Source organism: Psychrobacter sp. JCM 18901 (assembly GCF_000586435.1).
Lineage (GTDB): Bacteria > Pseudomonadota > Gammaproteobacteria > Pseudomonadales > Moraxellaceae > Psychrobacter.
Window position 1 is genome coordinate 57672 of the sequence record NZ_BAWH01000009.1, and the last position, 57671, is coordinate 115342.

Here is a 57671-nt window from a genome sequence, read left to right on the forward strand (position 1 = left end):
TATTATCGACCTGTGCGTCACCTGTTATACCAGCACGGGCGACTTGGCTTGTATTATTATTTACGTCCTGCGATACCGTTGTCGACTCGATGCTATCAGCAAACAATGTCGAATTTAAATCGCCAAAGAAATAGAAAGCGACGGCGATTATAGCGATAAGGCTAAATAGTGTAGAGCCTAAGCTTCTTTTATTGGGTCTGCTGTTTTGGCTGCTACGATTTGAATTACGAGTTCTGTGATGGCTATTTCTATTGGCATTAGTAGGGGTATAGCTTGGAACATCTAATGCATTATCTTGGTCAAGGCTCAACGAAGATGAGGTCACTTCAGTGGCTCTCAATTGATTTTTGTCGTTACGGGCACTGTTAAAATAGACACTTTGTCCAACCGTTATAGGCTTCGCCAGTCTTGCTTTGCTAATATGAAAGAACACATCTTCACTTTGATTATCTACATCGATAAAGCCATAGCCTTTATCTTCATTCCAGTGCTTAATCTTGCCACTTTGCATAGTCGTACCGCTCCCTATAATTTAAATGCATTGACTAAAATATTTATGATTTAAACGAAGAAACGCCAGCATAATTGCTGACGTTTCTGATTACTCGTTTTGATAGTCGATGCTAGTATGATTAAGCACGAGTTTCGCCATGACCATAAACAATCCATTTCTGTGAAGTCAGACCTTCGAGACCGACAGGGCCGCGCGCATGGATTTTGTCCGTTGAGATACCAATTTCAGCACCGAGACCGTATTCAAAACCATCAGCAAAACGGCTAGAGGCGTTAATCATAACGCTGGCCGAGTCCACTTCACGGATAAAGCGTTGCGACTTGGTATAGTTATCAGTGATGATGACATCGGTATGATGGCTGCCGTGCGTATTGATATGCTCAATCGCCTCATTAATACCTGAGACCACTTTTACCGCTAGGATAGGAGCTAAATATTCAGTATCCCAATCTTCAGAGGTGGCCGCTGATAGATGACCTTTAAGCTTAGCATTTTCATTTAGGATAGCTTGTGACTTATCATCAAGGCGTAGTTGCATTGCGTCATCAGCAGCGACGATGGCTTCTGCTATTTTAGGTAATAGCTCATTAGCGACTGCTTCATCAACCAGTAGCGTCTCCATCGTGTTACAAGTGCCGTAGCGATGCGTTTTGGCATTGACGCTGACTTTGATCGCAATCTCAGGATCCGCATCACTATCAATAAAGGTATGGCAATTACCATCTAAATGCTTGATCACAGGGACTTTGGCATCGTTGCTGATACGCGCAATCAGACCTTTACCACCACGTGGCACGATGACATCGACATATTCAGTCATGGTGATCAGCTCACCAACGGCTGCACGATCGGTCGTCTGTAGCACTTGTACGCTATGTTCTGATAGATCAGTATGGCTAAGACCTTTAATGATACATTTGGCAATGGCTTGATTAGACTCAAATGCTTCAGAACCACCGCGTAAAATAATGGCATTGCCTGACTTGAGTGCCAGTGAGGCAGCCTCTAATGTCACATTGGGGCGCGACTCATAAATCATACCGACCACACCAAGTGGCACCCGCATTTTGCCCAGATGAATACCCGATGGCTGATAGGTCATGTCAGTGACTTCACCGATTGGGTCAGGAAGGCCAGCGACGTCTTTAAGACCTTGTAGCATACCGTTAAAACGTGCTTCGTTTAGCTCCAAGCGGTCGAGGAGTGCACTATCAAGATTGTTTTTTTGACCGTTGTCCATATCGATTTTATTGGCAGCCAATATGTCTTGTTTGGCATTGACCAGCTCATCATGAATGGCCAAGAGTGCTGAGTTTTTATCGCCAGTGTTGGCAGCAGCCAGTGCGCGAGAAGCGGCTCTTGCTTGCTTGCCGACAGACTGCATATAGGTCGTAATATCCGTAGTATTCGATTGACTCATAAATTATTTTCCTTATTTGATACAGGTTTTTTTATAACTAAAAGCGCCCAGTTTTATATAGGTAAAAGCACCTAAAAAGGCGAAAAATATCGCAAAAAAAAGAAGTTTTGAATGCCTACTTAGATAACGGTAGGTCATTATGCTATTTAACATAGAGCAGATTGGGACGATAGTAAAGATGATTTTGTGAACAGAATCCGCTTTGCAACGCTCTTGTAAGGGCTTATTCAAAGTAATATTGCTCGTGCTAAGCGGTATTTATTTAGAATAACCGCGTTATCAGTACTACACTATATCTTTACGTGTTTTTAACAGAATTGCGCTGTAAATACTAAGGTAGCTGCGAGATATCCTCAGTATAGTAAGCATTAAAACAGCAAGGCTATCAGTAGATAGTACTTAATCTTATTATGACGAGTGATGGAGAAAGAACATGGCTACGAAAAATACAACTTATAAAAATTGGCTAACGGTTGGCTTGGTAGCAGGTGCTTTGGCATTAGGCGCTTGTAGCAAAAAAAAGACGACACACCGATGGAAACTGAAGCTGATACTACTGTAGATGCTCAAACCTCTGTAGAAGAAAGTGCGACAGCGAGTGACAATGACGATGTGGCCGTTGCTAGTGCCGATAATGAGGGTATGGACGTTACCAATAACGATGATGTGGCAGTGGCGACAGCAGAAGATGCAGATATGATAGATGGTACTGAAGACTCAGAGCATGTATCGACGTACTAATCGCATATTATAGAATGCACTAGCTACATATTAGATGTACTAAGCATATACTATAAATAGGCAGTTATCAGATAACACAACGTCTCGTATTCTAAAGTGATAAAATAAAGCCCAGAGCGATAAATGCAGTCTGGGCTTTTTTTGTATTCGTAGTTTGTTAGAAGCTGATTAACCCGTTGGTTAAATACAATATTTGCCTTTTTACTGCGTAATAAGAGACAATATGGCATTTTTCTCTTTGCCTCATCAGGCATATTACGATAATGCATCTAGATGCTTGTACTATATATAGATATAGCATATAGATATAGCTCTTATTTTATTCGTGTTTTCACTCATATTTATTGGAAGTCTGCTGAACCATGCTTGATACTGCAAAAAACCCGACTCGGCCTATCGCCCTAGACTTACAAGACATCCATAAAAGCTACGGCTCATTAGAGGTATTAAAAGGGGTATCCCTAACTGCCTATGATGGCGATGTTATCTCTATTTTGGGCTCATCTGGCTCAGGTAAGTCGACGTTGCTGCGTTGTATTAATCTTCTAGAAAACCCCAATCATGGTCGTATCTTGATCGGTAATGAAGAGCTGATGCTAAAACCTGCCAAGTCAGGTGAGCTACAAGCAGCAGACGTGAAGCAGCTAGAAAGCTTGCGCGCACGCGTCGGGTTTGTCTTTCAGAACTTCAACCTGTGGCCGCATAAGACAATTCTACAAAACATCATCGAAGGGCCAACGCAGGTCTTAAAGATTAAAAAAAGACCAAGCAATTAGTGATGCAGAAAAGCTGCTCGATAAAGTAGGCCTGCTCGACAAAAAAAGACGCTTATCCTGCCAACTTATCTGGTGGTCAGCGTCAGCGTGTCGCAATTGCCCGTGCGCTTGCTATGCAGCCACAAGTCCTATTGTTTGATGAACCAACCTCTGCGCTAGATCCTGAACTGGTCAATGAAGTGCTTGCAGTAATGCGTGAGCTAGCAGAAGAGGGGCGTACGATGCTTATCGTTACTCACGAAATGCGCTTTGCCCGTGAAGTATCAAGCAAAGTCGTCTTTTTACATCAAGGTGTGGTTGAAGAAATTGGCACACCTGAGCAAGTCTTTGATAACCCTACCTCTGAGCGTGTTAAGGACTTTATGGCGTCACACCGTCCTACTTAGTTATTAATTATTAGTTTTACGCTTAATATCATGTCTAATACAGGTGGTGGCAACACACTTGCCACCATTTGCCCTGCCAAACGTAAAATCACTGTAACGTAACCATTGTTGACTGTTTATTGCCCAATGATAACTATGAGTATGCAAAACGTTTGTTTTTGATATTTTACTCAGGTATTATCAAAAGGTTTATAGGCCGTCACGTCTCGTGGCTGTCTGTTATTCTGCTATCTATATTGCTTGTCTGGCAGGGACGTCAGAGAACAAAATATCAGAACCCTAAGTCAGAAAATCCTGTCAAAAACTTATGTAAAACCCATCAGAATTTAAGGAACGTATGATGTCGAATTCTCGCCTATTGTGGTCATCGATGACCGTTACTGCTGCATTGATGTTGAGCGCTTGTAGCCAACCTGCCGATGAAACTACCGATGCCAACGCTGACGCCCCTGCAGCAGAAACCACTGGTAAAACCATTCGTATCGCTACCGAAGGCGCTTACCCTCCATTCAACTACACCAATGCTGACGGCAGCTTGGCAGGTTTTGATATCGATGTTGCCAATGCCTTGTGTGATCAAATGCAAGCCAAGTGTGAAATCGTTGCACAGGATTGGGACGGTATTATCCCAGGTCTATTGGCACAAAAATATGATGCCGTGATTGCAGGTATGTCTATCACCGCTGAGCGTCAAGAAAAAGTTGATTTCAGCGAGCCGTACTTTGCCAATACGATGGTATGGTTGACCAATACGGATGGTGGTTTTGATCCTATGGCGATTAAAGATGCAACGCTTGGTGGTCAACGTTCTACTACGCCAGGTGCTTATCTACAGGATAATTACGAAGGCAAAGAAGGCAACACAGTTCAGTTGTATGACAACTATGACAATGCCTATCTAGATCTAAAATCTGGTCGTAGCGATGCGGTATTGGCTGAAAAAGTTTCTGCCAAATCATGGTTAGCAGAAAATGCAGCGGGCTTCGGTATCGTTGGTGATGAAATTGATAACGATGACAATATTGCCATTGCTGTACGTAAAGGTGACTCACTCAAAGCTGACTTTGACAAAGCATTGAGCGAGATCCGTAGTAACGGTGAGCTTGCACGTCTTGAGCAAATGAACTTTGGTCGATAATGAATCACTGAAGATTTATGCTTAAAACAAGTAACGTTTGATGCGAGTAATGCTAAAACTGGGCATTTTTCAAATAAACGGTGTTTATAAGCATAAATCAGCAAGCAGTGATTGACGATATAGCTGGTAAATATATTAAGGAATAAAACTTATGACAATTTCAATGACATCATCAATGAGCAAAAAAGTATTGTGGCTAGCACCGCTTAGCGCAGCAGTGCTAATGCTGGCAGGTTGTAACAATAGCTCAGCACCAGCAGAAAATGCTGAAGCTGATACCGCTACTGAAGCGCCTTTAAATATCAAAATTGCGACAGAATCAAGCTACAAGCTTTCAGTTACACTGATGCAGATGGCAAGCTGATTGGTTACGAGATTGAGCTGGTTGACGCACTATGTGCACAAATGAAAGCTGAGTGTGAAGTCATCTCTCAAGATTGGGATGGTTTGATTCCAGGCTTAACGCACAGAAGTTTGATGCAGCTATCGCAGGTATGTCGATCACGCCTGAGCGTAAAGAAGTGGTTGATTTCAGTGACCCTTACTTCCATAGCGGTATCATCTTGATCGGCAAAAAAGGTGATGACTTAAGTGTTGAGTCACTAACAGGTCTACCAATTGCCTCACAGCGCTCAACTGTTGCCTCTCAGTACCTACAAGACGAGCATGCAGATGCTGATATCAAGTTATATGATACGCAAGACAATGCTTATCTAGATCTAACCTCAGGTCGCGTGCGCGGTATGATGTCTGACAAAGTCACAGGCATTGACTGGTTAAAAACAGATGCAGGCAAAGGCTACGAAGTTAAAGGTGAAGAAATCAGCACCAATGATGACGCAATGGGTATTGCATTCCGTAAAGGCGATCCGTTAGTTGCTAAGTTCAATGCAGCATTGGCTGAGCTAAAAGACAACGGCACCTATGATCAAATCACGGGTAGCTACTTTGGTACTAGCTCAACGGCTGCAGCACAAAAAGCGGTGGCAACAACTGATAGTGTCGAAGAAGTAATGGTCACTGAAGAAGAGCCAGCTAACTAATACGATATCTAGCAGTTTGACTGCTGTTGTTTGAAAACGTGTTGTTTACTCAAGAAGAAACCAAGGATGATCATGAGCAACCATTGTGCCCCAATATGTGCCATGACTGGCAAATCTAACATTACTGTAGCCAGTCGTCTGTCTATGTCATTGTTTGCACTAGCGACGGCCTTTACCGTTGCTGGCTGTAGCAATAGTCAAGAGAGTGCCGCTGATACCAATCCAGAGGCTACCGAAACAACGGCAGCCTCTACAGGTGATGTATTACGCATCGGTACAGAAGGGGCCTATGCACCTTTTAACTATACCAATGCCGATGGGACACTGGGTGGTTTTGATGTTGAGATAGCAAATGCACTTTGTGCGGATATGCAGGTGACTTGTGAGATTGTGGCGCAAGATTGGGACGGTATTATCCCTGGTCTAAAAGCGGGTAAGTACGATGCAATCGTGGCCGCGATGTCCGTTACTCCAGAGCGTTCGCAGCAGGTGAGCTTTACCGATCCGTACTTTAGCAATGCCTTGGTCTTTTGGCCAAAAAGACAGCAGCTTTGACCCTAGTAACAACAGCGATATCGACTCGCATTCTATTGCTGCACAGCGTTCAACCATTTCATCGCAGTGGCTAGAAGACACGTATCCAAAAGCCGATATGAAGCTTTATGATACGTTGAGCAATGCGTTTTTGGATCTCGGTTCAAAACGTGTCGATGCGATGATTTCTGATAAGCTGCCTGCGATAGAATGGCTGAGCTCAAATGCTGGTAGCAAATATGCGCTAAAAGGTGATGAGATCGATATCAATGATAATTTTGCGATAGCAGTACGCCCAGGCGATCCGCTACAAGCAAAGATCAATCAGTCTCTTGCTAATATAAAAGCTAATGGTACTTACGATAAAATCAATCAAAAGTACTTTGCGGTGCCAGCGTCTGCAACGAGCACAGTTGATGAAGACGCAAATACAGGCACAGATACAAATACTGCCGACCAACCAGCGACAGAAAACGTTAGTTAATAGCGAATAGCTAATAGTAGTCAAAGACAGCAGTCAAAAAAATCGTGTTTTGATCAATAAAAGGATATCGCCTTCATGGTGATATCCTTTTTTTATTTGTCGTTATAGCAACGAATATACATAATAGCCGCCTATCAATTTTGCTCAAATTTAGTCGGCTGATTGTATGTATCTAGAGGCAAGTGTCTGTTTAAGTACGGTTTAGGCGCAGCTTTTACGCGTCAGTATTAACATCACGGCGAGTGAATATGATAAAATCAGCGCTCATTTCTACTGTGTCAATTATCGCAGCGTTAATCGTATTCTTCTGACGTCATTTTTTGATGCCGACCATCCCTATTGATTTGGTATAAAATACGGTGTTTCGCCGCGTTCAGCTATTGATGCTGATTCTTTTAACTCATATTTTGCAAATTGCTAATATAAAGAGACTGAGTGGATAATCGTGTTTGACTTACAAGGATTTGGCGCGCTTTTATTAAGCGGCGCTACCGTCACCATACAGCTAGCTGTGACCAGTTTGATCATTGGTCTGGCTTTAGGCTTGCTCGGCGCAACCGCAAAGATGTCCAATATCTGGTTGCTGCGTAAACTTGCGACTGTCTATACTGCGACGATGCGCGGTATTCCTGAGCTGCTATTGGTGCTCTTTATTTATTATGGCGGCTCTATCTTATTGATGAGCATCCTCAAAAAGTTCGGCTATAACGACTATGTCGAGATTAGCGCTTTTTGGGGTGGTGTCATGGCACTGTCTATTGCTTTTGGTGCGTATGCGACTGAGATTTTTCGCATGTCCATTCAAGAGATTCCAGTAGGGCAGCGAGAGGCTGCGCAAGCGATTGGTATGCGTCCTTTTCAGACTTTTTATCGCATCACGTTGCCGCAAGTGTGGCAGATTGCTTTGCCAGGTTTGGGTAATTTGTTTTTGGTACTACTCAAAGATACCGCATTGGTATCGGTCGTGGGTCTCAAGGACATCATGTATCAGTCATCGCGTGCGGCACAGTCTACACAGCAGCCGTTTACCTTTTATATGGCAGCAGCGATTATTTATTTGGGTCTGACCATGTTGATTACTGGCTTTATGATGTGGCTTGAGTGGCGCGCTAATCCTGCGGCACGCTATGCCAAAAAGATAAGCCGTCAATCCACTCACAGTCAATCGACCATAGGGTAGAGGAGAGATACTATGGATTGGAATTGGCAGGTCATTTTTGACATATCCCTGATTTACTAGGCGGCGCGGTATTGACCGTACAGTTGGTCTTGTTTTCAGGTGTGATTGGATTGCTGTTTGGTTTGGTGTTGGCGTTGTTACGACTGTCTAAGAATTGGGTGGTACAGATACTACCGTTTCTGTATATTTTCTTTTTCCGTGGTACGCCGCTATTGGTACAGATATTCCTGATTTATTACGGTTTAGGTCAATTTGAGGCCGTACGCGAGTCGTTCTTGTGGGAGCCGGTACTTAGCCAAGCATATTGGTGTGCCATCATCGCCTTTACCCTGAATACCAGTGCTTATCTGGCAGAGATTATAGCGGTGCGATTCAGACGATTCCTATTGGAGAGCTTGAAGCTGCTGATGCGCTTGGCATGTCAAAATGGCAAAAGCTAACACGGGTTACGTTGCCGCGCGCATTTGGTATTGTGATTCCAGCGTACAGTAACGAAGTTATCTTTATGCTAAAAGGTAGTGCGCTAGCTTCGACTATTGCATTGATGGATATCACAGGTGTCGCTCGTACGATTAGCGCGCGTACCTATACCTTGATGGAGCTATTTTTTTGCTGCTGGTATCGTCTATCTATTGCTGTCGTGGGTCATTTTGTTTAGCTTTAGAATGTTTGAAAAACGTATGAACCGTCATGCCAGTTATGTACCACCAGATGTCGTGACTAATACGATTCCATAGTTAGCAGTTAGCAGTTAGCAGTTAGCAGTTAGCAGTTAGCAACTAAAAATCGTCAAAGTCACTGTAGACAATATAGTATGGACTGCTGATAAAATAGCCATCATTCACAGGGAGAGTTTAGTATGAGCCAATCGCCACATGAGTCATTAGCGAACGCCATTGCAGCTGGTGTCAATGCCGAGCAGGGCGCTATCAATCATAATGAAAGATTGCGTACTTCTATTGGTAAAGTTGTCTGCGTCGGTCGCAACTATGCGGCACATGCTGCAGAGTTGGGCAATGAAGTACCAACCACGCCGATACTGTTTATGAAGCCTGCGTCTTCAGTGGTCTCTATCCGTGGTGATGTGGTTCGTCCAAGTCCAGAGTTATTTGGCGAGACTCACTACGAGGCCGAGCTATGTATTCAGTTATCAGCTGACTTATCTATGGCGACAATTGAGCAGGCTCAGCAAGCGATTGGTGGCGTGACATTGGGACTGGATTTGACCTTGCGTGACTTGCAAAGCAAGCTAAAAGAAAAAGGTCATCCGTGGGAGCGTGCTAAGTGTTTTGACGGAGCTTGCGTCCTTGCTGATTGGCTCGACCACAAGCGTTTGGCAATCTGCAGAGTATACAGTATCAGCTGTTTATCAATGACAAGTTAACGCAAGATGGCGATAGTGCCTTAATGCTATTTCCTGTCTATGAATTGCTGGTCAATATCAGTCACGCCTTTAGCTTGCAAGCAGGGGATGTAATTATGACTGGTACGCCAAGCGGCGTTGGTGTGTTGCAAGCAGGCGATCAGCTTAAACTAAAACTGGGTGCTCATGAGTGGGTATCACAAATACAGTAAGCTTGATTGCAATAACAAACGCATATTAAAAACCCCGAGCAATTGCTTGGGGTTTTTGCTTTTAAGCTTTTATATTTATTTTTTTAAGTTCACTAACTGCAAAACAATGCTAACTATTTAATCATTCTATTTTTCAATAATCATTAGTACAGTCGAATGTCATCAGTTTGTCACCTATTGTTCAGCGTGCTGTCATAAAGGTTGAGTAGACTTAAGCGGAATTCGTATTTTTGTGGTCGTAATGATAAAGCCGCGATCAACTCTCTGCCAATCTAGCCTAATAGCAAGGTGACTGATAATGACATTATTGAACAATGAGCGAACGCTTGCCCACGAAGTGGTTGAAGACTCAAATCCTACTAATAATACTGACTTTCAGACGATTATCAATCGTCGATTGAACCGCCGTAGTATCTTAAAGGGTGGCACAGGGTTGACGGCTGCTGCGTTTTTTGGCGCATTACCTTTGGTCGGTTGTAGTGAAGACGATGATAGCAGTATTGTTGGTAATAACGATAATGCCGCTATCCCTGCACAAGGTGATCTAAAGCGTCCTGATACCCTAAAGTTTGAAGCAGTCGCGCATTCAACAGCTGATACGATGACCGTAGCAGCGGGCTACAAGGCAGAGATGATATTACCGCTGGGTACACCGCTGAACTCTGGTATCGAGGACTGGAAAGACAATCGTGAGCAATCAGCAGAGTCGTTTGAATGGCGTATGGGTGACAACCATGATGGAATGTGGTTCTTTGGCAAAAATGGTAACGCTTACGATGCTAAAGCGTCAGAAAATAGCTTGCTAGTCATGAACCATGAATACGTTAATAGCAGTGAGCTTAGCCCATTTGGCTATTACGTCACTCAAGATAACGATGCTGCGCCTATCTTTCAAAACCGCCGTCTCGCGAGCGATGTACGCCGTGAAGTCAACTGTCATGGCGTCTCGGTGGTTGAGTTAACTCGCCGTGCAGATGGTATGGGTTATGAGATGGTACCTGATTCTAAATACAATCGTCGCATTACCAGTAGTACAACAGCACAATTGGCTGGCCCTGTGGCAGGCTCTGCTCTGGTCAAGACCAAGTTTGATCCAACAGGCTATCAGACCCGCGGCATCAATAATAACTGCGGCGCAGGTCTGTCACCGTGGGGTACTTATCTGACTACCGAAGAGAACTTCTTGGGTGTGTTTGCCCGTGGACAAGATGCCAGTCAATTGAGCGCTGGTGATAACTATGCGCGCGAGCGCTACGGTGCGGTGGAGGACTTCCCAGGTTGGGAGTATCTATGGCATACCCCAGAGGCAAAGGATGCAAGATAGCAGACGAGTTCTCACGCTGGGATATGACCGCTGTCGGTGCCAGTGCTGCTGAAGATTATCGCTATGGCTTTAACACTTTTGGTTATATTACTGAGATTGACCCATTTGACCAAAACTCTATACCGCAGAAACGCACTGCACTGGGCCGATTTGCTCATGAAAACTGTGCGTATGCTCCTGTCGAGCAAGGTAAGCCAGTGGTATTCTATATGGGTGATGACGCCCGAGGTGAGTACATTTATAAGTTTGTCTCCAAAGCGATGTGGTCAAACTCGGACATAGGTGGCGGACTAAAAGCAGGTGACAAATATCTGAATGACGGCACGCTATATGTGGCGGTATTTAACGAAGACGGTAGCGGTGAGTGGAAAGCTCTCGTCCACGGTCAAAACGGACTGGATGCTTTTAATAGTGTACTGCCATTCAATGGACAAGATGAAGTATTGGTCTTTGCCCGTGCAGCTGCCGATGCTGCTGGTGCTACCAAAATGGATCGACCTGAATGGGTATCGGTCAGCCCTATGACGGGTGATGTCTACGTGACATTGACCAATAATAAATATCGCGGCGTACGTGACGACCAGCCTGTCTCAGCTTCCAATCCGCGTAGCTATCAGTCAAGCGGAAAAGCGCTTGGTAATGATAATGGTCACATTATTCGCTGGGCAGAAGCGGGCGGCGACCATGCCGCAACGAGCTTCGAATGGGACATTTATCTGTTTGGTGCGCCAAGTGATTTATCAGCAGAAAACCTCTCTCAATTAAATGACAATAATGACTTCTCTTCACCTGATGGGCTATATTTCGACCCACGCGGTGTCTTATGGATTCAGACAGACGACGGCGCTTATACCGATACCAGTAGCTGTATGTTGCTCGCGGCTCTACCGGGTAAGGTCAGTGATGGAACGATGACGACCACATCGGCAGGGCAGTCAACCCGAGTCGGCACATCTGCTAGCAATGACAATATCAAACGATTCTTTGTTGGTCCTGAAGGATGCGAAGTAACAGGTATCACCATGGCACCAGATTTTAAGACGCTGTTTATCAACATCCAGCATCCGGGCAACACATGGGGCGCTGTCACTGGCGGCAGTATTCCTCGCTCAGCGACTGTGATGATTACTCGCGAGGATGGTGATGTCATACTGGCAGAATCATTCGATACAGCTGATAGCACTACATAGATAGATAAGCTGTAGGCCTATATTAGGCACAACCAAAATGCTCACAACCATAAAAATCCCAAGTTAAGGCTTGGGATTTTTTTTATTATCATATTGATTTGATGGCTAACAAGACCGTTTATCAGTAATCTGGCTCTGCTAGTCGTCATCCCGCTCTAAAGTCAAACCATTTACTTCTATTTGCTGCAGTTACAGGATAATATAGACCATTACTTTTCTCGCTGAATGTGCAAATATTATGAGCAGTTCAAAGGTGTTTTATAACGACAGTGTTAGTGACAGCGACGCTCAAAATGATAGCAGCTATACTCGTACTCATCATGAGCTCGACGCGCATTTTGTCCCAGATGCGAGTGTGCCGCTACATAGTCATCTATATGAGCAAATCGACCAACTCGAAGCCATCGATATGGATGAGCTGGTCAAGCTACTAGCAGATTCGGATGACAGTGATGAAATCAACAAAACACCTGTGTCTTTGGCTGATTTTTTTGAAGGATTGGCGCAGCTTGCCACCATGGGTGTGGTTGAGATTACAGAAATCGTAGAAGCCATTCACCGTGAAGTTATCTTGCGTCCGCTAGGTCGCTTCAATGACAAACATTTAAATAAATGGTCGCGCGGATTTACTGGACGTATCTATGGCACGATACGTCATGTCATGCAAATGGTCGGTAATAATCTGGCGTCTGTACTACGCATATACAAAAACCTGATTCTCCAAAAGTCAGTGCAGCCACTACCAGACTCACTAAAAAAACTGGTCAATGTACTCAATGGTGTCATGGGTGACCATCTTGTCAACAATCAAAATGCGCTCGCCATTCCGATGATGCTATACACTCAAGACGGCAAACCACAGAATGAAGTGCTATCAGGCCGTATCGCTATTTTGTGCCATGGTCTATGCATGAGTCATTTGAGCTGGCAAGCCCAAGCGGATAATGATTTAGGCGAGGCCATTCATGTCAGCCAGCCTGATACCACGGTGTTATATTTGGATTACAACACAGGTCGCCGTATCTCGCGTAGCGCCGTAAGTCTCTCAATTGCTACAAGCGCTGGTCGCTGACAACCCAAATATCAGTCAGATAGATCTGGTCGGACATAGTATGGGCGGTTTGGTCTCTCGCAGTGCACTGTTCTATGGTGAGCAAGATCGCCTAGACTGGATCAAGCGCGTGGGCAATCTCATCACGCTAGGTTCGCCGCATCATGGGGCAGTCCTTGAGCGTATCGGTAATTATGTGCAAGACGTCATTGCCAAGCTACCGTTTGCAGGCTCACTGGCCAAGCTCGGTGATATACGCAGTGCCGGTATTATCGATCTGCGTCATGGCAGTATTCGTGATGCAGATTGGAAAGCATTAGAAGGACGTAGCGTACTACCACAAGACTTTCGCCATCCTGCACGGTTACCAAGTGGTATCAAAACTTACTTTGTCGCCAGTGCGTTGCTTGAGACGCATTATGACTCTAAGGTAACGGATCTGCTAGGAGACAGTTTGGTATCAGTGGCTTCAGCGTTGGGTGAAGATGACGCTGAGCATGCTTTGTTTGTGCCAGATGGTCACAAAGCCATATTTTATGGCGTCAATCATATGAACTTGATTCATAGTAGACGAGTGCGAGAGCAGGTTGTTGAATGGCTACTTGATAATGGTCGCAGTGACTATGCTGGACGTCCGCGCATACACTCTTATCCTAGAAGTTTAGATGTAGCGGTGTAGTGATTTAATGATAAAAACAAAACCCCTCAAGCATCACACTTGAGGGTTTTTTTATAAAGGCTGATTTATAGTAAGTAAGAAACTTACTCAGCAAATATCGCTGCTACATCATCTTTATTAAACTTATAGACTTCACCGCAGAATCCGCAATCCATCTCAAACGTCCCGCCTTGCTCTTCGACGATATCTAACGCTTCTGCTTCGCCGATTTGCTCGATTGCCATTTCACACTTCTCGCGTGAGCAAGTGCAACCAAATGATAGAGGGGCAGGCTCAGGTGCCACGATGTTTTCTTCGTGATACAAGCGATAGAGTATTTCGTTAGCATCCAGTGTCGTTAGCTCTTCTGGTTTGACCGTGCGTGTCAATACAGACAAGCGTGTCCATAAATCATCGTCGATACCCGCGTCTTGGTTTTGCTCAACTTCAGACGTTTCTTCAGCAGTACGCGGTAGCATTTGCACCAAGATACCACCAGCTTGCAGGCCGTCAGATGCCAAGTTAATCAACGTTGGAATCTGGGCTGATTGCTTTTGATAATGTGCTAAGCAGTCCGCTAGATTGTCGTGGCTACGCTCAACGATACCTTGGTATGCTCACCGCCATCAGGCTGAATATTGATAAACAATACGCCTTGTCCCATCGCACCAAGTTCAGCAAACGCTTCTTTGGCATGGATCATATTGTCCCACGCTTGTACTTGCTCATCCGTCTCACCTTTCCAGCTAGCAAGCGCACGAATGATACCGTCTTGATCGCATTCTGCCATCGCCCAGTTTAGTAAGCTGTCACTGTCTGACGACTGCAACTGAATAGATAGGCGACCATTGATTTTGACCGTACTGATTAGCAAACTTGCTGCGGTTAGCATCTCACCCAATAAGCGTTTGATAGCTTCAGGGTAGGGCTTTTGTGCAATCGTGCTCGCATAGCTGCGTGATAGGCGTACCACATCACCGCGCACTGGAGAGTCTTCAACGAAGAAACGTTGGCGAATGTCGTTACTGCCATGGTTGCCAGTAGTTTGGCTGTCCGTATTTGGGACTTGGATATCTTGAGTCATAAGTCATTTGTAGTATAGAGAAGTTGTTTGCTTTATGGGGATTGCTGCCAATTTATCAATCTCACTTAGTAGACTGTTTTGACGATTATAAGCAGCAAAGGTTAATAACGAGCTTAAAAAAACCAAGCAGCTGTTTGTACAAAGCTCTGAGTAGATAGCCGCTATGAGCCATCAATTTATAGTTAGAATATAAATATATTCATAAATATGTACTCTCTCAAAAAAAATCACCCTCTACTGCAAATTTGTTGTACAGTAACATTAAGTTGCATTGTGATAAACAACAGCAACAACCGTACGGATGCGGGGCAGTCGGGTCAATCAGACCTATGTCGTCCAAGCACTCACTCAATCTTGCGATAAAAGGATGTATTTCATGACATACTCATTTTCCAAACCGTTGACTTTAGCTGCTGTTATGGCATTAGGCTTAGCGGGATGTAACAACAGTAGCCAAACCAGCACTGATGCGCCAGCAGATGATGCAACGACGACCGAAGCCACGACCAACGGTACGCTACAGAAAATCAAAGACTCTGGCACTATCGTTGTCGGTCACCGTGATTCCTCTATTCCTTTCTCTTATATCGCTGATGATCCTAACCAACCGATTGGCTATGCTCACGACTTGGAAATGAAAGTGGTTGAAGCCGTTAAGCAAAAGCTAAATATGCCAGACCTCAACGTTCGCTATAACCTAATCACTTCGCAGACTCGTATCCCATTGGTACAAAACGGCACGGTAGATTTTGAGTGTGGCTCAACCACCAATAACGAAGAACGTCAAAAGCAAGTCGCATTCTCTAATGGCTTCTTTGAAATTGGCACGCGTCTGTTGACCAAAAAAAAGACTCTGGTATTCAAGATTTTGAAGACCTAAAAGGCAAAACCCTAGTAACGACAGCAGGTACGACTTCAGAGCGTTATATCCGTCAGTATAACGATGATAATAAAATGGATACCAATATCATCTCAGCAAAAGATCATGGCGAAGGCTTCCTAATGCTAGAAAATGGCCGCGCTGATGCCTTTATGATGGATGATGTGCTGCTTGCTGGCGAAAAAGCCAAAGCAAAAAAATCCTGATGAATGGGTCATCGTCGGTACGCCGCAATCGTTTGAAATCTATGGTTGTATGATGCGTAAAGATGACCCTGAATTCAAAGCTGTGGTCGATGAAGCACTTGCTAATGTGTTTAGCTCAGGCGAAATCAATAGCATTTATGACAAGTGGTTCTTGAACCCAATCCCACCAAAGAACGTCAATCTAAACTTTGAGATGTCAGACAACTTAAAGGCCTTGATTGCCAATCCGCATGACAGCGCTCAGCCTAAAGAAGCAGCAGCGCAGTAACGCTCATTGTCCCTCAACATAGCTTGCCTATACGTTCAGATAGCCAGTAATTTTATTTGACGTATAGGCTTATCAATCGTTGCTCGGAGAGACAACCATGAATTATAGCTGGAACTGGGGTGTGCTCTTTGAGCAGACTGGTATTGGCAACGAGCTCTATATCCATTGGATGATCACTGGTCTTGGCTGGCTGCTATTGATTGGCAGTATCGCATGGGTCATTGCGATGGTCGTCGGTACTATTTTCGGTATCATGCGTACTTTGCCCAACAAGACTGCTCGTGCAATCGGTACGGCTTATGTGACATTTTTTTCGTAATATTCCACTGCTTGTTCAACTGTTCTTTTGGTTTTATATCGCCCCTGGCTGGCTCACGCCGACGATACAAGAATGGTGGTATAAGGATTTGTCTCCGAATACCTCAGCCATGTTGTCAGCCAGTATTGGTCTTGGCCTATTTACCGCTGCTCGTATCGTGGAACAGGTACGGACAGGTATTGAGTCATTACCAGATGGACAGATTAATGCGGCCTATGCATTAGGGTTTAGCATTCCACAAGTCTATAAAGAAGTACTGCTACCGCAAGCATTTCGTATTATCTTGCCACCGCTCAGCTCTGAGCTGACTAACTGCTTTAAAAACGCCTCTGTGGCCTCGCTAGTGGGGGTAATGGAGCTGATTAGCCAAACCAAAACCATCAGCGAATATACTCAAAATAGTATCGAGATATATACTTATGCGACGATTATTTACTTGGTTTTCAATTTATCCTTAATCGCTATTATGGGATTGATTGAACGTAAATTGCGTGTGCCTGGGCTTATTGCGGGAGGTCAGAAATGAATATGACCGAATTGGCAACAGCCTATCCTGGTTTGATGGGTGGCATGCTTACCACCTTAAAAGTGCTGTTTTTGGCTATTTTAGGCGGTATCAGTTTAGGAACTGTACTGGCATTGATGCGCTTGTCAGGTATCAAAGCGCTTGAGATTCCAGCCAAACTATACGTCAATTACTTCCGCTCCGTGCCGCTGCTATTGGTATTACTGTGGTTCTACTTCGCTGTACCGATGATTTATCTTTGGGTAGCGGGTAAGTACCTGCAACTCGATGCTGCGTTTGCCTCTTGTGTGGTCGCATTTATGATGTTTGAGGCCGCTTATTTCTCAGAAGTAGTGCGTGCTGGTATTCAATCGATTGGTAGCGGGCAGGTCAATGCGGCAAAAGCGCTCGGCATGACTTATGGGCAGACCATGCGTCTGGTCATCTTGCCACAAGCCTTTCGTAAGATGCTGCCATTGATTTTGCAGCAGTGTATTATTTTATTCCAAGATACGACGCTGGTATTTGCGATTGGTTTGACCGACTTTTTCCGCGCAGCCTACGTTCGCGGTGAGCTAATGGGCTTACTCACGCCGTATATCCTAGGTGCTGGTGCTGTCTACTTTGTGATTAGCTTAAGTGCTTCTATAGGCGTGCAACAATTACAGAAGCGTTTGCGGTTTTAATATAGCTATTTTAATACGGCTATCGCTTGCGCTTTTGAGTGTTAAGAGCTTGAGTATTTGATTTACCTTTTTTTAATAATGATTATCGAAAATAATGTGGTTAGGAGCCAGTGATGAGCAATGCTGATACGTACTTAAATGCCTTTGGCGGGCTGGTTACCAATAGTGGTCATGCTAGTGATGAGATGGTCATTGAGATATCTAATGTCAGTAAATGGTATGGAGACTTTCAAGTACTGACTGACTGCACCGCGCATGTACATAAAGGTGATGTCGTTGTTGTTTGTGGTCCATCGGGTAGTGGTAAATCAACCTTGATTAAGACGGTGAATGGACTTGAGCCTTTTCAAAAGGGTGACATCATGGTCAATGGTATCTCTGTCGGTGATCCAAAGACCAACTTGCCCAAGTTACGTAGCCGTGTCGGCATGGTGTTTCAGCATTTTGAGTTGTTTCCACATTTAACTATTATTGATAATTTGACTGTGGCACAAATCAAAGTGTTGGGCCGTAAAGAGTCTGAGGCCAAACAAAAAGCGATGGCCTATCTCGACCGTGTTGGCCTAACGGTACAAGCGGCGAAATATCCAGCAGAACTCTCTGGTGGTCAGCAGCAGCGTGTTGCGATTGCACGAGCGTTGGCCATGGATCCAGTCGCAATGCTATTCGATGAACCAACCTCCGCGCTTGATCCTGAGATGATTCAAGAGGTGCTAGATGTGATGGTCGAGCTGACTCGTGATGGTATGACTATGATGTGCGTGACACATGAGATGGGCTTTGCCAGTCAGGTGGCCAATCGTATTATCTTTATGGATGAAGGACATATCGTAGAAAACTGTAGTAAGGATGAGTTTTTTGAAGGCGCGAAAAGTGACCGTGCGCAGATGTTTTTATCGAAGATTTTAAATCATTAAATACATTTTGATTTACGATTGTTTATAGCAGTGTTTCTAAGATAAAGACATGTTCTAAAGCTTATTTTTCTTTCCACTACTAATAATTATACAAAGCGCTATTAAAGGCAGTTAAACGCTATCTTTAATAGGGCGCTTTGTATTGAGCTTTTTTTTGTATAACTATTTGAAAAACGATTTAGAGCCTATGATGTTTACTCTCAAGGTATTTAAATAAGATAGCTTTGAGACTATAAAGCTGCTGAAAATAGAGCGGGAATAGTCGCAGGATTAGAGAAATCGCAAACGGCAAAGGTAGATGAAATGGTTCATCTGATTAATCAAACAAGTTTGAAAAGATAGTAGTCATAATATAGATGAGTTTAATTTAATTTAACGTTATTAACTTAATTAGGATTGAATATGACGCTAAAACGAACCGTCGGCATACTACTATTCAATGAAGTAGAAGTATTGGATTTTGCAGGGCCCTTTGAGGTGTTTTCGTTGGCTGAAAATGCTGCCCCTGCTAATGATGATAAGCATTTTAAGGTTATCACTATTGCCGAGAACCAAGCAACGATATCCGCTAGGAATGGTCTGCAAGTCATTCCTGACTATAGTTTTGCCAATCATCCAGACATTGATGTATTAATCGTCCCCGGTGGATACGGTGCTGAAAAAACAGAAATATATAATAAGGTAGTAATTGATTGGATTATCACTCAAGCAATTTTGGCAGAGCTGACGCTTTCAGTGTGTACGGGAGCATTGCTATTGGCTAAGGCAGGTTTGCTAGCTGGTAAGTCAGCAACCACGCACTGGATGGATTTGGATAATTTAGCATCCTATCCTGATATCGATGTGATCTCGCATACGCGTTTTGTAGATACCAGTGATGATACTGGTAATATTGTCACATCAGCGGGGATAAGTGCAGGCATCCATGCAAGTCTATACTGTATAGAAAAATTAATAGATAGTGAAACCATGCGTGCAACAGCACATCGCATGGAGTTCGATATTGACTAAGTGAATTGTTAGATAGGTGAGTGAATGGCTGTTTACTGATACAATAGCGGTCAATATTTTTGATAATTAAAATAATTCATAAACCATATTGGAGTTTGTATGAGCGTAGAAAATTCATCTGTAGCATCGAGCACAGCATCAAAAAAAGGTGTGGTTATTATTGGTGCAGGACTGGCAGGCTGGCATGTTATTGATGCTATTCGTGCCAAAGACACAGAGATTCTCATCACACTAATCACGGCTGATAGTGGCGACCGTTATCATAAGCCGATGTTGACGATGGCAATCAGCCAAAACAAACGCGCATCAGATTTGGTACGGGCATCTGGTAGCGAAGCGGCGAACACAGCAGAAGTGACGTTGCTAGCCAACACACAAGTGACAGATATCGATTCAGTGAGCCAAACTGTACAGGTGCGCTCTACTGCACAGTCAGATGATGCGCTGACGACTATCGGCTATGAGAAAATGGTGCTAGCGATGGGCGCGCATCCTATCTTCCCTAAAAGTCTGCCGCAAGATTTGGTCTGGCATGTCAATCACATCGAGCGTTTTAGTCAGCTACAAGAAAAGCTAGCAACAGGTAGCCAACATATTGCGATCGTTGGTGCTGGTATGGTGGGTACAGAAATCGCAGAAGACCTGCTTAAAGCTGGTCATAAAGTAACGCTTATTGATTTAAATGATGCACCGCTTTCACAGATGCTACCAGCCAAAGCGACCGCACGTATAGCCAAAGCAATCGAGTCGCAAGGTATTCAATTCTTAGGTGGTTATCAAGTATCAGCTGTCACTCGTGTTGGCAGTAACGACGACGACAGCGACGATGCTGAGAAGCTACAAGTGGACTATGCACGTTATCATCGGATGCAGATAATACTGATACTCAGCCGCTCGAACCACTGATTGTAGATCATGTGATTGCCAGTACAGGTCTGACAGTCGATGAGCAATTACCTGCTGCGGCTGGTGTAGAATTCGATCGCCGTACGGGTATCGTGGTGGATGCAACGACGTTGCGTACCAATGCAGCGAATATCTATGCCATCGGTGACTGTATGTCTATCAATGGGGTGGCTTGTCGTTACGTTGCGCCATTACGCGCGCAGGCTGCGACTATCGCTGATGATATCTTAGGTCACGAGCATAGTGGCTATGATCATAAACCACCAATGATCCGCCTAAAAAAATAAAGCCATCTCTGTGATGGTGACGGGCGTACCGCAAGCAGCAGGTAATTGGCAAGTGAAGACTGAGAGTGATGATGAGCTAATCATGGATTTGCTCGATGATAATGAAGCCGTTAGCGCAACAGTAACGATTAAAGCGCCTGCAGTTCCTAAAGCATAACGATTGCAATACCGTTTTTTGAAAAACTAATAAAGGACATCATTTATAAGTGATGTCCTTTATTAGATGCTTTCCAGAAAATTCAGTTAAACGACAGTGTTGATGATCGAGCCAGCCCATTACTTATAATGTGGCTGGCTTTTTTTGTGTCAAAAACTTGCCATGATTCTATGTTACCTTTTACTAAGTAGAAACGCAGACTGACTAATTAAATGATACATACTGTATTGATATTGTTGACAGGCTTTCATTGATGGCGTTATAGTAGCTGAATGCTATGTAAGACCTGCCCAAGGAAGAAGGTTTGCACGCAGGCTATCAATAAGTGCTATTTATAAATAATATAAAAAGTAAAACGAAAGGACTCGTTATGACTCAAACTCCTGATCTCGATTCGACTCGCGTTGACTTCGACACTATTTTAAACAACATTCCTAGTATCAATATGGCGCACGCTCAGCCAATGCACCACTTACTCAAAGCTATGATAAAGGTCCTGATGTACCGCTGATTGAAGCGACAATCGGTGACTTTTTTTTGATGCTATTGTTTCCAAATATCCTGAGCGCGAAGCACTGGTCGTTCGTCATCAAAATATCCGCTGGACATATCGTGAGCTACAGCAGCAAGTGAATCAGCTAGCCAGTAGCATGATTGAGATGGGACTAGAGATTGGCGATCGTATCGGTATCTGGTCACACAACAATGCTGAATGGTTGCTCATGCAATTGGCCACGGCAAAAGTCGGCGTTATCCTCGTTAATATCAATCCTGCCTATCGTACTTTTGAGTTGCAATATGCGTTAAATAAACTTGGCTGCTCAGCACTCGTCCTTATGCGCCATTTTAAAAGCAGTGATTATGCGCAGCTGATTCGTGAGCTTTGTCCTGAGATTTATCATAAAGATTACACCCAATTGGATTTGGTTGAGATTCCAACCATTGAACGTATTATTTGGATTGATGAGCCAGACTCTGATGAAGAATTTAACTTTATGCAGAGGTTTTCGGCATGGATGGCGGAAGCGATGCCAATGATCCACGCGTCGCCGAGCGTCAAGCGCAGCTTAAAAACACCGACGCGATTAATGTGCAATTTACCAGTGGTACGACTGGCACGCCAAAAGGTGCGACCTTAAGCCACCGTAATATTTTAAATAACGGCTATTTTATCGGTGAGGCCATGAATCTCACTGAGGAAGATAGACTGTGTATTCCTGTGCCTTTATATCATTGCTTTGGTATGGTGCTTGGAAACTTAGCGATTTTGACCCATGGCGGTTGTATCATTTATCCGAACGATGGTTTTGAGCCATTGTCCGTCTTGCAAGCGGTTGAAGAAGAGAAATGTACGGCTTTGCATGGCGTACCGACGATGTTTATCGCCGAGCTTGACCATCCTGAATTTGATAAATTTGATTTATCGACCTTGCGGACTGGCATTATGGCCGGCTCTAGCTGCCCGATTGAGGTCATGCGTCGCGTCATCGATAAGATGCACATGAAAGAGGTTACCATTGCTTACGGCATGACGGAGACCAGTCCGGTTTCTTGTCAGACCAATGAGCATACGCCATTAGAGAAACAAGTATCAACGGTTGGGCTTGTGCAGCCTGCGCTTGAAGTCAAAGTCGTCGATACCGAAACGGGCGAGATTGTACCTTTAGGGGAAACCGGCGAGCTGCTAACGCGTGGTTATTCGGTGATGAAAGGCTATTGGGGCAGTCGCTTTAAAACTCGTGAAGCGATACAAGACGGCTGGATGCATACCGGTGACTTGGCCACAATGGATGAAGATGGCTACGTCAAAATTGTCGGGCGTAGTAAAGACATGGTGATTCGCGGCGGTGAAAATATCTATCCGGTAGAAATTGAAAATTACCTTTATCGTCATCCAAAGATTCGTGATGTGCAAATCGTGGGTATACCGACGAGCGTTATGGTGAAGTGCTGGCAGCGTGGATTATTCCGAAAGAGCCTGGCTGCTTGACTGAACAGGAAGTACGCGAGTTCTGTAGCGAGCATATCGCTCATTATAAAGTGCCGACTTACTATCGCTTTGTGACTGAATATCCAATGACCATCACTGGTAAAATTCAAAAATATAAAATCATTGAGCAAATGAAAGAAGAGCTGGGTTTGTAGTAAGCTTACTTATCTGCTCTAAAAAAACAAAAGACTAACCATATTCATTTCACTATAAAAGTATTACAGCGTTAACCTCGCTTGAAGTATCACACATACATCTGCACTCGGTTGCCTTGTACTACTTTTAAATTGAATCGACTATATGTGAGCAACGCTTAAAAATAGTACTTAGTATGATTTATATAAAAAGCTACTCACATCTACGTATCTATCTATGTATAAGAAAAAAAGGGATATCATGAGCGCTATCATAACCAGTAAACTGAGTCCAAACTCAAGCGATTTTCAGCAAAACAGTGCCGCGATGCAAGAGATAGTCGATGACCTGTATGTACACTTGCGTAAAGTTGCCCAAGGTGGCTCAGAGCGCGCACGAGCCAAGCATTTAGCGCGTGGCAAGCTGTTACCACGTGAGCGCGTCGAGCGTTTATTGGATGTAGGTACACCGTTCCTAGAAGTGGCACCAATGGCCGCACATGATATGTATGGCGAAGAGATTCCAGCGGCTGGCGTAATTGCAGGTATTGGCCGTATCAATGGCATCGAGTGTATGATTGTCTGTAATGATGCCACGGTAAAAGGCGGCACGTACTACCCAATGACGGTCAAAAAGCATCTACGTGCCCAAGAGATTGCTCAAGAAAATCATCTGCCGTGCGTTTATCTGGTTGATTCAGGTGGGGCTAATTTACCGAACCAAGATGATGTGTTCCCGGATAAAGAACATTTCGGCCGTATCTTCTTTAATCAAGCCAATCTGAGTGCAGCAGGCATTCCGCAAATTGCCGTGGTTATGGGCAGCTGTACGGCTGGCGGTGCGTATGTGCCTGCTATGAGCGATGAGTCTATTATTGTCAAAGAGCAAGGCACTATTTTTTTTGGGTGGTCCGCCACTGGTTAAAGCAGCAACGGGTGAAGAGGTCACGGCAGAAGACTTGGGCGGCGGTGATGTACATACCCGACTTTCAGGCGTGGTTGATCATCTAGCGCAGAATGATACGCATGCACTATCGATTGCCCGTAATATCGTCAGTCACCTAAATCGCCCTGCAAAAAAATATTCCTAATCAAATCACACCACGTCCGCCGCGTTACGATGCCAAAGAACTCTATGGTGTGATTCCAACAGACAAGCGCAAGCCGTTTGATATCAGAGAAATCATCGCGCGTATCGTTGATGACAGTGCTTTTGATGAGTTTAAAGCACGCTTTGGTACGACGCTGGTCTGTGGATTTGCTCATATCGAAGGGATGCCTGTTGGTATTATTGCCAATAACGGTATCTTGTTCAGTGAGTCAGCGCAAAAAGGTACGCACTTCATCGAACTGTGCTGTAAGCGCAAAATCCCATTAGTATTCCTGCAGAACATTACTGGCTTTATGGTGGGTCGTAAATACGAGAACGAAGGGATCGCTCGTCATGGCGCCAAGATGGTAATGGCAGTGGCCAATGCCAAAGTGCCAAAATTCACGGTCATCGTCGGTGGCTCGTTCGGCGCTGGTAACTACGGTATGTGTGGCCGCGCTTATAGCCCGCGTTTCCTATGGATGTGGCCAAATGCGCGTATCTCTGTCATGGGCGGCGAGCAAGCAGCTTCAGTATTGGCAACGGTCAAACGTGATAATTTTGATCGCAAAGGTGAAGCGTGGAGCGACGAAGACGAAGCCGCATTTAAAGCGCCAATACGTGAGATGTATGAAGAGCAAGGTCATCCGTATTATGCTACCGCACGTATGTGGGATGACGGCGTAATTGATCCTGCTGATACGCGCAATGTATTGGCTTTAGGACTAAGCGCGGCATATAACGCGCCGATTGAAGAGACGACTTTTGGGGTCTTTAGAATGTAAGCGTTCTAAGGTCTTCTCATAATAAACGACTACTGCGTTAACCTCATTTGAAGTATGGTTTGTACATTTACGTTTAGTCTTTGTACTTGGTTTCCTTGTATTAACATTATTATGGATTGACCAAGAGTTTGTTTGAGTATTTACATAAAAAAATATAGAGAAAGTTATGCAAAAAGATAGTGATAAAAATTATAAAAGCCTACTGGTTAAAGTGGAGCAGCACGTGGCGACAGTGACGTTAAATCGTCCTGAGATACGTAATGCATTTAATGATGAAATGATAGCCGAGCTAACCGATGCATTCAGTACGCTTGGTGCTGATGATGAGGTACGTGTCATTGTGCTAGCCGCTGCTGGCAAAGCGTTTTGTGCAGGCGCTGACCTTAATTGGATGCGTGCCATGGCGGATTATAGCTATGAAGAGAATCTAGCGGATGCTGATAAATTGGCGCAAATGCTTAAGACTATTTATGAATGTCCTAAGCCAACAGTCGCGGCTATTCAAGGCGATGTTTATGCAGGTGGCATGGGTTTAGTTGCTGTTTGTGATGTGGCTATCGCCGTTAAGATTGCTAATTTCTGCCTCAGTGAAGTGCGTTTGGGCTTAGCCCCTGCCACTATCAGTCCTTATGTTATCCGAGCGCTAGGTGCTAGAGCGTCGCAGCGTTATTTCTTAAGTGCTGAAGTATTTGATGCTAAAAAGGCGCGTCAGCTTGGTTTTATCCATGAGCGTGTTAGCGAAGAGTGGCTAGGCGATGAAGTGGCTGCGTTCTGTAATAAGGTCGTCAAAAATAGCCCTGATGCAGTCAAAACCTGCAAGCAGCTATTACATGATGTCGCTGGTGCGCCTATTACAGATGAGCTGATTGCTGATACGGTCAAAGGTATCGCTGATATCCGCTCATCAAAGCAAGGCCGCGAGGGGGTGCAAGCGTTTTTGCAAAAGCGTAAACCTGATTGGCTGACAGCAGACTAACTAGTAGCAGAACAATGATAGGCAAATGGGTAAATAGACAAGACGTCAAATAATAACGACAAGACACAGGGATAGTTATGTTTTCTAAAATTCTAATCGCCAACCGTGGTGAAATTGCTTGCCGAGTGGCCGCGACTGCTAAGCGTCTTGGCGTCAGTACCGTTGCTGTTTATTCTGATGCGGATCGTGAGGCCAAGCATGTGGCCGTCTGTGATGAAGCTATCTATTTGGGTGGTTCGGCACCAAAAGACAGTTATCTAAAAGGCGATGCTATTATTGCGATAGCGCTTGAAACGGGCGCTCAAGCGATTCATCCAGGATATGGGTTTTTAAGTGAAAATGCAGATTTTGCACAGGCTTGTCAAGATGCTGGCTTGGTGTTTATTGGCCCATCGGCGGATGCTATCCGTGCTATGGGCGGCAAGTCTGAGTCTAAGCGCTTGATGGAGTCGGCTGGCGTGCCGCTGATACCGGGCTATCATGGTGATAACCAAGATGCACAGTTCTTGCAGCAGCAGGCTGATAGTATTGGCTATCCTGTCTTGATTAAAGCCAGTGCAGGTGGCGGCGGTAAAGGCATGCGTATCGTGGAGCAAAGCAGCGATTTTATTGACTTGTTAGACTCATGTCGCCGTGAAGCGATTACCAGTTTTGGCAATGATCAAGTGTTGGTCGAAAAATACGCGCTAAAACCACGTCATATCGAAATCCAAGTATTTGGTGATACGCATGGCAATTATGTGCATCTGTTTGAGCGTGACTGCTCAGTACAGCGTCGCCATCAAAAAGTACTAGAAGAAGCGCCTGCACCAGGTGTTGATACTGCCATGCGTGAAGCGATGGGTACAGCGGCAATCGAAGCAGCACGTGCGGTCGATTACGTTGGTGCAGGTACGGTTGAATTCATCGTTGAGCAGCGTGAAGACTCTATGAATTTTTATTTCATGGAAATGAACACGCGCTTGCAAGTTGAGCATCCAGTTAGTGAGGCCATTACTGGTGTCGATTTGGTCGAGTGGCAGCTGTTGGTTGCTGCGGGTCAGCCATTGCCAAAAACACAAGACGATCTGGCTATCAATGGTCATGCAATTGAGGCGCGTATCTGTGCTGAAAACCCTGACAACAATTTCTTGCCAGCGACAGGTACTTTATTCACTTATCAAAAGCCTGAGCATAGTACCTTTAACATTACCGATGTGCGTATCGATGATGGCGTACGTGAGGGTGATGTGATCAGTCCTTTTTACGACTCTATGATTGCTAAGCTTATCGTCCATGCTCCTACGCGCGAGCAAGCGTTGGCGAGACTAGATCGTGCATTGGCACAGACGCGTATTGTAGGTCTGCCAAACAACGTGGCATTTTTGCGTTATATTTTAAATACCGATTCATTTAGCAAAGCCAATCTTGATACGGCATTGATAGAGCGTGAGCAGGATAAGCTTTTTGACCAGCATCCTCTCGGATTATCGACGCTTGTGGTGACAGCTATTGCCCAGCAGCTTGCGAGCGAAGCAACCACACAAGGCTCAGATCCGTTTAGCAAGCCGACGGGTTTCCGTGCTTATAGCGATTATACACGCTCCTTTAGCTTGGTTTATGATGAGCAGTCCTACAGCGCTCGCATTAGTAATTGGCACAATGCGAGTTGTGCTGATAGCAAAAAAGGCGGCGATAATCTCAGTAGTTTTACGCTCATCATTGGTAAAGAAATCGCGAATACGCAGGATGATAGCAATATCAATGTAGCTGCTCAGACCGAAACGGTTTACGAAGGTGAGGTCAATTATGATAGCAGTGACGCGCACAATCATACTTTATGGTTAGATGGTGCACGTATCAGTGCCCAAAGCTGGGTGAATAACGAGAGAGTTTATGTATTCACGGATAGTGGACGCGATGAAATTACGCTTATTGATATCATGGCACATGTGGGCGAAGATACAGCAGCGGTTGGCAGTTTAAAATCGCCAATGCCAGGACAAGTGGTTGCATTCAAAGTAGCTGTTGGCGATACTGTGAAAAAAGGCGAGCCACTTGCCGTCATCGAAGCCATGAAAATTGAACACACGATTACCGCACCGACAGATGGTGTGGTAGCAGAGCTGTTGTTTGCAGCGGGTGACTTGGTCGCCGATGGTGATGAGCTATTGCGCATTGATGCTGAAGGTTAATAAAGCTGATAATTAACAGCCAAATAACAAAAAGGATGACAAGTATGAGCCATTCGTATCCAAGCCATGTCACCATCGTCGATGTCAGCCCGCGTGATGGACTACAAAATGAGTCCATGACTGTGCCGACTGAGGTTAAGCAAACGCTTATCAATGATTTGATTGCGGCGGGTGTTAAAAAAACTAGAAGCGACCAGTTTTGTCTCGCCAAAGTGGGTGCCACAAATGGGTGATAACAGCGCGCTACTTGACGCACTAGCGCCGACGCGGCAGACGGACGTTTGCTACTCGGTACTGGTACCCAATATGCGCGGTTTTGAAAACGCCATTTTGCACCGTCCTGACGAAATCGTCATCTTTGGCTCAGCTAGCGAAACCTTTAGTCAAAAAAACATCAACTGTAGTATCGATGAGAGTATTGAGCGTTTTGCACCAGTGGCTGCGGCAGCAAAAGCGCAAGGCATCAAAGTACGTGGCGTTATCTCTTGTACGGTCGGTTGTCCTTATGAAGGTGACATTGACCCAAGCCAAGTAGCGTATGTCACCAAGCGGTTGATTGAGATTGGTTCAAAGCAGATTGGTATTGCCGATACGATCGGTGTGGGTACGCCGCTCAAAGTACAACGAGCGTTACAAGCTGCACTTGAGTATGCTGATATCTCTATGCTATCTGGGCATTTTCATGATACTTATGGTCAAGCATTAAGCAATACTTTGGCTGCATTACAAATGGGTGTTAGTGAGTTTGATACCTCTGTTGCTGGCCTCGGTGGTTGTCCTTATGCCAAGGGCGCAACGGGCAATGTCGCGACCGAAGATGTGGTATATATGCTGCATGGTATGGGTATCAGCACGGGTATCGATTTGGATAAATTAGTCGTGGCGGGCGAACGTATCAGCGAGTTCTTAAGGCGTCCTAACGGCTCAAACGTAGCACGTGCCATCATTAATAAACGTCAGTCTTAAATAGTATATTCAATCTACTGTGAAGGTATGACAGCGTTAACCTCGCTTGAAATATTCAATATACATCTACACTCGGTTGCCTTGTCACAGTTTTACATTGAGCTGACTATGACACTAAAAACGGTAGCAAAAATACAGTTATATTGGCTTTAAAAAAACAGATTAAAATTCGAAAACTAAATATTGAAATACAAGGAATAGTTATGAGTTTACCTGGATTAAATTTTCAACTTGGCGAAGATATTGACGCCCTACGTGATGTCGTACAGCAGTTTGCAGCAAACGAGATCGCTCCACGTGCTGCTGAGATTGATAGCAGCGATGAGTTCCCAATGGATTTGTGGCAAAAGATGGGCGACCTCGGTCTACATGGCATTACCGTTCCTGAAGAGTACGGCGGCTCTAACATGGGTTATGTCGCACACATGGTCGCGATGGAAGAGATTAGCCGAGCCTCAGCATCGGTAGCGCTTAGCTATGGCGCACACTCTAATCTATGTATTAACCAAATCAAACGTAACGGCTCTGAGGCACAAAAGCAAAAATATCTGCCAAAGCTAATCAGTGGTGAATTCATCGGTGCATTGGCAATGAGTGAGACAGGCGCTGGCTCAGACGTCGTTAGTATGAAGCTAAAAGCTGAAGAAAAAGATGGCAGCTATATTTTAAACGGTAGCAAAATGTGGATCACCAATGGTCCCGATGCGGATGTGATGGTGGTCTATGCCAAGACCAATCCTGAAATGGGTGCAAAAGGCATGACGGCCTTTATCGTTGAAAAAGGCATGGAAGGCTTTGGTACCGCACAAAAGCTAGACAAGCTCGGCATGCGTGTAGTCATACTGGTGAGATGACCTTTAATAATGTAAAAGTACCAAGCGAAAATATCTTGGGCGGTCTCAATGAAGGCGTTAAGGTACTGATGAGTGGCCTAGATTACGAGCGTGCCGTACTGGCCGCAGGTCCTATTGGTATCATGCAAGCAGTGATGGACAATGTTGTGCCTTATATCCACGATCGTAAACAGTTTGGTCAAGCGATTGGTGAGTTCCAGCTTATTCAAGGTAAAGTTGCGGACATGTATACAATACTGCAAGCAGGTCGTAGCTTCCTATATACCGTGGGTAAAAACCTCGATATGTTGGACGCGCGCGGTGCGGGTCATAGTCGAGAAGTGCGTAAAGATTGCGCCAGTGTGATTCTATGGTGTGCCGAAAAAGCCACCTGGATGGCAGGCGAGGGCATTCAAATATTTGGCGGTAATGGCTATACCAATGAGTATCCACTTGGTCGCTACTGGCGCGATGCTAAGCTGTATGAAATTGGCGCAGGTACCAGTGAAATTCGCCGTATGCTAGTCGGTCGTGAGCTGTTTAACGAGACCAAATAAGAAAGTATTGGGGCAATAACTAACAACATGTTAGCTATTTTCCAATAGTAAAATAAAAAAGCAGCACGTGTAAAACGTGCTGCTTTTTTGTGTCAACGTTAAACCGAATTATCTATAAGCGGTTAAGACTTATTGCGATAATCAAAGTATCTTGCCAAACCATTTAGTAATAAATCATCACGTAAGCGCACTGGACGATTAACATGCTGGGATATAATAGCTGCATCACCGCCTGTCATAATCAATTCAAAATTAGGGTGACGATGGCTAATCTCATTGATCGCGCCGACGATAGAGAGCAAAATACCGCGATGTACCGCGTCTTGAGTGGTTAAGCCTTGGTTGACGCTATCAAAAGTACCGTTCGAGATAGTGATTTGCTTAGTACCAGAGAACAGTGATTCACGTTGCAGGTAGATGCTAGGGAAAATATAACCGCCCAAATGCTCAGCATGATCAATCAAATCAATGGTCACCGCTGTACCGCAACCAATCACACACTGGCGTTTTTTTTCTTATCGACCGCACCGAGCATCTGTAGCCAGCGATCACAGCCGAGCTGCTGATCATTGTAAGCACTTTTCATCAGCGCGTGTGCGGCATCGACATGGACAAACTCAAACGGAATATTCAAACGACTGAGTGTCTCTGATACTTTGGCATTGAGATTGTCGCCTAATACTGATGAGATGCCAATAAAGTCAGGCGCATAACGCTCAAAGCGATCCGTCAGACCCATAAGTAGTTCGGCAGGCGCTTGCAAATGCTGCTTAGCATCATGCGCGACTATTTGTCCGATATCATCGGTTAGCCAGTATTTTAGGCGGGTATTTCCAAGATCAAGCCAGAGCATAAAAGTCCCTTTATATAGTGCTCGTTAATGATGGGGTTCATCAATATAGTTGTCTAAGCCTAATAAATAACGTCGATGCGTCCAGTAAAAAGCGTAGAAATCTTACCGCTATCTTGGCGCAATTGCAAACAGCCATGTGTGTCGACACCGCAAGCGATTCCCGTTATGACTTTTTCTTCGTTATTATAGTCTTGCGTGACGCGTAAGCGCAGACCTGATAGCGCATCCATCATCGCAAACTGCTCCAAAAAAACTATCCAAATAATAAGTATGACCGGTTGGCTGCTCTATACCTAAATGCTCAAAGCGTGTCATCGCTGCCATCAATGCTTTGCTCATCTGCTGATAGAGCATTGGTAGATCTGGTAGGCTCGCAGATCGTGTCTCTAAAGGTAGCATTTCATTGATGTCTTGTAAGCTAATCGCTTGGTAACTCATGCCCTCAGACGTTTTTGTGGTGAGCTTTGGTGCTGCTTGTACGTTTAGGCCAATACCTAGCACCACACCAACCAGTCTGCCAGCTTTAGTCACTGGCTCTATCAAAATCCCAGCCAGTTTATTAAAGGGTAGCGTACGCTGATTTGCTACATCACCATTCAATACGGAATCCAATACCGAGCTGTCCGTCATAGATTGCTCTTTGGATTGTTCTTTAGATTGGCTCTGAGCTTGCTGATAAAACCCCAAGTCATTTGCCCATTTCACCCCAATTGGCGTCAGTCCTTGTGCTTGTAGTTGCTCGTTCAACATTTGAATGACGGGCATTTTTGCCAGTTCAAGACCAATGATGAGCGATAATAAGCCACTGATCGGCATATGCACGGGATGATATAGCGATAGATAGACATTGCCGCGCGGTGATTGCCACGAGCGTCCGTGCTGTCCACGACCTGCGCTTTGGGCTTCCGCCGTCAAAACGTGTACGGTGGTGACATCTAACGACCCGTTTTGCAAGGCTTCTATCAGCTCGCTATTGGTCGAGGCGCTACTAGCCACATGACGGTGATTGAGCTCGGATAAATAGGTAGAAAAACTAGTGAGTGGCGGCATAAGTTTAGTCGATGTGGTTAAAGGAAACTTTGATATACTGAGCGATTGTTGCGGTCAGACAGTACCGAGTAAACAGCATAAAGGTCACGCTGAGATTTGGCAAATACAATTAAGCACGCCTAAGCGCTAGTGAGTACTATAGCGCCAGTCAGTATTATAAAAGGTTCGTTCTATGATGTTATATGTGTGGTTTGTGATTGCAGGCGCGTTTGCGGGTGTCAGCGCGGGCTTGTTTGGCGTCGGCGGTGGCATGATTATCGTGCCTGCATTGGTCTGGATTTTTACCGCTTATGACTTTTCGCCAGAAGTAATCACCCATCTGGCTATTGGGACGTCACTGGCAACCATCGTCGTGACCTCGATCAGCTCCCTGACCGCTCATAACAAGCGCGGCGGCGTGCGCTGGGAAGTATGGCGCAAGATGGCGCTTGGATTGGTTATCGGTAGTTTGGTCGGTGCTGGTATCGCGGATATGATTGATGGGCAAGCGCTACAGGCTATCATTGGTTTCGGTGCGCTATTGGTCGCTCTAAAAATGCTGTTCTTTTCGAATAAAGAGCAGGTGGGCAAACCGTTACCATCGGCCGGTGTCCAGTTTGGTGCTGGTACGGGTATTGGTATGGCGTCCTCTATCTTTGGCATTGGCGGCGGCAGCTTGACCGTACCGTTCTTGAACTGGGCAGGGCTTCCGATGAAGCAATCGGTCGGTACATCAGCGGCATGCGGTCTACCAATTGCCTTGGCTGGAGCAGCAGGCTTTGCTTGGTTCGGACAAGACGTAGTCAATCTGCCCGAGGGTACGATAGGGTTTGTCCATGTCACAGGATTCTTATTTATTTCAGTCGCCAGTTTTGCCATGGCAAAAGTCGGTGCCAAGCTTGCCCATATCTTACCTGCGCTGATGCTTAAGCGCGCGTTTGGCATATTATTAATATTTGCTGGAGGGCAGTTGTTGTTGAGTGGATTGGGTGTTTTATAGCAATAATGAGTTTTTATAAAATTAGTATGCAAACCGTGAGACATTATTAGTATGAAAGCTGCAGAAAAATACCGCCGTGTTTTCGGCTCAATGAATCATCTAAAAGACCAATTATCATGGACGACTGGTCTCTCTAATATGGTAGAGTTTTTGGCATGGGAGCCGCAGCGTATTTTAGGCATCACTAAAAAGCAATACGTACGCCAAATCATTGAGTGGGCGACTCACCCAGAGTTAAAGGACAAAAATATAGAAGAGATTGAGCAATCAGTCATCAAAAAGCTCAATACGAAAATGAATGAAACTGAGCAGCTAGAGACGTATTCAACGCAAACGATGGGTATCTGTAATGCGAGAGAAGCCGTGCGCCGCGTAACGTTCTTTTCTGAAGACTATCTAAATAAAGAATTCGATATTTTTTTGAGTTTGTGCAGTGATGTTTATCTGAACTTGTTTTATCAGCAGTTTATTAGCTTTGAGCCAAGTGGGTTATGGTCGACACATGGTAATAGCGGCATGTTTGAAAACAGTACAGAGCTAAAAGCAATGTATATGGACAACCTAGCCTATAACCATCAGGCGAATGTGCTGATAGCGAATGAGTTAAAACTCGCTGGTCGCAAAAACCCAGACCAAATCCTAAAATACTGCTTAATGTATGAGCACTTATTAGAAAAAGGCTTTATCGATAAAAGGGCAAAGTTTTTGTTACTGTTTATCGGTGGTGACGCGCTAAGGCAAAACAAGCGAACGCTCGTGGATCGGGAGCTGGCTCTCTGTCACAAAAGACCGAGGAAGTATCAGCATCTACTAAGACCAGAGCTGTTGGAGATAGTCGATCATTTAGAAGTAGCAAGTATCACATGGTCAGCCCTTATTGAGTTTAATAATCGCTACTTAGCAGAAAATGACACCTGCCAAGTGGAACAAAAACTGCTACGAGGGTTCCATCAAAGCCTTGAATCAAAATCGTTTATGCACTTAGCAGTTTAACCCTAAAAACCCACTACAATTTCAGGTAGAATAGCCGCCTGTTTTTGCTAAGTTTATTGACTCTTCATGCGTTTAAAATCTCTAAAGCTGGCAGGCTTCAAATCCTTTGCCAATCCAACCACTTTTACTTTTCGTCATGGTATCACCGCCATCGTCGGGCCGAACGGCTGTGGCAAATCGAATGTGATTGATGCTATCCGCTGGGTGCTAGGCGAAACCTCTGCCAAGCAGTTACGCGGCGGGGCGATGAGTGATGTTATCTTTGCCGGTACGCAAGATAAAACAGCCAAAAGCGTCGCCAGTGTCGAGCTAACCTTCGAGCATACCCAAGATGAGCAGACTGGTATTCGCCACGAGTTTAACTTGTACCAAGAGCTGTCGGTTCGCCGTCAGGTAAATAAGGATGGCCGCTCAGATTATTTTATCAATGGTACGCGTTGCCGTCGCCGTGATGTGGTCGATGTGTTTTAGGTACAGGGCTGGGTGCACGTAGCTATGCAGTGATTGAGCAAGGTATGATTGGCGGATTGTTGAGTCGAGTCCTTTGCAGTTGCGTGAGTTTATTGAAGAGGCGGCAGGTGTCTCGCGCTATCAGGCTCGCCGTGAAGAAACGCAAAAGAAGTTAGAGAAGACAAGGGACAATCTAGCGCGTCTGCACGATATGCAAAGCGAGTTACTGCGTCAACAAAAGACACTGTCTAAGCAGGCAGCTAGTGCGCAGCGTTACGAAGAGCTCGCCTTAACACTAGCTGATATCGAGCAGCAGCTCGCTATTCAGCAGCTGTATCAAGCCAAGCAAACCCATCAACAGCAGAAAGTAGCGCATGAGCGTAGTGCTGCTGAAGTATCGACGCTACAGGCCGATTATGACACGCTCAAAGCTCAGCAAGATAAGCTCATTGCTTGCATCAATCAAGAGCAATGGCTCAAAGACGATGCCCAAAGCGCTCACTATCAGCAGCAGCTCGGCTATCAACAAGCGGAACATCAATTGAGCGATGCTAAGTCACAGCTGACTACTATCGAGCAGCAACTGTCTGGCTTGGCTCAGCAGCGTGTGCAATCACTCGCTGATATCGAACGGCTCAACGCTGAACAAGCTGAGCTGAATCAAGCGCTAGAAGCATTACGCCCGCAGCTTATTGAGCTAGCAGATAAACGTGATAACTATAAGCGCAATGAGCAACCATTACAGCGCGCGTGGCATGAAGCGCAAAACAATCTGTCACGCTTACAAGATAAAACCCGTTCGCTTGAACAGCAGCAAGCCATTAACGCTCAAGCACAAAAGCGCCATCAGCAAAGCTATGATAAATGGCAACGCCGCGAGCAAAACTGGCAAAACCTGTGGCTGCAATTACAGCAGTCTATAGCGCCATCTGCATCTGACAGTGCTGATGTGAGTAAGACAACTGATATACAGGATCTAAGTCAAGCGCTAGAAAATCAAGTCACTGAGTTAAACACGCAGTTGCAGCAGATTGAGCGTCAACGCGACGCCGTCGATGAACGTTTGTCTGAGATACAACCGCAAGCACATGGCTTGCAGCAGAGACTGAATACACAGCAGAGCGAGCTTAGCGATGATGAAAAGCGTCATGCGTTGCTGGCAGGCGAATACGATACCCTGCATCAGATACTGCATCCTAAACCTATAAAACAGCAATCAGCAAAGACCCAAACTACTGCGACGGATAATGCAGATAACGATGGCATACATCATCAGCCGTTAGCTGTTGCAACGCTACGTGAGCAGATTGAGCTAAGTGCCAAGGGGCAGGAGCATGCGCCGCTACTCGATAATATCCTAGCATTGTGGCTAGATAGCCATGTGCTGGTTGCTAACCAACAAGCCAATCAAATCAAGCAATCAGACGCTAATAACGCTAACGGCATTTCTCAACAAGCGAATAGCTTGTGGCAAGCGCTTGAACATGACATTGCAGGTTTACTGACTTATCAGACGGCACAAAATACACCGGACAGTGCAAAAGATAAAGCTCTAGTAGAGACAGGTCATAGCTTATGGTTACCTACTGCGCAAAGTGCTATTAGTGACCAAGAATTTGTCAGCGAATTGCCAGACAATTTGATTGATAAAGTATTGCCATTATCGCAGTTGATTACTCAGCCGCTACTCTCGCTATGGCAGCAGTGCTATATATATACGGCGCAGTTTGAGACCAGTCAGCAGCATGAAATTGATACACTTACTGATGTACTAAAGTTATTACCATCGTCCGCTATTTTGCTTACCGCAGATGGTTGGCTGATCAGTCGTCATGGAACGATTAATTTAAGCAAATTCGCTGGTGCGCAAGATAGTCAAAGTGATAGCAGCAGCCAATTCCTCACGCAGCGTCTGCAACAGCGTACGCGTTTGCAAGCATTAGAAGACTTGCTTGATGAGTATGAAACTAAAATACAAGAGCAGCAAAAATCTATTGCAAAAGACCAGCGCGATTATGATGCGTTGATGGTTAGCTTGGAAGAAACGCGCGCGCAAGCTGAGCAGTTAACCCGTGATAAGCATCAATACCAGCAGCAACTGACGACCGAGCGAGCCAATGCTGAGCGGTTGCAAGCGGATAGCCAGCGTTTGAACGCTGATAAAGTAGCGCTTGAGCAAGAAAAGCAAGAACTGGCACAAGAGCAACAAACCCTTGAGCAAGAACAACAGCATATTGAAAGCGAGATTGCTACGCTTACCCCGCAAATAGCAGAGGCACGAGCGACAAATCAGCAACTGCAAGCTGAGCGCAGCGAGCTAAACCGCGCGCGTCAAGCTGATGATGACGCTTGGCAAGCATTACAGCTGCGTATTCAGCAGTATGAGATGCGCTTGGAACATAGTGTTAGCAGTCTGGCTCGTGCAACTGAGCAACACGACAAGTCGTTAGAGAATGAGCAAAGTCTACAGACGCGTCACGAGAAGCAGCAATCCAAGTTGCCAGAGCTACAAGCAGCTTTGCAGTCTGCACAGGTAACGCGCGATGAGCAGCAAGTGCTATTGAACGAGCGTGATACTGCGCTAACAGCACTAAAACAAACGTACGCTGAGCAGCAGACAGCATTTGATACATTGCAAAATACGTTACAAACGCAGCAAAAAGAGCTTGCCCGTCATGCTACTGAGCTGGCACTGAGTGCAGCGCGCTTGGAAGATGCTAGCGCACACACGCAGAGCGCTTTAGATGCCTACTATCGTGTAAGTCATAAATATAAAGCGCAAGCAGAGCAACCGCAACAAAGCATGAGCGTCTCAAACTTGCTAGCAGATTTCATCGCTCATGATCGCCGCGTTCGTCCAGACAAAATCGCTGAGCTAGAGTCCGAGCGAGCTAAGTTAACCCAGCAATTGAGTAAGATTGGGCCAGTGAATTTGGCAGCGGTCGCAGAGTTGGCCGAAGTGAACGAACGCCTAGAGCCACTCGCACAGCAGACGGCAGATATCGCGGCCAGTATGCAGACATTGACTGAAGCGATTGCCTCTATTGATGAGACGACCAAGACGCTGTTTATGCAGACGCTTGATGCGGTCAATAATGAGCTGGCCAATTTATTTGCCAAAGTCTTTGGCGGTGGGCAAGCCAGTCTGACACTGAATACCGAGGAAATGCCCGCCAATACGCCAAAGTCGGAACAATGGCGGGCAGGGCTTACCTTAATGGCACAGCCGAAGGGCAAACGCAACAGTCGCTTGGCGGTACTATCGGGTGGTGAAAAAACCCTTACTGCATTGAGTTTGATTTTTGCGATATTTAAGCAGCATCCTGCACCGTTCTGTGTGCTTGATGAGGTCGATGCACCGCTTGATGATGCCAACGTCGCGCGCTTTACCAGTCTCATCCATGAGCTAGCAGATGATTTGCAGTTTATTTTTATCAGTCATAATAAATTAACGATGCAAATTGCTGATGAGCTAAAGGGTATTACCATGCCAAGTGCAGGCATTTCTACACTCGTTAGTGTGTCGCTCGACGAAGCTGCGCGTTACGTAGAGAGCTAAGCGTGAAATAACCGACATTAAAAGTGCTATGAGAATCAGCGCGATGCAAATATAATCAATCAATTGGCATAAATGCAAATAAGCTTGACCTCAGTCCAGCATACTGGTTATAAAGTACACAATGTGGTGACGATATAGGTCAGCCATGCTAGAATATTGCCATTTATGCTCGTTTGTGTATTCCCTTTTGTTATATATACTAGGATGTATTTATCATGACCGTTATTCAGTTTATATTGATTGCCATTGCCGCGTTTATCGTGCTCGCAGGGCTGTTTATGGTCATTCGTAGCTTTAAGCGCCGCGGTGCTACCGAAGCTGCTGCGGTCAATTATGATAAAAATGGTATTCCGATCATACCGCGTCACGAGCGCAACATCGTCGATCAGCCAGATCTCGATGATACAGTCGCAGGCGAGACGAGCATCGGTCCAGATCGTAGTTACTTGGATGCCGTCGTTGAAGAAGAGCCATTGACGCAAGCGCATACTAACGTTGACGCTCAACTAACGGCTGAGCGTAACCATATAGCAGCTGACGACCATGACGTCATCGATGAAGCAGACTACGCGCGCTGGCAAGAAGAGCAACGCCGTGCCGATAGTGCTGAGTTTGTAGAAGTCGCCGATCAGATGCATATCGAGCAAGAGCCTGATGCGTTCTCTAGCCTAATGTCAGCGACCGATAGCCTGATGCCAACCATCGATACGGCAGAAGAGCCAAGCTTCGATGACAACAGCCCGATACTGGATCAGCATCTATCAGAGTCAGGTGATGACGCGCAAAATGGTCCTTTGATTAATGCCAAAGACAATATCAATATCACCATATTGCCGCACCAATATCGTGACCGCCCAGCGGCGATTATCCGTGGTCGTGATCTGTTAGCGTTGATTGATAAATACGGTCTACGCTATGGTGCGATGAATATGTTCCATCGCTATGAGCAAAAAGACGGTACGGGTATGTTGTGGTTTAGCATGATGGGTATCACTGATAGTGGTATCGCGCCGTTTGACCCGCATAGTGTCGCGACCAACACCTATAACGGTGTCGTCGTGTTCTTGTCATTGCCTCATCCACAAGCTGTGCGCAGCTTTGATAGTATGATGAGCATTGCTTACATGATGGCAAGCGACCTTGATGCGATTATGCTTGATGAAGAGAACGAACCAATCACGCCTGAATACAAGCAGCAGCTACGTAACCAAGTCCGTGATTATGAGGGCTAGCAGTGTAAAGGCTAAAAGCTGATTAATAGCAGAAATCATAAAAAAAGGCAAATAGCGCTTAACGTTGTTTGCCTTTTTTTTAATGGGCTATAGTTTCCGCAAAGTGCTAACCATAGTAGACTGAGCAAGCCTGACATGGTATTTGATTTATATAGGATTGACTATACCGAGCTTCCTACAAACTTGTTATCATATCGACATCTTGAATTGCAAAAAAGACGCCGACTATGACTGACTCTACCTCACCAAATAATTCTAAAAACCTATCTGCTCAAGTAGAAAATCAAGCACCTGCCAAATCTAATGTACCTAGTTCGACCGACAGTAGTACCAATAATAGTGTAGAGATTGTCTCAAAAATGCGTGCGCTTATTGAAGCGATTAAGACGCATAACTATGCCTATTACGTGCTCGATAATCCGATATTAGAAGACAGCGAGTATGACCAATTGCGTCGCTCGTTGCTTGAGGCTGAAGAAGAATATCCAGATTTGGTGCAGCCAGATAGCCCAATCAATCAAGTCGGCGATATGCCGCTATCTGCCTTTACCCAAGTCACTCATGACATTCCGATGCTGTCGCTGGGCAATGTCTTTGAATATGATGATTTGCGCGATTTTATGCGCCGTGTCAATGACCGTCTTAGCGTGTCGCAGCAAAACCCTGAGTATGAGATGGAACTAAAGCTTGATGGACTGGCTGTCTCACTGAAGTATGAGCATGGTAAGTTTGTCCAAGCGGTTACGCGCGGTGATGGGCAGACGGGTGAAGATATTACTCAAAATGCCAAAACCATTCGTAACTTGCCACTATGGATAGCCGATGCGGCTGACATTGAGTTGCTAGAAGTACGCGGTGAGGTATTGATGCCAAAGGCAGGATTTGAGCGTCTTAATCGATTGGCAGAAGAGAAAGAAGGTAAAACTTTTGCTAATCCGCGCAATGCCGCTGCTGGTAGCTTACGTCAGTTAGATCCAGCCATTGCTGCTAGTCGTCCACTGGCATTCTATGGCTATTCGGTCAATCAAGGTTTGCCAGATACTATCGGCACGCAGTCAGGGGCGCTAGCATGGCTTACTGAGCTTGGATTTACGGTCAGCGCCGTAGAAGTGGTAGCAAATCCACGCGCCGCGCAGACCTATTATGAGTCAGTGATTGAGAGCCGTGCCAGTTTGCCTTTTGAAATCGATGGCATGGTAATTAAGGTAAACAGCCTTGCGTTACAGCAGCAGCTTGGCTACCTATCACGCGAGCCACGCTGGGCAACTGCCTATAAATTCCCTGCCGAAACGGTAATGACACGTCTCAACGATATCGAATGGCAAGTCGGCCGTACGGGTCAAATCACACCAGTCGGTAAGCTTGAGCCTGTCAAAGTCGGCGGCGTCACTGTCAGCAATGTCACTTTGCATAACTTTGGCGAGATTCAGCGTTTAGATGTGCGCGCAGGTGACACGGTCAGCGTCCATCGGGCAGGCGATGTCATCCCTAAAGTCACTCGTGTCTGGCACGATCAGCGCCCGGCCAATAGCGAGCCGGTCACACTACCTTCGACTTGTCCTGTCTGCGACTCTCCTGTGGTGCTGCCTGAAGACGAAGCATTGGCGCGCTGTACGGGTGGATTGTTTTGCCCAGCACAGCAGCAAGAAGCACTTATTCACTTTGTCTCACGCCGTGCGATGGATATCGATGGGCTTGGTGCCAGTTGGCTGATTAGCTTCTTTGAGCACGGTCTGGTCAAAACCGTCGCTGATATCTATCAGTTGCATAACCATGCAGATGAGATGGTCACTTTTGAAAAACTGGGTGAAAAATCGGTACAAAATATCATCAACGCTATTGAAGCCAGCAAGCATACGACATTGGCTCGCTTTATCTATGCACTCGGCATCCGCGGTGTCGGTGAAGGTACGGCGCAGAACTTTGCTCAGCAATTTAAGGATCTCGATAGCCTAATGTCGGCCAGTATTGAGACCTTGATAAAAACGCCAGATGTTGGCGAAATAACTGCCGAGCTGACTTATAAATTCTTCCGCGCGCCGCACAATATCGAAGTCATCACGGCATTACGCGCGGCTGGTGTGCATTGGGATAAGGTCGAGCAAATTGCATCCGAAGGTCTACCACTCGATGGGCAGACGTGGGTCATTACAGGTGCGCTCGATAGCATGGCACGTGATGAAGCCAAAGCCAAACTACAAGCGTTGGGTGCAAAAGTCTCGGGCAGCATCTCGGCAAAAACCACTGCGCTACTGGCAGGGGATAAGGCTGGATCTAAACTGACCAAAGCGGAAAAACTGGGTGTAAAAGTAGTGGGCGAAGATGAGTTTTTAGCGATGGTTGGGGCGTAGATTATGAATATTGATGACATGGAAGGTCTGGACGAAGAAACTCGCAAAGAGATTGAAGGATTGCAGAAGGTTACTCGTGAGAAGGATGGCGGTGATACTTTTGCAAAGGCACAATTTAATATAGGAAGTGTATATCACGAAAATAACAAATTAGAAAATGCACTGAAAGCATGGAATAAAATTAAACGTTCAGATAATCCTGAGCTTTATGCTCAACTCCGATTAGATATTGGAGTCATGTTCAAACAAGGAAACGATGATGAACGTGCTTTGATAGAGTGGATTAAAGTAAAGCACGCTGATAGTTCAGTCGCATATGCTTATGCACAATTTTATACTGGTCGAGTATTATATAACTTAAATAAAACTTTAGAATCGATGAAAGCTTATAAAAATATTAAGCGTGAAGATAGCTTAGAACTTTTTATTGAAGCACAGTTCCGTATTGCAGAGATTTTACTTTTGGAAGGGGATCCTAAGGGCGCTATAAGTTCTTGGAGTAATATAGAGCGCTCCGACGATCAAGCTGCCTATGCTAAAGCTCAGTTCAGTATAGGCTCTATACTACTAGAGAGAAAGATTGATAAAGAGTTAGCACTAATAGCATGGAATAATATTAAAAAAACAGATGACCCTAAAATATTTGCAGATGCACAATTCGGTATAGGGTATGAACTAGACAATAAGAAAGATATTGATGGAGCATTGAAGCATTGTCTCAGATTTTGCGTTCAGATAATCCAGAAGTTTATGCGAAAGCGCAATTTAATATAGGGGCTATTTTAAGAAAGCAGAATAATAATGAAGGAGCCTTATTAGCATGGCGAAATGTAGAGCGTTCTGATGATGTGGACAGCTATACTAGAGCACAGTTTAGTATTGCAAACACCTTGAGTGAAAATGGCAAAGAGGATGTTTCTTTATCTATATTGAGAAGTATTAAACGTTCAGACGGCTGTGAAATTTATTCAAAAGCACAATTCAATATTGGTTGTTCATTAAGTGATAAAGGCGATGTTCAAGGTGCGTTATTAGCATGGAATAGTATAGAGCGTTCAGATAATTTGGAAACTTATGCTAGAGCGAAAATAAGAATCGGTTTTTTTATTAGAGAAAAAACAAGATTATGACGGAGCAATTGCTGCATGGTCTAAAATAGAACGATCAGATAATCCAGAAGCTTACGCTGTTGCAAAAGCGAATATTGCGTACTTATCATTTGGAAAACCTATAGTTGCTAAAAAAAGCTTTCTTGAACATTAGAAAATCTGACAACACTAGAATATATGCATATGCGCAATTCAAATTAGGGTTAATATTTATTAATGAAGGCAACATCGAAGAAGCAGTAAACTCATTTAATACAGCTAAAAGCTATTATCCTTATGAGTCTTATTGCTGTGAAAAAAATTTGCGATTTACTAAAAGTTTCAGAAACAAAGAATTTTGGTCTAATCTTGTTACAGTTATTAAATATAGTGTTAGATATAGTTGATATTTTGACTTTAGATTTTAGCAAGTATGCTGATGAAGAAAAGCCTTTCGAGAGAAAGCTTGCTCATTACACGTCTACGTATACTTCTAACCTACTATTGGGTAATGATAAGAATAATACTCGCCCCAGCTCATTTAGACTGAATACGATTAACAATGTTAATGATCCTAGTGAAGGTCAACTGCTTGTTAGGAAATTGAAAGGTGTAAAAGATAATAGCTTCGTTCCATTAGCTTTTGATGAGAAGTTCCATGCTTTTATCAGCTGCTTTACTTTTAACCATGATAGCCTGAATCAGTTTAGGTTATATGGCAAACAAGATAACAAAGAGGCTTCTGGAATGAGCCTAGTCTTCAAAAAAGATTTTTTTCCAGTCTCAGAACTTTATAGGAGGACTATCTCATTTATCGGTTGAGAACACTTCAAAAGTTATTAAAAATATTTCAACTATAAATGATACGAAACTAGATAACACAAAGGTGCAAGCCTCTGACAATAATGAGATAGTTAAATATTCAGTGATGAGATGCGTTTATTTAGACCCAACATCAGAGTATTTTCATTTAGCACAACGGAATCGTTTAACGTTTTTTCGTGAACTTGGTGAGAAAAGAATAATAAAAAATGGTATAGAGCAGTCTCAAGCTGAATACGAATGGGAGCTCTATCAAAAATATATAGGTGAAATAACTGATAACTTCAAAGAAGCTTATGACAAACTTAAGGTTATTTACAAGGAAGTAGAGAAGGAAATTGATAATGTAGAAGCGAGTTTAGGGGCTTCTAAAGCTAAAGAAATGAATGAATTTGCTGAAGAAATACTTTTGCCTTTGAAGTATCTTGTCAAACATTCAGCATTTCGTGAGGAGCAAGAGTGTAGGATGATTTATATCACTTCGATTGATAGGCCTGAAGTAACAATGGAGTATGGTAGCTTTCTATATGTTGAGTATGAACCTAGCGTGAAAGAACATCTCGATAAAATTTATATAGCTCCTGCTGCGCTTCATCACAAACGATACTTCGATCACCTTTTGAAAGATGTTGATGTACCAGTTGAAGTATCAGGAAATGTATTTCGATAATTGCCTAAACGCGAAAAATCATAAATAGTATGGATGTTGACTCACGTTCTATGATTATTTATTTCTCTATGGGTCTTCATCCACATTATATTTCAGTTTTCTACTCAACCATCTCCCCATGTGCTTTCACATCACCTTTCTTACCATCTGGCTGAATCACGATAGGTAGTACCAGCCCTTTGGCAAAGTCATCAGACAGCACATAATCATAGCGACTGGCAGCGACATCAGGCGTGGTATGAATGATAAGCGTCATCTCATTGCCATCGGTTAGCTCATGTGAGACATAGGTTTCGCTGAGTTGATCTAAGGCTTTCGATAGCGCTTCGTTACTTGCCATGCTCACCGTCAGATTATGCTGAGCGGTCGCAGCGTCCACCTTGAAGTAATCTGCATAGTCTCGGACGTTTTGACTATCGATCGCAAACGGATACTTATAGTTGGTAGGGTCAGCAGGCTTTGCACCACTGTCTACCAGTGACCAATCGATGGTGTCGGCTGCTGGTTTGCCTTCTGGTGTTGAAGAGTCTGCTGCTGTCTCCGCAGTTTGCTCAGTGGCATCGACAGAATCGGTAGCGTTATCGCAGCCCGTCAGCGCCCACATGCTTGCCGTTGCAATTACCATCATACTTATCAGACGCTTTGCCATCGAGTTACCCTTTTGATTGTTGGTCATGATTGATTTTCTTTACCTGCTATTTTGACAGCTTTCTTTGTGCTTCTCTAGCGAAATACATCAGTTGGTAAGTTTTGATATAGTCGATCCTCTATAAAAGAATGACAACGTTAACCTCGCTTACAGTATTACAGTTATATCTGCACTCGGCTGCCTTGTACCACTTTTAAATTGAATCAACTATATAGTCGAGTCTATATAAGTCCGCTACATTGTCATCCTCGCTAAGCATACTAATGTATAACTTGCACTCGGTTTCCTTGTATCGAAATTATGTTGAACTAACTGTACAACTATCTATCTGATACTGATTTTTATAGCCATTTCTATACGCGTATCAAACGAACACGCATAAAAAAGCAGCCACCATATAATGACTGCTTTTTGTCTATTACGACTATTTGTCTATTACGATATGAGCGTATCTCTAGCTGATTAGATTTGGCAGTTTACTTGATATTCTTTACCGTCAGCCCACTTCATCGCAAAGATACCTTTGTCACCTTTCATGTGCCATGCATAGACGACTTCTGGGTTTGAATCATTTACATAGCTTGCGACTTCGCCTTTTACTTTACCGTTTAGGATGATTGGCTGCTCGGCCCATTTTACTTTTGGCAAGGTAGCGTTGAGCATGACTTGTTCTTTATTGATAGACTGTTTTGCCATGATTTTGCTGTCATCGGTGCAGGTGTATGGTGCTGGTGCCATACGATCATAGGCAGCGGTTACTTTTTCTGGAACTGGCGTATCAGTTGCATCTGGGGTAGTTGGTGCGGTAGTCGCACAAGCGCTCAATAGGGCAAGGACTGGTAGGGTAGTCGCAATTTTAGTTATCATTTTCATAGTGCTCTCCAAAGCTTTTCGCTGCTGTCATTTACTTGTTCTTAATGATGCGTTTAGCATATGAGGGTTATAGTAGCGAAAACGAACCATTTCAATGTTAGAAATTGTTCGTTACCTGTTAGCTTCGTTACCCAACCGCTGTCTAATGTAACTTGCAATCTGCGACATGCTGAAAAGTAAGCCGTATTAATTCTGAGATGCGCAACTATAAAATCAGCGCATAAAAAAGCGTCTATCAACGAGTGGCTGATAGACGCTTTTTTGTTTTACTTAACACGCGTTAGATTGAGCATGCACTTTTATACTATAAACACTACCTGCTATGACACTACTTGGTTTTACGTGGTGGCAGACCAGTATGCTGAGTCTGGAAATTGCCTTTGCTAACTTTCTTCTTACTGTTTTTACCGACAGCATTTTTACCTGCTGCACCTTTAGCTGACCCACTGTTGTTTGACGAGCCATTACTACGCTTCACTGAGTCATTGCCAACACGGCTATTCTTTTTGCGCGCTGACTGATAAGTATCTTGCGCGGCATCACGCCCTTCTAAACTGGCATTAAATGGTGGAATCAAGCAACCACGATTTTTACCAATCAAGTCACTACGACCCATGTCTTGTAGGGCTTTACGTAGTAGTACCCAGTTTTTTGGATCATGATAGCGTAAGAACGCTTTATGCAATTTGCGCTGCTTGCCAGACTTGACGATATCCATGTCACCTTCATCACGGCTGACCTTATGTAGCGGATCTTTGTGCGTGTGATACATGGTAGTCGCGGTCGCCATCGGGCTTGGATAAAACGCCTGCACTTGGTCAGCACGGTAGCCATTACTCTTGAGCCAAAGGGCAAGGTTCATCATATCTTCATCTTTGGTTCCCGGATGGGCGGCGATGAAGTAAGGAATCAGATATTGCTCTTTACCCGCTTCTTGGCTGAATTGCTCAAACATGGCTTTGAACTGATCATAGCTGCCCATGCCCGGCTTCATCATCTTCGATAGCACGCCTTCTTCAGAGTGCTCAGGCGCAATCTTGAGATAACCACCGACGTGATGACTGACCAACTCTTTCACATATTCAGGATCTTTTACTGCCAAGTCATAACGCAAGCCTGAAGCAATCAGGATTTTTTTTCACGCCTTTGATATCACGCGCTTTGCGATATAGTTTGGTCAAGTTACTGTGATCGGTAATCAGGTTTTCGCAGACATCAGGATAGACACAAGACGGCTTACGGCAGTTCTTCTCAATGGTCTCATCTTTACAGCTGAGGCGGTACATATTGGCTGTTGGGCCACCAAGGTCAGATATCACACCAGTAAAGTTCGGTGCAGTATCACGAATCGCTTCTACTTCGCGCAAGATTGAATCTTCTGAACGGCTCTGGATAATGCGGCCTTCGTGCTCAGTGATCGAGCAGAAGGTACAACCACCAAAACAGCCGCGCATGATATTGACTGAGAACTTAATCATATCATAAGCAGGGATGCGCGCATCGCCATAGCTTGGATGCGGCAGGCGCGCATACGGCAAGTCAAACACATAATCCATCTCTTCTGTGGAGAGTGGTACTGGTGGTGGGTTGAGCCAAACGTCGATAGAGGTATGTGAGTTACCAGCACCGCTGCTATGACGCTGTACAAGCGCACGGGCGTTACCTGGATTGGTCTCTAAATGCAGAATACGACTTGCATGAGCATAAAGCACAGGGTCAGATTTGACGTGCTCGTAATCAGGCAGACGAATGACAGTTTTTTTCACGTGGTGGCATTTTTAGCTTATGCTTACGTGCGGTCATTGGCTTATCAAATCCGCGCATTTGCACCACTTGCGTCTCTTCGTCGACTTGTTCAGCGTTGATAACTTTATTAGCGACAGGTTCTGCGACGAAGCCCTGATATTGTGACGACATCGATGACATAGCTTGGCCAACAGGCGAGTCCGATGGTTTGCTCTGCTCAATTGAACAGCTATCAACGTCTTCGGTCATTACATAAGGGTTGATGATTGGATCGACACGGCCGACAGTATCGACATCGTTACTCGCAACCTCAGTCATATCTTCTTGCCAGTGACGACGAGTCGGGGTCAATAAGTAAGCCGTACCGCGCAATTTGCTCATTTGCTCAAAGCTATAGCCTTTAGACAGACCATGTACCACATCGACGATCGCACGCTCAGCATTACCATACAGTAAGACATCAGCACGCGCATCTAGCAAGATACTACGGCGGACTTTGTCTGACCAATAATCATAATGAGCGATACGGCGTAGACTGCCTTCAATGCCGCCTAAGATAATAGGCACATCAGGATAGGCTTCACGGCAGCGCTGGCTATAGACGATAGCTGCACGGTCAGGGCGTTTGTTTGCCACGTTGCCCGGAGAGTAAGCATCATCGCTACGGATTTTGCGATCAGCGGTATAGCGGTTGATCATGCTGTCCATGTTGCCCGCGGTCACGCCGTACGCATAGACAGGTTTGCCGAGTTCCATAAAGCGTCTTTGCTCTTCCAATCTGGCTGAGCGATGATACCAACACGGAAACCTTGCGACTCAAGCAAGCGACCGATGATGGCCATACCAAAGCTTGGATGATCGACATAGGCATCACCTGAAATGATGATGACGTCACAAGCATCCCAGCCCAAATCGTCCATCTCTTTGCGGCTCATCGGTAGATAAGGTGCTGGCTCGTAGCAGCTCGCCCAGTGTTTGTCATAATCATAAAGTGGCTTGGTGCCTTGTTTAAAGGCAGTGCGGGCGATGGTATCGGCAGACATGGGCGGACCTGTTAATTAGAAAAATGGCACTAAAAATACAGCCCTTATTACCCAATGATAATAAAGGCGAATTTAAAAGCGCTCATTTTAACATGAATCGCCTTCACTATGCGACCTATTCTATTAGGGACGATTGCCGATAAGTTATTGATAGCGTGAGATAAACTGCTCATGCAAAGCAAGCTATCCGCACAGCAAAATAATGGCAAAAATAGCTTAGCTGTAACTGTCACGCTATTAGTTTCATCACTAATTTTATAAAGGTCATTATCAGATCTATAGAACTTCCTTCTAACAATCATTCTCTACCCTAGTTCAATTTATAGCTACATCCTCGCAAACGTAATAGTCAAAATACTGATTTATCTGATACTGGTCATTTGTTTTCTTATATTTAAGACTTACTTCAATTTCTAATGATAGGTTTTGGCACAGGTTTTGCTCCACCTTATTAGGGCTTATTTGTGTGCATTAATGAGTAAAAATAGTGCACCGATAAAATTTGAACGGATAGATAAGTGTTTGGAGATAAAATGAGAACATCATCTGTTGGACTGGACACGATAAAGGCATTATTAAAACTATTACAACCATCAAAACTATCGCTAAGTAATAAGCTGGTGCTAAGTACAGTATTGTTTGCAGCAATGGGTAGCGCCCAAGCTGCTGAAGCCGACACATTGACCATGGCACAGCTGCTCGAATATCAAAATATCGCTTGGATTATCTGGGGCGGGGTATTAGTGTTCTTTATGCAGGCAGGTTTTGCGCTACTTGAGAGCGGATCGGTACGTGCGAAAAATGCGGTAAACGTGATGATGAAAAACTATACCGATATGTGTGTCGGCGGTCTGGCGTTCTACTTGGTTGGTTTTGGGCTGATGATGGGTACCAATCACTCCGGATTTGTCGGTACGGATCATTTTATGCCAATTGAGTTGTCCAATATGGACTGGGCATTGATGTTTTTTCAGATGATGTTTGCAGCGACAGCGGTGACGATTGCTAGTGGTGCAATGGCAGAGCGAGTTTCCTTTATCGGCTATGCAGTGGCCGCATGTTTGATTTGTTTGTTCATTTACCCTGTATTTGCCAGTTGGGTATGGGGTGGTTACTTCGGCGGTACGGGCTGGCTAGCCGAGCTTGGTTTTATTGATTTTGCTGGATCTACTGTCGTGCATTCTATCGGTGGCTGGTTGGCTTGGCAGGTATCTTGGTCATTGGCCCAAGATTAGGCCGCTTTGCACCTGATGGTACGCCAAGACTTATCGCAGGGCATAACATGACGTTACTGGCGCTTGGCGGATTTATCTTATGGTTTGGTTGGTTCGGGTTCAACGCTGGGTCGACATTATCTATCACCGGCAATATTGGTTTAATCGCAGTCAATACTTTTGTCGCTGCAGTCAGTGCGGTGGTGAGTTACATGCTGATCTCCCGATCGCTTAACAAAGCTATTTTACTGAGCGATAGTGTCAATGCCAGTCTGATTGGTCTCGTATCGATTACTGCAGGTTGTGCGACCACAACGCCTGTATTTGCCATTATTATCGGTGCGGTCGCTTCAGTGGTATATATCTTATCATGCAAGCGTTATTAAAATTCAAAGTAGACGATGTGGTCTCGGCAGTGGCAGTACATGGCTTTGGCGGGGCATGGGGTACGCTCGCTGCAGGATTGTTTTATACAGGAGATTTGTTTAACTTATCGCGGCTTGGCGTACAAGCGCTGGGCGTCGGCGTGGCGTTAGGCTGGGGATTGGGATTGGGTCTGGTGATGTATAAGCTGATTGATATGAGCTTTGGATTAAAAGCCAGCCGCTTACATGAGCAGCGTGGTCTTGATTATACTGAGCATGCAGAGCTTGGCTATCCTGAGTTTCAAAAGCAAATATTTGATACTAAAAGTTTAACAGAGCGGCATTTATAGGAGAGAGCTGATGAATATTGATACTCAATCCGTCGATCAAGCCGTGACTGCGATGGCAGAAGTGCTTGCCGATTATCTGAATCCTGAAGAGGTGCGACTGCTTAAATCACAGTGGCAGCGATACTCGACTGTCTCTGTAAAGATGATGCAACAGTGCGTCTTGGATGCGACAAGGCGTTATCCTGAGCTGCAAGCTTATAAGTCTGATATTAGGAAAGGCTTTTGGGCTACGTTGCAAGCGGATAGTCAGCAGACAATAGAGTCTGATAGTCACAATGGTCACAATAGCCATAATAAAGCAATCAAAGCGCCAGTCCCTGTCTCTGAGTTGGTTCTGGCATTTTATACCGTCATAGAAGCACTGCGCAGTCAGCTATCAGAAACAGAAAGTCGCAACCTATTTCTGACCATGCACCAAACTGTTTCGCAAGAGCGCACCTTCAAAGGGCATAGTCTTAACATCAGTCAGTTTCTAGAAGGCAATCGCCCGTCCGTACCTGATAATGAGCATCTGTTGAATAATTTGATGCAGCTGGCTTATGTATGCTTATGCGATGTTGCAGGCCCTGTCGAAGCAGATGAGATGATGTTTCGAGCGGCAGAGAAGGCGAAACAAAACTACCCGAAGATATTGGTCGAAAAGTTATTCTAAAATATTAAGTTGGCACGTTATGGTCGGGTACGGAATACCTTTCGATAACGTGCCTTATATAAAGGGACTTTTATAACGTAGCTTTCATGACGTAGTTTCATTATGTAGCTTTCATAACGCACCTTGAAGCTTGATACTAGACGATGAGTAGTCTAATAGTTAACTATTTAATCTAATAACTGAAGCGGGAAAGTAACCACGTCAAAGGCGAGGGCAAAGGGTAGCAATACTAGCTTTTGTGCGCCATTTGGACCGCTACGAGTGACGACATCTTGCTGAGTCTGTGTATAGAAGCTCACCGTATATGGTTTGGTCAGTGCGCGATAGTTTGACTGAATTAACCCTAAGTTACTAACTTGCGGATAGATAGCGCCTTTGACAGGAACGCTAAAACAAAAGCGCTGAGCATTGATACGTTGATCACTCGCTGAGGTGCACTCTTTACCGTTATTTTGCAAAAAGAACTGATAGTCTGAACGCCCAAACTCATCTTTTAATTTGGCATAAGACAATTTCATCTCACCTTGGAAGTACCCATCATTATTGGGTACATGAAAGCTCATGTCGTTATCCACTTGAATATTTTTTTTGCGTGAGGTTACTCAGTAAGTTCACCATTTCTGTCCCACCTTGGGTGAGGACGTAGCTGTTTTTTTCTCCTACGATAACCATTGACGCGTTTGGCATTTTTGGTAACGCCTGCGCAGGACGACCAAAAGCAACAATTTGATCTTCAGACAGTATTTGCTTCGTTGTGTTCGTAGTGACATGCCCGCTATTGTCTAACAATGAGCTAGTCGCACAGCCTGAGCTGGCTAGTACCGTAGTAAACAAAGCGGCTGCTATCACCTTGTTTGAATTTAACGGTTTTAGTGACGATTGATTATTCTTGTTATCAGCGTTTGTATGGTCAGTCATGATTAGTCTTCCTTGTCTAACAAATGGGCTTACGAAATTAACTATCGAGTTTTTATTTCTTCTCGGATGTCTGGTGAATATCGTACAGTGTTTATATGTAATTTAGCTACTTATCATCCATTGTCATATGATCTATAAGTTTAGCTGAGACAGATTAATTATAATTAATCTAGGGTAATTTTAGTTCCACTCTTAGTAAAGTTCATCACAAACTGGCTTTTGAAATTGCGCACATTATTTTCGTAAGTCAGTAAGCTGCGGGTGAACTGATGATAGTCGCTCATGTTTTTCGCATTGACCATCAACATAAAATCAAAATCGCCCGATACTTCATAGCAGCTCATGATTCGTGATTGCGCATCCATTAGGCGCTCAAACCGATGCTGCATTGAGGTATTAGAGCGCTCCATTTCTATCATTACCACTGCTGTCAGACCGTAGCCCACTTTGTCAGGATTGACGATGGCTACTTGTTTGGTAATCACGTCACTATCTATCAGTGCTTGTATGCGCCGCTGCGCCGTCGCGATAGATACATGCACTTGCTCTGCAACAGCTTTAAGCGGTAATGTCGCATCATCTTGCAGCAAGTTCAAAATAGCTTTATCAATATTATCTAAAGTATGGCTCATATCAGGACATCCTTAATAGCAGAGTTTTCTATCTATCTTTATAAATATTATCACTAAAAATACTAATATAAGAAAATAATGATTTATATGGTATTTATTTGATATTTTTATTCATTAATACATCTATATAGAGATAATATATTAAAGCACCATAGTAAAATAGACCATACCAATCAGAGCCGCTTTAAAAAAAAGAGCTAGCAATTGGTTTCTAAAATCTATTAATAGCTACGGTGCTTATCATGTCTATCTCAATGCTCTCCAATGTATTCGCTAATACGCTAGCAACAACTGTTGCACGTTTGCCACTACCTGCGATTTGGACGACAGGTAGCGCACAACAACGCACTCTGATATTAGGGGTGTCTTTTGCCATATTGTCCAATGTACTGTTTGGCGTACTTTATGCGTATAGCAGTTTTTTTAGCGCCGTTATCAGGGACGCAGGTTTTTATCTGGCGCATGCTCGCGATGTGGGCAGCGTTGGTCGGATACTTAATGGTCAGTGGACGTCTGGGATTGCACATTGATAAATTAAAAGTGCTCAAAGGCGCTAAGCAATGGGCTTGGCTGCTATTACCTACGCCAATATTCCTTAGCCAGTTTTGGTTATTTATGTGGGCGCCAGTGAATGGGCAAGGTGTGCAAACCGCGATGGGATACTTCTTATTCCCATTAATGATGGTGGTGTTTGGTTGTGTCCTCTTTGGCGAAAAACTAAGCCGTTTGCAATGGTTGGCAGTAGCCTTTGCCGCACTGGGCGTGGGTAGCGAAGTTATCCGTACGCAAAGTGTCTCTTGGGCGACGCTATGGGTATGCGGTACGTACCCTGTTTACTACATTTTACGCCGACTGCAGGGAATCGGAGCCGTGACTGGATTATTGGTTGATTTAACGATATTTGCGCCCTTTGCGTTGGCTTACTTATTCCTTTTTGCCCCAAGCAGTTTGGCATTGGTTAGCGGCTCTGGTTTCTTTATCATGATGCTAATAGGTTTGGGTGTGCTCAGCGTCTTGGCAATGAAGACCAACATTGATGCCAGTCAAATGCTACCAGTCAATGTCTATGGCATGATGAGCTATTTGGAGCCTGCATTGCTATTTATTTTGGCAGTGACCGTACTAGGCAACCCATTTGAGTCAGCGATGATCTATAGCTATGGTCTGATTTGGTTAGGTATTGGGTGTTTGATTGCTCATGGTGTTAGGCAATTGCGTCAGGCTAGTAGAAAGACAGCATTGTCTCTAGAAGAGCAAATGGCATAGTAGAATGGATTGCTAAATGCTTGTATGAGTTGTTATTGGTAGCTAAAGCTGAACGGTAATATTTATAGATATCGTAGATAACAAAAAAAGGACGGCTCAGTAAATATTGAGTCGTCCTTTTTATATAGATTAAATAACGCTTAATCTAAATGCTGTTTGAAACCGCGTTGTTTATCACGTTCCCAGTCACGATCTTTTAGCGTTTTACGTTTGTCATGCTGCTTTTTACCCAATGCTAGGCCAATTTGGCACTTCACCAGTGAGTTTTTCCAGTAGCAAGACAGCGGTACGCAAGCGTAGCCTTTCTGGTTGATTGCCCCAGATAGTTTTTCGATCTCACGACGGTTCAGCAGCAGTTTACGGGTACGAATACTGTCTGGACTAACGTGCGTTGAGCTCGATAGCAATGGCTGAATGTGCGCCCCAAACAAGAAGGCTTCGTTATTACGGAATATGACGTACGCTTCAGTAATCGTCATTTTTCCTGCACGAATGGCTTTGACTTCCCAACCTTGTAATGCCAGTCCTGCCTCAAAGGTTTCTTCGATAAAATACTCATGACGCGCCTTTTTATTGGCGCAAATCTGATTATCTGGCTTTTTTTGATTTTTTTTGACATAATTTCTCCATAAGGATGACCTAAGACACAGGCTCCTTATTTAATCAGTCCCACTAATTCCTCATCCTAATCCAATAACTAGTCTTGTTTTTTTATTTCGATTATGAGATGGATGAGTCGAACTGCCTATTGTATCAAAGCCTCTGATGAAAAGGTAAATCAGCTGTTAGGACAAATGTAGCAGATAAGTATTAAGTTTGAGCAAAATTTGCTAGCATATGGCCTAATATCACCGATTATATCAGTCATGCTATGAGCCACTCTATTTCTCCCAATTCCTCAAAGCTACATACCAAAATTCTATACCCTGGTACCTTTGATCCTATTACCAACGGTCATGTAGATTTGGTCACACGCGCCGTCAAGCTATTTGATGAGGTCGTTATCGCGGTTGCCTCAGGCCATCATAAAAAACCCTTGTTTAATTTTGAAGAGCGCGTTGCTTTGGTCGAAACCGTATTTGCTGATTTACCGCAAGTATCTGTCATTGGTTTTGAAGGGCTGCTTGTTGATTTTATGCGTGAAAAAAACGCCACGGCAGTTTTGCGTGGCTTGCGAGCGATGTCAGATTTTGAGTACGAGTTTCAGCTAGCCAATATGAATCGTGAGCTTGATGAAAACTTTGAGGCAGTGTTTTTGACCCCCTCTCAAAATTACTCCTTTATCTCATCTACAATGATTCGCGAAATTGCCAAGCTTGGCGGTGACGTCAATAAATTCGTTCCACCTTGTGTTTTGCAAGCATTCGACAAAAAGTTAAATATTAAATAAAAGATGCTGCATCAAAGATATGCTGCTAGCACTTGCTAAAACAGTAAGGAGCAGCCATATATGACTGATATAAGCAAAAATATAAGGAACAGTTCATGGCACTATTAATCACTGATGAGTGCATCAACTGTGATGTGTGCGAGCCTGCTTGCCCCAATGAAGCCATCTCAGAAGGGGATGATATCTATGTCATCGACCCTGATCTATGTACAGAATGTGTCGGACATTTTGACGAGCCACAATGCGTTGTGATTTGCCCAGTCGACTGTATTCCTCACGATCCCAATCATGTCGAGACTGAAAGCGACCTGCTATCTAAATACAAACGTATTACGGGTCAATAGAGTATTTATAAGCGATTGATGACGTTTGGGTTTACAACGTTTTAGGGACAACACGATGACCATGGAAATAATAACCACGCAAACAACAACCACGCAATCTATCCAAGTCACAAACGACTTTGATCAACAACACCTTTGGCACCCTTATGCCAGCCTGCCACCCACTTATTCTAATATCGTAATCGATCGCGCTGAAGGTATTTATATCATCACCGAAGATGGCAGGCGCCTGATCGATGGTATGTCGTCATGGTGGGCGAGCGTTCATGGTTATAACCATCCAAAACTGAATGAAGCATTGACTCAGCAATTGGGTAAAATGGCGCATGTTATGTTTGGTGGGTTAACCCATCAGCCAGCGATCGATTTGGGCAAAAAAAACTGCTCGACATTGTACCTGCTGGACTTGATGCAATTTTTTATGCGGACAGTGGTAGTATCGCGGTAGAAGTAGCACTAAAAATGGCGTTGCAGTATCAAGTAGCTGCCAAGCGTCCAACCAAGCAACAGTTTGCATCAACCCATTCAGGTATTACGGAGACACGTGGCATGCATGAGTGTCTGTGATCCTGTTAATGGTATGCACAGCCTATATGGCAAGCAATTACCGATGCAGCATTTCGTCCCTGCACCGCCCATTGGCTTTGATCGCGCATTGACAGTAGATGAGCGTAAATCATTAACTCAGTTTTTTTGTCGAGTATAGTGAGCAGTTGGCGGGGTTTATCATTGAGCCAATTATTCAGGGCGCAGGCGGGATGCGTTTTTATAGTCCTGAATATCTGCAATTGCTGCGTCAACTGTGCGATGAGCATGATGTACTATTGATTGCCGATGAAATCGCCACTGGGTTTGGTCGTAGTGGTAAATTATTTGCGTGTGAACATGCAGCTATTAGCCCTGATATCATGACTATTGGCAAGGCGCTAACGGGTGGCTATATGACTTTTGCTGCAACGCTATGTACCCGTCATATTGCCGATACCATTCATAATAGTGACTATCCAGCGCTGATGCATGGCCCAACCTTTATGGGCAATCCACTGGCTTGTGCAGTTGCGTGCGCATCGATTGATTTGATTATGTCTTATGATATTGAAGCGCGTACCGCAAATATGCAATGTATTATGGAGCAACAACTAGCGCCTGCTGCTTTATTAGAAGGCGTTGCTGAAGTGCGCTGCTTGGGCGCGGTCGCTGTCATTGAGCTGCATGAAGCGGTCGATATGCCCATTTTTCAGTCTTTGTTGATTGATAATGGTATCTGGGTCAGACCATTTGGCAAGCTGGTGTATATCATGCCACCCTACATGATTACTGATGATGAGCTGACTACCTTATGCCAATCACTGCTAAAAGTAGTGCATACTTATTTAGAAAACCGAGGTCAACCATGAGTGTTTTATTTGTTTCTGGTATCGATACCGATATTGGTAA

The 57671-nt window shown here is 44.5% G+C and carries 40 protein-coding genes and 17 pseudogenes (2 of these 57 cut by a window edge); 44 read left to right on the top strand and 13 right to left on the bottom strand.

The annotated features are described in order from the left end of the window. Together TT11_RS08320 and TT11_RS08325 are read right to left on the bottom strand one after the other, a co-directional pair. Positions 1 to 511 carry the 5' portion of a ribonuclease domain-containing protein gene (locus TT11_RS08320; protein ID WP_261870002.1) on the bottom strand. 242 nt of this gene lie to the left of the window's left edge, so 511 of the gene's 753 nt are visible here — the first part of the coding sequence; it begins with the start codon at positions 509 to 511; its stop codon lies beyond the left edge, outside the window. Between the two features lie 121 nt (positions 512 to 632). Then, positions 633 to 1934: a glutamate-5-semialdehyde dehydrogenase gene (locus tag TT11_RS08325; RefSeq protein WP_261870003.1), complete on the bottom strand. Its 1302-nt coding sequence runs from the start codon at positions 1932 to 1934 to the stop codon at positions 633 to 635. Positions 1935 to 2367: 433 nt separating this feature from the next. Here TT11_RS08325 and TT11_RS08330 point away from each other — a divergent pair, with 433 nt between their 5' ends. The 12 genes and pseudogenes from TT11_RS08330 to TT11_RS08390 all read left to right on the top strand — a co-directional run bounded on the left by TT11_RS08330 (position 2368) and on the right by TT11_RS08390 (position 14035). Further along, positions 2368 to 2496: a hypothetical protein gene (locus tag TT11_RS08330; RefSeq protein WP_261870004.1), complete on the top strand. Its 129-nt coding sequence runs from the start codon at positions 2368 to 2370 to the stop codon at positions 2494 to 2496. Then, positions 2469 to 2675: a hypothetical protein gene (locus TT11_RS08335; RefSeq protein ID WP_261870006.1), complete on the top strand. Its 207-nt coding sequence runs from the start codon at positions 2469 to 2471 to the stop codon at positions 2673 to 2675. Before TT11_RS08330 ends, TT11_RS08335 begins: the two co-directional genes overlap by 28 nt. Positions 2676 to 3037: 362 nt before the next feature. Then, positions 3038 to 3837 (top strand): annotated as a pseudogene (locus TT11_RS08340) (ABC transporter ATP-binding protein). 337 nt (positions 3838 to 4174) lie between these two features. Then, positions 4175 to 4975 (top strand): transporter substrate-binding domain-containing protein, encoded by an 801-nt coding sequence (locus TT11_RS08345; RefSeq protein WP_261870007.1) that lies wholly within the window; start codon positions 4175 to 4177, stop codon positions 4973 to 4975. A 151-nt stretch (positions 4976 to 5126) separates the two neighbouring features. Further along, a pseudogene (locus tag TT11_RS08355) lies at positions 5127 to 6018 on the top strand (transporter substrate-binding domain-containing protein). 102 nt (positions 6019 to 6120) lie between these two features. Then, positions 6121 to 7036 (top strand): annotated as a pseudogene (locus TT11_RS08360) (ABC transporter substrate-binding protein). Between the two features lie 445 nt (positions 7037 to 7481). Further along, a complete protein-coding gene (locus tag TT11_RS08365; protein WP_057758316.1) occupies positions 7482 to 8216 on the top strand; it encodes an ABC transporter permease in 735 nt (244 codons plus the stop codon). 12 nt (positions 8217 to 8228) lie between these two features. After that, positions 8229 to 8953, top strand: a pseudogene (locus TT11_RS08370) (ABC transporter permease). Positions 8954 to 9162: 209 nt separating this feature from the next. Then, positions 9163 to 9791, top strand: a pseudogene (locus TT11_RS08375) (fumarylacetoacetate hydrolase family protein). 298 nt (positions 9792 to 10089) lie between these two features. After that, positions 10090 to 12305, top strand: a pseudogene (locus tag TT11_RS08380) (PhoX family phosphatase). Positions 12306 to 12543: 238 nt separating this feature from the next. Then, positions 12544 to 13377 carry a hypothetical protein gene (locus TT11_RS08385; protein ID WP_261870009.1) on the top strand — a complete coding sequence of 278 codons (834 nt, stop codon included), beginning with the start codon at positions 12544 to 12546 and terminating at the stop codon, positions 13375 to 13377. Beyond that, complete coding sequence (locus TT11_RS08390) at positions 13355 to 14035, top strand: GPI inositol-deacylase (protein ID WP_261870011.1); 681 nt, start codon at positions 13355 to 13357, stop codon at positions 14033 to 14035. Before TT11_RS08385 ends, TT11_RS08390 begins: the two co-directional genes overlap by 23 nt. Before the next feature lie 83 nt (positions 14036 to 14118). Here the strand turns inward: TT11_RS08390 and TT11_RS08395 are convergent. Then, positions 14119 to 15098 (bottom strand): annotated as a pseudogene (locus TT11_RS08395) (Hsp33 family molecular chaperone HslO). 376 nt (positions 15099 to 15474) lie between these two features. Between TT11_RS08395 and TT11_RS08400 the strand changes: the two are divergent. The 14 genes and pseudogenes from TT11_RS08400 (at position 15475) to TT11_RS08465 (ending at position 30745) form a co-directional block, all read left to right on the top strand. Then, a pseudogene (locus tag TT11_RS08400) lies at positions 15475 to 16452 on the top strand (glutamate/aspartate ABC transporter substrate-binding protein). 97 nt (positions 16453 to 16549) lie between these two features. Then, a pseudogene (locus TT11_RS08405) lies at positions 16550 to 17297 on the top strand (amino acid ABC transporter permease). Beyond that, complete coding sequence (locus TT11_RS08410; protein ID WP_101205580.1) at positions 17294 to 17962, top strand: ABC transporter permease subunit; 669 nt, start codon at positions 17294 to 17296, stop codon at positions 17960 to 17962. Before TT11_RS08405 ends, TT11_RS08410 begins: the two are co-directional and overlap by 4 nt. Positions 17963 to 18147: 185 nt before the next feature. Next, a complete protein-coding gene (locus TT11_RS08415; protein WP_057762314.1) occupies positions 18148 to 18879 on the top strand; it encodes an amino acid ABC transporter ATP-binding protein in 732 nt (243 codons plus the stop codon). 402 nt (positions 18880 to 19281) lie between these two features. Continuing rightward, positions 19282 to 19890, top strand: coding sequence for a DJ-1/PfpI family protein (locus tag TT11_RS08420; protein WP_261870012.1), 609 nt, complete (start codon positions 19282 to 19284; stop codon positions 19888 to 19890). 99 nt (positions 19891 to 19989) lie between these two features. Further along, entirely contained in the window at positions 19990 to 20796 is an 807-nt protein-coding gene (locus tag TT11_RS08425) for an FAD-dependent oxidoreductase (protein ID WP_261870014.1), read from the top strand. An 11-nt stretch (positions 20797 to 20807) separates the two neighbouring features. Next, the gene (locus TT11_RS08430) at positions 20808 to 21083 is read left to right on the top strand and encodes an FAD-dependent oxidoreductase (RefSeq protein WP_261870016.1); all 276 of its coding nucleotides are present in this window, start codon (positions 20808 to 20810) and stop codon (positions 21081 to 21083) included. 10 nt (positions 21084 to 21093) lie between these two features. Next, positions 21094 to 21240, top strand: coding sequence for a hypothetical protein (locus TT11_RS08435; RefSeq protein ID WP_261870018.1), 147 nt, complete (start codon positions 21094 to 21096; stop codon positions 21238 to 21240). 370 nt (positions 21241 to 21610) lie between these two features. After that, positions 21611 to 23385 (top strand): annotated as a pseudogene (locus TT11_RS08440) (AMP-binding protein). A 241-nt stretch (positions 23386 to 23626) separates the two neighbouring features. Next, positions 23627 to 25239: pseudogene (locus tag TT11_RS08445) on the top strand (carboxyl transferase domain-containing protein). 166 nt (positions 25240 to 25405) lie between these two features. Further along, positions 25406 to 26215: an enoyl-CoA hydratase/isomerase family protein gene (locus TT11_RS08450; RefSeq protein WP_261870019.1), complete on the top strand. Its 810-nt coding sequence runs from the start codon at positions 25406 to 25408 to the stop codon at positions 26213 to 26215. 77 nt (positions 26216 to 26292) lie between these two features. Next, on the top strand, positions 26293 to 28389 hold the full coding sequence (locus tag TT11_RS08455) for an acetyl/propionyl/methylcrotonyl-CoA carboxylase subunit alpha (protein WP_261870020.1): 2097 nt from the start codon (positions 26293 to 26295) through the stop codon (positions 28387 to 28389). Between the two features lie 44 nt (positions 28390 to 28433). Next, a pseudogene (locus TT11_RS08460) lies at positions 28434 to 29355 on the top strand (hydroxymethylglutaryl-CoA lyase). A 203-nt stretch (positions 29356 to 29558) separates the two neighbouring features. Then, a pseudogene (locus TT11_RS08465) lies at positions 29559 to 30745 on the top strand (isovaleryl-CoA dehydrogenase). Positions 30746 to 30867: 122 nt separating this feature from the next. Here the strand turns inward: TT11_RS08465 and TT11_RS08470 are convergent. The 3 genes and pseudogenes from TT11_RS08470 to TT11_RS08480 all read right to left on the bottom strand — a co-directional run bounded on the left by TT11_RS08470 (position 30868) and on the right by TT11_RS08480 (position 32648). Continuing rightward, positions 30868 to 31598, bottom strand: a pseudogene (locus TT11_RS08470) (pantothenate kinase). A gap of 59 nt (positions 31599 to 31657) precedes the next feature. Continuing rightward, positions 31658 to 31831 carry a hypothetical protein gene (locus TT11_RS08475; protein WP_261870022.1) on the bottom strand — a complete coding sequence of 58 codons (174 nt, stop codon included), beginning with the start codon at positions 31829 to 31831 and terminating at the stop codon, positions 31658 to 31660. Next, positions 31782 to 32648, bottom strand: coding sequence for a biotin--[acetyl-CoA-carboxylase] ligase (locus TT11_RS08480; RefSeq protein WP_261870024.1), 867 nt, complete (start codon positions 32646 to 32648; stop codon positions 31782 to 31784). Before TT11_RS08480 ends, TT11_RS08475 begins: the two co-directional genes overlap by 50 nt. 175 nt (positions 32649 to 32823) lie before the next feature. On the opposite strand from TT11_RS08480, the gene TT11_RS08485 reads away from it, so the two are divergent. The 10 genes from TT11_RS08485 (at position 32824) to TT11_RS08525 (ending at position 44792) form a co-directional block, all read left to right on the top strand. Next, positions 32824 to 33627, top strand: coding sequence for a sulfite exporter TauE/SafE family protein (locus TT11_RS08485; RefSeq protein WP_185156659.1), 804 nt, complete (start codon positions 32824 to 32826; stop codon positions 33625 to 33627). Positions 33628 to 33678: 51 nt separating this feature from the next. Further along, a complete protein-coding gene (locus TT11_RS08490; protein WP_261870026.1) occupies positions 33679 to 34620 on the top strand; it encodes a hypothetical protein in 942 nt (313 codons plus the stop codon). A 66-nt stretch (positions 34621 to 34686) separates the two neighbouring features. Next, on the top strand, positions 34687 to 35091 hold the full coding sequence (locus TT11_RS17225; RefSeq protein ID WP_370587824.1) for an AAA family ATPase: 405 nt from the start codon (positions 34687 to 34689) through the stop codon (positions 35089 to 35091). A 73-nt stretch (positions 35092 to 35164) separates the two neighbouring features. Further along, entirely contained in the window at positions 35165 to 38629 is a 3465-nt protein-coding gene (locus TT11_RS08495) for a chromosome segregation protein SMC (RefSeq protein WP_370587825.1), read from the top strand. A 215-nt stretch (positions 38630 to 38844) separates the two neighbouring features. Then, complete coding sequence (locus tag TT11_RS08500) at positions 38845 to 39861, top strand: cell division protein ZipA C-terminal FtsZ-binding domain-containing protein (protein ID WP_261870027.1); 1017 nt, start codon at positions 38845 to 38847, stop codon at positions 39859 to 39861. A gap of 227 nt (positions 39862 to 40088) precedes the next feature. Beyond that, entirely contained in the window at positions 40089 to 42212 is a 2124-nt protein-coding gene (ligA, locus tag TT11_RS08505) for an NAD-dependent DNA ligase LigA (RefSeq protein WP_261870029.1), read from the top strand. A gap of 3 nt (positions 42213 to 42215) precedes the next feature. Continuing rightward, a complete protein-coding gene (locus tag TT11_RS08510) occupies positions 42216 to 42986 on the top strand; it encodes a lipopolysaccharide assembly protein LapB (RefSeq protein WP_261870030.1) in 771 nt (256 codons plus the stop codon). After that, the gene (locus TT11_RS08515; protein ID WP_261870031.1) at positions 42938 to 43342 is read left to right on the top strand and encodes a hypothetical protein; all 405 of its coding nucleotides are present in this window, start codon (positions 42938 to 42940) and stop codon (positions 43340 to 43342) included. Before TT11_RS08510 ends, TT11_RS08515 begins: the two co-directional genes overlap by 49 nt. Positions 43343 to 43597: 255 nt before the next feature. Next, a complete protein-coding gene (locus TT11_RS08520; protein WP_261870032.1) occupies positions 43598 to 44122 on the top strand; it encodes a hypothetical protein in 525 nt (174 codons plus the stop codon). Between the two features lie 64 nt (positions 44123 to 44186). Beyond that, positions 44187 to 44792: a DUF2971 domain-containing protein gene (locus tag TT11_RS08525; RefSeq protein ID WP_261870033.1), complete on the top strand. Its 606-nt coding sequence runs from the start codon at positions 44187 to 44189 to the stop codon at positions 44790 to 44792. Between the two features lie 100 nt (positions 44793 to 44892). On the opposite strand, the gene TT11_RS08530 is transcribed toward TT11_RS08525, so the two are convergent. The 3 genes and pseudogenes from TT11_RS08530 to TT11_RS08540 all read right to left on the bottom strand — a co-directional run bounded on the left by TT11_RS08530 (position 44893) and on the right by TT11_RS08540 (position 49103). Next, positions 44893 to 45468 (bottom strand): hypothetical protein, encoded by a 576-nt coding sequence (locus tag TT11_RS08530; protein WP_261870035.1) that lies wholly within the window; start codon positions 45466 to 45468, stop codon positions 44893 to 44895. A gap of 435 nt (positions 45469 to 45903) precedes the next feature. Continuing rightward, entirely contained in the window at positions 45904 to 46314 is a 411-nt protein-coding gene (locus TT11_RS08535) for a hypothetical protein (protein WP_134292608.1), read from the bottom strand. 328 nt (positions 46315 to 46642) lie between these two features. Further along, positions 46643 to 49103: pseudogene (locus TT11_RS08540) on the bottom strand (YgiQ family radical SAM protein). 647 nt (positions 49104 to 49750) lie between these two features. On the opposite strand from TT11_RS08540, the pseudogene TT11_RS08545 reads away from it, so the two are divergent. Both TT11_RS08545 and TT11_RS08550 read left to right on the top strand, forming a co-directional pair. Further along, positions 49751 to 51032, top strand: a pseudogene (locus tag TT11_RS08545) (ammonium transporter). 10 nt (positions 51033 to 51042) lie between these two features. Beyond that, positions 51043 to 51684, top strand: coding sequence for a hypothetical protein (locus tag TT11_RS08550; protein ID WP_261870036.1), 642 nt, complete (start codon positions 51043 to 51045; stop codon positions 51682 to 51684). A 167-nt stretch (positions 51685 to 51851) separates the two neighbouring features. Here the strand turns inward: TT11_RS08550 and TT11_RS17230 are convergent, their stop codons facing one another. From TT11_RS17230 to TT11_RS08560, 3 genes are all read right to left on the bottom strand, one after another. Beyond that, entirely contained in the window at positions 51852 to 52247 is a 396-nt protein-coding gene (locus tag TT11_RS17230; RefSeq protein WP_370587826.1) for a hypothetical protein, read from the bottom strand. A 4-nt stretch (positions 52248 to 52251) separates the two neighbouring features. Continuing rightward, the gene (locus tag TT11_RS17235) at positions 52252 to 52602 is read right to left on the bottom strand and encodes a hypothetical protein (RefSeq protein WP_370587827.1); all 351 of its coding nucleotides are present in this window, start codon (positions 52600 to 52602) and stop codon (positions 52252 to 52254) included. A gap of 164 nt (positions 52603 to 52766) precedes the next feature. Beyond that, a complete protein-coding gene (locus tag TT11_RS08560; RefSeq protein ID WP_261870037.1) occupies positions 52767 to 53234 on the bottom strand; it encodes an Lrp/AsnC family transcriptional regulator in 468 nt (155 codons plus the stop codon). Between the two features lie 242 nt (positions 53235 to 53476). Between TT11_RS08560 and TT11_RS08565 the strand changes: the two genes are divergently transcribed. Beyond that, the gene (locus TT11_RS08565; RefSeq protein WP_261870038.1) at positions 53477 to 53764 is read left to right on the top strand and encodes a hypothetical protein; all 288 of its coding nucleotides are present in this window, start codon (positions 53477 to 53479) and stop codon (positions 53762 to 53764) included. Next, positions 53733 to 54500, top strand: a complete 768-nt coding sequence (locus TT11_RS08570) for an EamA family transporter (RefSeq protein ID WP_261870039.1) — start codon at positions 53733 to 53735, stop codon at positions 54498 to 54500. Before TT11_RS08565 ends, TT11_RS08570 begins: the two co-directional genes overlap by 32 nt. 140 nt (positions 54501 to 54640) lie before the next feature. On the opposite strand, the gene smpB is transcribed toward TT11_RS08570, so the two are convergent. Beyond that, complete coding sequence (smpB, locus tag TT11_RS08575; protein WP_261870050.1) at positions 54641 to 55150, bottom strand: SsrA-binding protein SmpB; 510 nt, start codon at positions 55148 to 55150, stop codon at positions 54641 to 54643. A 221-nt stretch (positions 55151 to 55371) separates the two neighbouring features. Here smpB and coaD point away from each other — a divergent pair, with 221 nt between their 5' ends. The 4 genes and pseudogenes from coaD to bioD form a co-directional block, all read left to right on the top strand. Further along, positions 55372 to 55890 (top strand): pantetheine-phosphate adenylyltransferase, encoded by a 519-nt coding sequence (gene coaD / locus TT11_RS08580; RefSeq protein WP_102078894.1) that lies wholly within the window; start codon positions 55372 to 55374, stop codon positions 55888 to 55890. 95 nt (positions 55891 to 55985) lie between these two features. Then, positions 55986 to 56234, top strand: a complete 249-nt coding sequence (locus TT11_RS08585; RefSeq protein WP_021814308.1) for a YfhL family 4Fe-4S dicluster ferredoxin — start codon at positions 55986 to 55988, stop codon at positions 56232 to 56234. A gap of 61 nt (positions 56235 to 56295) precedes the next feature. Then, positions 56296 to 57631: pseudogene (gene bioA / locus TT11_RS08590) on the top strand (adenosylmethionine--8-amino-7-oxononanoate transaminase). After that, on the top strand, positions 57628 to 57671 hold the beginning of the coding sequence (bioD, locus tag TT11_RS08595; protein ID WP_261870043.1) for a dethiobiotin synthase. The gene runs 673 nt beyond the window's last position; 44 of the gene's 717 nt are visible here — the first part of the coding sequence; its start codon is at positions 57628 to 57630; the stop codon falls past the right edge of the window. The pseudogene bioA and the gene bioD overlap by 4 nt, the downstream one beginning before the upstream one ends.

Coding starts and splice junctions, on each gene's coding strand:
- TT11_RS08520 (WP_261870032.1), top strand. CDS start 43,598: ATGAGTCTTATTGCTGTGAAAAAAATTTGCGATTTACTAAAAGTTTCA.
- TT11_RS08480 (WP_261870024.1), bottom strand. CDS start 32,648: ATGCCGCCACTCACTAGTTTTTCTACCTATTTATCCGAGCTCAATCAC.
- TT11_RS08415 (WP_057762314.1), top strand. CDS start 18,148: ATGGTCATTGAGATATCTAATGTCAGTAAATGGTATGGAGACTTTCAA.
- TT11_RS08550 (WP_261870036.1), top strand. CDS start 51,043: ATGAATATTGATACTCAATCCGTCGATCAAGCCGTGACTGCGATGGCA.
- TT11_RS17230 (WP_370587826.1), bottom strand. CDS start 52,247: ATGAGCTTTCATGTACCCAATAATGATGGGTACTTCCAAGGTGAGATG.
- TT11_RS17235 (WP_370587827.1), bottom strand. CDS start 52,602: ATGACTGACCATACAAACGCTGATAACAAGAATAATCAATCGTCACTA.
- TT11_RS08565 (WP_261870038.1), top strand. CDS start 53,477: ATGTCTATCTCAATGCTCTCCAATGTATTCGCTAATACGCTAGCAACA.
- ligA (WP_261870029.1), top strand. CDS start 40,089: ATGACTGACTCTACCTCACCAAATAATTCTAAAAACCTATCTGCTCAA.
- TT11_RS08560 (WP_261870037.1), bottom strand. CDS start 53,234: ATGAGCCATACTTTAGATAATATTGATAAAGCTATTTTGAACTTGCTG.
- TT11_RS08485 (WP_185156659.1), top strand. CDS start 32,824: ATGTTATATGTGTGGTTTGTGATTGCAGGCGCGTTTGCGGGTGTCAGC.
- TT11_RS08450 (WP_261870019.1), top strand. CDS start 25,406: ATGCAAAAAGATAGTGATAAAAATTATAAAAGCCTACTGGTTAAAGTG.
- TT11_RS08335 (WP_261870006.1), top strand. CDS start 2,469: ATGGAAACTGAAGCTGATACTACTGTAGATGCTCAAACCTCTGTAGAA.
- TT11_RS08455 (WP_261870020.1), top strand. CDS start 26,293: ATGTTTTCTAAAATTCTAATCGCCAACCGTGGTGAAATTGCTTGCCGA.
- TT11_RS08570 (WP_261870039.1), top strand. CDS start 53,733: ATGGTCAGTGGACGTCTGGGATTGCACATTGATAAATTAAAAGTGCTC.
- TT11_RS08510 (WP_261870030.1), top strand. CDS start 42,216: ATGAATATTGATGACATGGAAGGTCTGGACGAAGAAACTCGCAAAGAG.
- TT11_RS08490 (WP_261870026.1), top strand. CDS start 33,679: ATGAAAGCTGCAGAAAAATACCGCCGTGTTTTCGGCTCAATGAATCAT.
- TT11_RS08325 (WP_261870003.1), bottom strand. CDS start 1,934: ATGAGTCAATCGAATACTACGGATATTACGACCTATATGCAGTCTGTC.
- TT11_RS08425 (WP_261870014.1), top strand. CDS start 19,990: ATGAGCGTAGAAAATTCATCTGTAGCATCGAGCACAGCATCAAAAAAA.
- TT11_RS08410 (WP_101205580.1), top strand. CDS start 17,294: ATGAATATGACCGAATTGGCAACAGCCTATCCTGGTTTGATGGGTGGC.
- TT11_RS08420 (WP_261870012.1), top strand. CDS start 19,282: ATGACGCTAAAACGAACCGTCGGCATACTACTATTCAATGAAGTAGAA.
- TT11_RS08535 (WP_134292608.1), bottom strand. CDS start 46,314: ATGAAAATGATAACTAAAATTGCGACTACCCTACCAGTCCTTGCCCTA.
- TT11_RS08500 (WP_261870027.1), top strand. CDS start 38,845: ATGACCGTTATTCAGTTTATATTGATTGCCATTGCCGCGTTTATCGTG.
- TT11_RS08530 (WP_261870035.1), bottom strand. CDS start 45,468: ATGACCAACAATCAAAAGGGTAACTCGATGGCAAAGCGTCTGATAAGT.
- coaD (WP_102078894.1), top strand. CDS start 55,372: ATGAGCCACTCTATTTCTCCCAATTCCTCAAAGCTACATACCAAAATT.
- TT11_RS08330 (WP_261870004.1), top strand. CDS start 2,368: ATGGCTACGAAAAATACAACTTATAAAAATTGGCTAACGGTTGGCTTG.
- TT11_RS08585 (WP_021814308.1), top strand. CDS start 55,986: ATGGCACTATTAATCACTGATGAGTGCATCAACTGTGATGTGTGCGAG.
- TT11_RS17225 (WP_370587824.1), top strand. CDS start 34,687: ATGCGTTTAAAATCTCTAAAGCTGGCAGGCTTCAAATCCTTTGCCAAT.
- TT11_RS08345 (WP_261870007.1), top strand. CDS start 4,175: ATGATGTCGAATTCTCGCCTATTGTGGTCATCGATGACCGTTACTGCT.
- TT11_RS08385 (WP_261870009.1), top strand. CDS start 12,544: ATGAGCAGTTCAAAGGTGTTTTATAACGACAGTGTTAGTGACAGCGAC.
- TT11_RS08475 (WP_261870022.1), bottom strand. CDS start 31,831: ATGATGGATGCGCTATCAGGTCTGCGCTTACGCGTCACGCAAGACTAT.